Annotated in this window: 46 protein-coding genes and 1 riboswitch (1 of these 47 running past the window's edge); of the genes, 12 read left to right on the top strand and 34 right to left on the bottom strand. The window is 47.4% G+C overall.

Going from position 1 to position 55,174, the window contains the following annotated elements; all coding sequences use genetic code 11:
• The 6 genes from bioC to JWH17_RS09705 all read right to left on the bottom strand — a co-directional run.
• Positions 1–170, bottom strand: partial view of a malonyl-ACP O-methyltransferase BioC gene (bioC, locus tag JWH17_RS09680; RefSeq protein WP_205222405.1) — the 5' end (the start) only. The gene continues 598 nt to the left of window position 1, outside the view; only the first 170 of its 768 coding nucleotides appear in the window; its start codon is at positions 168–170; the stop codon falls past the left edge of the window.
• A gap of 160 nt (positions 171–330) precedes the next feature.
• On the bottom strand, positions 331–795 hold the full coding sequence (locus JWH17_RS09685) for an SH3 domain-containing protein (RefSeq protein ID WP_205222406.1): 465 nt from the start codon (positions 793–795) through the stop codon (positions 331–333).
• 23 nt (positions 796–818) lie between these two features.
• Positions 819–1,709 carry a 4Fe-4S binding protein gene (locus tag JWH17_RS09690; protein WP_232371015.1) on the bottom strand — a complete coding sequence of 297 codons (891 nt, stop codon included), beginning with the start codon at positions 1,707–1,709 and terminating at the stop codon, positions 819–821.
• Positions 1,710–1,714: 5 nt separating this feature from the next.
• Complete coding sequence (locus tag JWH17_RS09695) at positions 1,715–1,864, bottom strand: CD1871A family CXXC motif-containing protein (RefSeq protein ID WP_205222407.1); 150 nt, start codon at positions 1,862–1,864, stop codon at positions 1,715–1,717.
• A gap of 41 nt (positions 1,865–1,905) precedes the next feature.
• Positions 1,906–2,775 carry a ParB/RepB/Spo0J family partition protein gene (locus JWH17_RS09700; RefSeq protein WP_205222408.1) on the bottom strand — a complete coding sequence of 290 codons (870 nt, stop codon included), beginning with the start codon at positions 2,773–2,775 and terminating at the stop codon, positions 1,906–1,908.
• Between the two features lie 2 nt (positions 2,776–2,777).
• Positions 2,778–3,554: a ParA family protein gene (locus JWH17_RS09705; protein ID WP_232371016.1), complete on the bottom strand. Its 777-nt coding sequence runs from the start codon at positions 3,552–3,554 to the stop codon at positions 2,778–2,780.
• Positions 3,555–3,695: 141 nt separating this feature from the next.
• Here JWH17_RS09705 and nadB point away from each other — a divergent pair, with 141 nt between their 5' ends.
• Positions 3,696–5,306, top strand: coding sequence for an L-aspartate oxidase (gene nadB, locus JWH17_RS09710; RefSeq protein WP_205222410.1), 1,611 nt, complete (start codon positions 3,696–3,698; stop codon positions 5,304–5,306).
• A 22-nt stretch (positions 5,307–5,328) separates the two neighbouring features.
• On the opposite strand, the gene JWH17_RS09715 is transcribed toward nadB, so the two are convergent.
• Positions 5,329–6,219: a hypothetical protein gene (locus JWH17_RS09715; protein WP_205222411.1), complete on the bottom strand. Its 891-nt coding sequence runs from the start codon at positions 6,217–6,219 to the stop codon at positions 5,329–5,331.
• Between the two features lie 109 nt (positions 6,220–6,328).
• On the opposite strand from JWH17_RS09715, the gene JWH17_RS09720 reads away from it, so the two are divergent.
• Positions 6,329–6,712, top strand: a complete 384-nt coding sequence (locus tag JWH17_RS09720; protein WP_205222412.1) for a DnaJ family domain-containing protein — start codon at positions 6,329–6,331, stop codon at positions 6,710–6,712.
• A gap of 188 nt (positions 6,713–6,900) precedes the next feature.
• Here the strand turns inward: JWH17_RS09720 and JWH17_RS09725 are convergent, their stop codons facing one another.
• From JWH17_RS09725 to JWH17_RS09745, 5 genes are all read right to left on the bottom strand, one after another.
• Complete coding sequence (locus JWH17_RS09725; RefSeq protein ID WP_205222413.1) at positions 6,901–9,825, bottom strand: insulinase family protein; 2,925 nt, start codon at positions 9,823–9,825, stop codon at positions 6,901–6,903.
• Positions 9,826–9,837: 12 nt separating this feature from the next.
• Positions 9,838–10,287: a D-aminoacyl-tRNA deacylase gene (gene dtd / locus JWH17_RS09730; protein ID WP_205222414.1), complete on the bottom strand. Its 450-nt coding sequence runs from the start codon at positions 10,285–10,287 to the stop codon at positions 9,838–9,840.
• A 101-nt stretch (positions 10,288–10,388) separates the two neighbouring features.
• Positions 10,389–11,138: an RsmE family RNA methyltransferase gene (locus JWH17_RS09735; RefSeq protein ID WP_205222415.1), complete on the bottom strand. Its 750-nt coding sequence runs from the start codon at positions 11,136–11,138 to the stop codon at positions 10,389–10,391.
• Between the two features lie 181 nt (positions 11,139–11,319).
• Positions 11,320–11,643 (bottom strand): SbtA family thio(seleno)oxazole RiPP natural product precursor, encoded by a 324-nt coding sequence (gene sbtA, locus JWH17_RS09740; protein ID WP_205222416.1) that lies wholly within the window; start codon positions 11,641–11,643, stop codon positions 11,320–11,322.
• A gap of 156 nt (positions 11,644–11,799) precedes the next feature.
• Complete coding sequence (locus JWH17_RS09745; protein WP_205222417.1) at positions 11,800–12,276, bottom strand: dihydrofolate reductase; 477 nt, start codon at positions 12,274–12,276, stop codon at positions 11,800–11,802.
• Between the two features lie 122 nt (positions 12,277–12,398).
• Here JWH17_RS09745 and JWH17_RS09750 point away from each other — a divergent pair, with 122 nt between their 5' ends.
• Positions 12,399–13,346 carry a ketopantoate reductase family protein gene (locus JWH17_RS09750; protein ID WP_205222418.1) on the top strand — a complete coding sequence of 316 codons (948 nt, stop codon included), beginning with the start codon at positions 12,399–12,401 and terminating at the stop codon, positions 13,344–13,346.
• A 151-nt stretch (positions 13,347–13,497) separates the two neighbouring features.
• On the opposite strand, the gene recA is transcribed toward JWH17_RS09750, so the two are convergent.
• The 5 genes from recA to JWH17_RS09775 all read right to left on the bottom strand — a co-directional run bounded on the left by recA (position 13,498) and on the right by JWH17_RS09775 (position 18,855).
• Entirely contained in the window at positions 13,498–14,556 is a 1,059-nt protein-coding gene (gene recA, locus JWH17_RS09755; RefSeq protein ID WP_205222419.1) for a recombinase RecA, read from the bottom strand.
• Positions 14,557–14,579: 23 nt separating this feature from the next.
• The gene (locus JWH17_RS09760) at positions 14,580–15,824 is read right to left on the bottom strand and encodes a CinA family nicotinamide mononucleotide deamidase-related protein (protein WP_205222420.1); all 1,245 of its coding nucleotides are present in this window, start codon (positions 15,822–15,824) and stop codon (positions 14,580–14,582) included.
• 33 nt (positions 15,825–15,857) lie between these two features.
• On the bottom strand, positions 15,858–17,192 hold the full coding sequence (gene mtaB, locus JWH17_RS09765; RefSeq protein ID WP_205222421.1) for a tRNA (N(6)-L-threonylcarbamoyladenosine(37)-C(2))-methylthiotransferase MtaB: 1,335 nt from the start codon (positions 17,190–17,192) through the stop codon (positions 15,858–15,860).
• Between the two features lie 23 nt (positions 17,193–17,215).
• Positions 17,216–18,262, bottom strand: coding sequence for a tRNA 2-thiouridine(34) synthase MnmA (mnmA, locus tag JWH17_RS09770; protein ID WP_205222422.1), 1,047 nt, complete (start codon positions 18,260–18,262; stop codon positions 17,216–17,218).
• Between the two features lie 221 nt (positions 18,263–18,483).
• Positions 18,484–18,855, bottom strand: coding sequence for a helix-turn-helix domain-containing protein (locus JWH17_RS09775; RefSeq protein ID WP_205222423.1), 372 nt, complete (start codon positions 18,853–18,855; stop codon positions 18,484–18,486).
• A gap of 437 nt (positions 18,856–19,292) precedes the next feature.
• On the opposite strand from JWH17_RS09775, the gene JWH17_RS09780 reads away from it, so the two are divergent.
• The 3 genes from JWH17_RS09780 to JWH17_RS09790 all read left to right on the top strand — a co-directional run bounded on the left by JWH17_RS09780 (position 19,293) and on the right by JWH17_RS09790 (position 21,680).
• The gene (locus JWH17_RS09780; RefSeq protein ID WP_205222424.1) at positions 19,293–19,676 is read left to right on the top strand and encodes a diacylglycerol kinase; all 384 of its coding nucleotides are present in this window, start codon (positions 19,293–19,295) and stop codon (positions 19,674–19,676) included.
• Between the two features lie 134 nt (positions 19,677–19,810).
• The gene (locus tag JWH17_RS09785; RefSeq protein WP_205222425.1) at positions 19,811–20,098 is read left to right on the top strand and encodes an antibiotic biosynthesis monooxygenase family protein; all 288 of its coding nucleotides are present in this window, start codon (positions 19,811–19,813) and stop codon (positions 20,096–20,098) included.
• A 403-nt stretch (positions 20,099–20,501) separates the two neighbouring features.
• The gene (locus JWH17_RS09790; protein ID WP_205222426.1) at positions 20,502–21,680 is read left to right on the top strand and encodes a citrate/2-methylcitrate synthase; all 1,179 of its coding nucleotides are present in this window, start codon (positions 20,502–20,504) and stop codon (positions 21,678–21,680) included.
• Between the two features lie 44 nt (positions 21,681–21,724).
• On the opposite strand, the gene JWH17_RS09795 is transcribed toward JWH17_RS09790, so the two are convergent.
• Entirely contained in the window at positions 21,725–23,452 is a 1,728-nt protein-coding gene (locus tag JWH17_RS09795) for a cache domain-containing protein (protein WP_205222427.1), read from the bottom strand.
• A gap of 246 nt (positions 23,453–23,698) precedes the next feature.
• A riboswitch (cobalamin riboswitch) is annotated at positions 23,699–23,882 on the top strand.
• Between the two features lie 142 nt (positions 23,883–24,024).
• Positions 24,025–24,393, bottom strand: coding sequence for a hypothetical protein (locus JWH17_RS09800; protein ID WP_205222428.1), 369 nt, complete (start codon positions 24,391–24,393; stop codon positions 24,025–24,027).
• A 121-nt stretch (positions 24,394–24,514) separates the two neighbouring features.
• On the opposite strand from JWH17_RS09800, the gene JWH17_RS09805 reads away from it, so the two are divergent.
• The 4 genes from JWH17_RS09805 (at position 24,515) to JWH17_RS09820 (ending at position 27,828) form a co-directional block, all read left to right on the top strand.
• A complete protein-coding gene (locus JWH17_RS09805; RefSeq protein ID WP_205222429.1) occupies positions 24,515–25,348 on the top strand; it encodes a TatD family hydrolase in 834 nt (277 codons plus the stop codon).
• Complete coding sequence (locus JWH17_RS09810) at positions 25,308–26,093, top strand: tRNA threonylcarbamoyladenosine dehydratase (protein WP_205222430.1); 786 nt, start codon at positions 25,308–25,310, stop codon at positions 26,091–26,093. Before JWH17_RS09805 ends, JWH17_RS09810 begins: the two co-directional genes overlap by 41 nt.
• A gap of 338 nt (positions 26,094–26,431) precedes the next feature.
• A complete protein-coding gene (locus JWH17_RS09815) occupies positions 26,432–27,133 on the top strand; it encodes a class I SAM-dependent methyltransferase (RefSeq protein ID WP_205222431.1) in 702 nt (233 codons plus the stop codon).
• Positions 27,115–27,828 carry a TenA family protein gene (locus JWH17_RS09820; RefSeq protein WP_205222432.1) on the top strand — a complete coding sequence of 238 codons (714 nt, stop codon included), beginning with the start codon at positions 27,115–27,117 and terminating at the stop codon, positions 27,826–27,828. Before JWH17_RS09815 ends, JWH17_RS09820 begins: the two co-directional genes overlap by 19 nt.
• A 106-nt stretch (positions 27,829–27,934) precedes the next feature.
• On the opposite strand, the gene JWH17_RS09825 is transcribed toward JWH17_RS09820, so the two are convergent.
• The 10 genes from JWH17_RS09825 to guaB form a co-directional block, all read right to left on the bottom strand.
• Positions 27,935–31,978 carry a hypothetical protein gene (locus JWH17_RS09825; RefSeq protein WP_205222433.1) on the bottom strand — a complete coding sequence of 1,348 codons (4,044 nt, stop codon included), beginning with the start codon at positions 31,976–31,978 and terminating at the stop codon, positions 27,935–27,937.
• Positions 31,979–32,328: 350 nt separating this feature from the next.
• On the bottom strand, positions 32,329–33,846 hold the full coding sequence (locus JWH17_RS09830; RefSeq protein WP_205222434.1) for a B12-binding domain-containing radical SAM protein: 1,518 nt from the start codon (positions 33,844–33,846) through the stop codon (positions 32,329–32,331).
• Between the two features lie 72 nt (positions 33,847–33,918).
• The gene (acnA, locus tag JWH17_RS09835) at positions 33,919–36,657 is read right to left on the bottom strand and encodes an aconitate hydratase AcnA (protein WP_205222435.1); all 2,739 of its coding nucleotides are present in this window, start codon (positions 36,655–36,657) and stop codon (positions 33,919–33,921) included.
• A gap of 147 nt (positions 36,658–36,804) precedes the next feature.
• Positions 36,805–38,271, bottom strand: a complete 1,467-nt coding sequence (locus JWH17_RS09840; RefSeq protein WP_205222436.1) for a DegQ family serine endoprotease — start codon at positions 38,269–38,271, stop codon at positions 36,805–36,807.
• A 153-nt stretch (positions 38,272–38,424) separates the two neighbouring features.
• Positions 38,425–39,894 carry a dihydrolipoyl dehydrogenase family protein gene (locus JWH17_RS09845; protein ID WP_205222437.1) on the bottom strand — a complete coding sequence of 490 codons (1,470 nt, stop codon included), beginning with the start codon at positions 39,892–39,894 and terminating at the stop codon, positions 38,425–38,427.
• 19 nt (positions 39,895–39,913) lie between these two features.
• Positions 39,914–40,615, bottom strand: a complete 702-nt coding sequence (locus JWH17_RS09850) for a TVP38/TMEM64 family protein (RefSeq protein WP_205222438.1) — start codon at positions 40,613–40,615, stop codon at positions 39,914–39,916.
• Between the two features lie 19 nt (positions 40,616–40,634).
• A complete protein-coding gene (gene glk / locus JWH17_RS09855) occupies positions 40,635–41,657 on the bottom strand; it encodes a glucokinase (protein WP_205222439.1) in 1,023 nt (340 codons plus the stop codon).
• 358 nt (positions 41,658–42,015) lie between these two features.
• Positions 42,016–42,798 (bottom strand): LabA-like NYN domain-containing protein, encoded by a 783-nt coding sequence (locus tag JWH17_RS09860; protein WP_205222440.1) that lies wholly within the window; start codon positions 42,796–42,798, stop codon positions 42,016–42,018.
• Between the two features lie 10 nt (positions 42,799–42,808).
• Positions 42,809–44,359, bottom strand: a complete 1,551-nt coding sequence (gene guaA / locus JWH17_RS09865; protein ID WP_205222441.1) for a glutamine-hydrolyzing GMP synthase — start codon at positions 44,357–44,359, stop codon at positions 42,809–42,811.
• Between the two features lie 201 nt (positions 44,360–44,560).
• Positions 44,561–46,021, bottom strand: a complete 1,461-nt coding sequence (gene guaB, locus JWH17_RS09870; RefSeq protein WP_205222442.1) for an IMP dehydrogenase — start codon at positions 46,019–46,021, stop codon at positions 44,561–44,563.
• 359 nt (positions 46,022–46,380) lie between these two features.
• Between guaB and JWH17_RS09875 the strand changes: the two genes are divergently transcribed.
• Positions 46,381–47,007 (top strand): L-threonylcarbamoyladenylate synthase, encoded by a 627-nt coding sequence (locus JWH17_RS09875; protein ID WP_205222443.1) that lies wholly within the window; start codon positions 46,381–46,383, stop codon positions 47,005–47,007.
• Positions 47,008–47,101: 94 nt separating this feature from the next.
• Here JWH17_RS09875 and JWH17_RS09880 read toward each other — a convergent pair whose 3' ends face one another.
• The 4 genes from JWH17_RS09880 to JWH17_RS09895 all read right to left on the bottom strand — a co-directional run bounded on the left by JWH17_RS09880 (position 47,102) and on the right by JWH17_RS09895 (position 51,916).
• Positions 47,102–47,386: an HU family DNA-binding protein gene (locus tag JWH17_RS09880; protein ID WP_205222444.1), complete on the bottom strand. Its 285-nt coding sequence runs from the start codon at positions 47,384–47,386 to the stop codon at positions 47,102–47,104.
• Between the two features lie 148 nt (positions 47,387–47,534).
• Entirely contained in the window at positions 47,535–49,271 is a 1,737-nt protein-coding gene (locus JWH17_RS09885; RefSeq protein ID WP_205222445.1) for a 30S ribosomal protein S1, read from the bottom strand.
• A 741-nt stretch (positions 49,272–50,012) separates the two neighbouring features.
• Complete coding sequence (locus JWH17_RS09890; RefSeq protein WP_205222446.1) at positions 50,013–50,693, bottom strand: hypothetical protein; 681 nt, start codon at positions 50,691–50,693, stop codon at positions 50,013–50,015.
• A 44-nt stretch (positions 50,694–50,737) separates the two neighbouring features.
• Complete coding sequence (locus tag JWH17_RS09895) at positions 50,738–51,916, bottom strand: type IV pilus twitching motility protein PilT (RefSeq protein ID WP_205222447.1); 1,179 nt, start codon at positions 51,914–51,916, stop codon at positions 50,738–50,740.
• Between the two features lie 273 nt (positions 51,917–52,189).
• Between JWH17_RS09895 and ilvD the strand changes: the two genes are divergently transcribed.
• Positions 52,190–54,019 carry a dihydroxy-acid dehydratase gene (ilvD, locus tag JWH17_RS09900; RefSeq protein ID WP_232371017.1) on the top strand — a complete coding sequence of 610 codons (1,830 nt, stop codon included), beginning with the start codon at positions 52,190–52,192 and terminating at the stop codon, positions 54,017–54,019.
• Between the two features lie 370 nt (positions 54,020–54,389).
• Here ilvD and JWH17_RS09905 read toward each other — a convergent pair whose 3' ends face one another.
• Positions 54,390–55,073 (bottom strand): fumarylacetoacetate hydrolase family protein, encoded by a 684-nt coding sequence (locus tag JWH17_RS09905; protein WP_205222453.1) that lies wholly within the window; start codon positions 55,071–55,073, stop codon positions 54,390–54,392.
• Positions 55,074–55,174 lie beyond the last annotated feature (101 nt).

The raw sequence follows: 55,174 nt of genomic DNA on the forward strand, positions 1-55,174 counted from the left end.
AGTCCGGTGCAACAACCAATTTCCAACACTGACAATGGTTCCTGCATAAGCGAGTCGTCGAGCATTGCAAGTAACTTCTCGGCTACCACATGCTGAATATCAGCCTGTTGTTCGTAGGTATGAGCAGCCTTGGAAAAGCGCTGTTCAATAAGACGTTTATCTGGAATCATCGTTGGCTGTAAAGTTTGTGAGTGCATAAAGGGAACAGACTATAACCGATGCACCACAATTGTGAAACCATGAACATGGTTGAACCGGAGTCCCCCGTCAAGCTGTTGGGGGCACCTCTTTGCCTGCGAAAAGAGCCTGTTTATTTGAAAAATAAAGGCGTTAAAAACCCCACAACAGGCTTCGTTTTACCCAGCCATTGACACCTTTGTCGTGTTCGAGGTGGACCCAGCCGCTTTTTTGTTCAATTGTTTTAAAAACGACTCCGTAATAGGCCTTGGCTACGATGCGGTTATTTGTACCTGGACCGCTACGCACGTTGATTCTTTTTTTTGTTTTTTTATTCACCTTGACAATCATGTGTTGTTTGCGGCTTGTCACGTTACGATGTACCCAGCCAATGGTGCCTTCAAAATCCTGCACCCTGTACCAACTTCCTTGCTTGCGAAGTACTTTCAATGGAAAACCGGATCCCAGTTTCCATAGGACTTTGTATTTTGTCCCAGGGCCTGAGCGCATATTTATGTCATCGCCCTTGATGGAAACCATTTCGGCAAGGGCTACCGAGCTTGAGGTAAAAACAAAACTAAAGAAAACCAGAAAAATGAGAGCGTATTTGTATTTCATGAAGAGCAGATTGTCTGTCAGTGTTACCTGGTCGTAACTTTTTCGTTTTGGGGAAACATGGTGTACCCCGCCAGATCCAGAGAAATTGCGTTAAAACTACAAGCTTCGTTCATGCATTTCAAGCAATTGATACATTCTCCGCTGTTTGGTGTTTCGTTAAAATGAATTTCTACCGGACAAACCGAGTGGCATGCACCGCATGAAGTACATTTTTTTTCGTCAAGCTTCAATCGAATCAGACTGAAACGGTTGAAAAAGGCATAAAAAGCACCAAGAGGGCAGGTAGTACGGCAAAATGGGCGAGAAGCCACCACCGACCATCCAATATAAAAAGAAGCTATGGAAAGTTTAGCCGCAAAAAGCCACCCCACGATAGGTCGCAACTCAGGGAGGAGAAACAACATGGGAATTCCAGCCTCAAGTGTACCGGCAGGGCAGATGAACTTGCAAAACCAGGGGAGGCCAATCCCGGAAGCATCAACAGCCAGCAACGGCAGGAGGATAACAAAAAAAAGGAGAAAAATATATTTACCCCACCTTAGAGGTGATGCAACGCTGTATTTGGGAGACGGAATTGTATACAGAAGTTCCTGGAAAAGGCCGAAAGGGCATGCCCAGCCACAAATAAAGCGTCCAAAAATGGATCCCAAAATGCCTATCGAGGCAACCACGTAGGTGCCGAAGTAGTAACCGCCTGTCTGGAGGGTGAAACGGACTGTGGTTAACAGTTGCTGAAGACTGCCCAATGGGCAGTAGGTGGTTGCCGCAGGGCAGGAGTAACAATTCAAACCTGGTGAGCAGATTACCTTCAATGGCCCTTGATAAAGGGATTTAGAAAAGGGAAAAACCAGGTAACTGTTGGTGATCAGCAGCCAAAACCATTGGACCCACCTTCGTATTATTTTTATGCTCATTTTACTCATCCAATACCAATGCAGGCAAGGCAAATTGTTTTTGCCTGTTCCAATACCCGCTCAGGTTCCCCCACATTAATTCCAAACACCAGCAAAAGCAGGAACATTGAAAGGAGCAAGAGAGGTGCTATACGAAGAGGTATTTTTTTTTTCATTGCTTGCTCGTGATTCTGAAAAAAGAAAACGCCGGCCACCGTTAGCGCGAGAGAAGACTCACCAGTCTGTCCAGATCATCGTTGGAGTAATAGTCTATCTCCAGTTTTCCCCTTTCACCACTTTGGACAATTCTGACCTTGGTATTGAGATGATTGGTGATCTGATTAACTACTGTTGTGCAATAGTTTTTTGGCAAGGTATCGACTGGTTTGGGGGAGGGGTTTTCAACAGGCGTCTCCTGTTTCAGCATTTTTTTGCAGAGAGCCTCGGTGGCCCGTACAGACAGTTCTTCTGCAACAATTCGATCACGGGCTTCCACAAGGAGCGCAGGGGTATCTTTTAACCGTAGTAGTACTCGTGCGTGCCCTTCTGTCAGGCATCCGGTTATCACATCTTTTTGAATGGGCTCTGGAAGATTAAGTAAACGAAGGACGTTGGTGATGGTGGATCTTTTTTTGCCCACTCTCCGGGCAACCTCTTCCTGGGTGAGTTGGAACTCATCAAGAAGGCGCGCATACGCCGTTGCCTCCTCAATAGGATTGAGGTCATGGCGTTGAATGTTTTCTATAAGAGCCAGTTCAAGGTTTGTACTGTCGCTCTTATTTTCCATGACCACCACGGGAACTTCATCTCTTCCCGCCATTTTGGCAGCCCGTAAGCGCCTTTCACCCGCGATAAGGTCATACCGGTTCCCTTTGGTCCGGGTAACGAGTAACGGTTGGATCACTCCTTTTTCTTTAATAGATTCGGCTAGTTGTGTGAGTTTTTCTTCGTCAAAATAACTCCGTGGTTGATCTGGGTTGGGAGCTATCTTTTCAATATCACACATAAAAAAACGATCGTCTTCCTCCTGGTTATCTGTTTGCAGCAGTGCACCAACACCTCTGCCGAGGACACTTTTTTTACTCATAACTACATTTCCCGTTTTAATCGTTGTAAAAATTCCGTTCCTAGTTTGATGTAGGCTTTTGCCCCACTGGAACTTTTGTCGTATTCGATGATGGTTTGACCATGGCTGGGGCTTTCACTGAGACGTACATTACGAGGAATGACGGTTTTGTACACTTGGTCACCAAAGTGATTTTTTACTTCTTCCGCCACCGAGTGTGTCAGCTTGTTCCTTCCATCATACATCGTCAATAGAAGTCCCTCTATGTACAGTTCCCTGTTCAGTGTTTTTTTGACTCTACGGATAGTGGAGATAAGTTGCGCCAATCCTTCAAGTGCAAAATATTCACACTGGAGTGGAATCAGGATGGAGTCAGCCGCGGTAAGACTGTTCAAGGTTAGAATTCCCAGGGACGGTGGGCAATCAATAATGATAAAATCGAATTCTTCTTTGAGTGAACGGAGAACAGCTTTGAGTTTTTTTTCTCTATTTTCCTGAGAGATCAGTTCCACTTCCACACCAACGAGATCGATAGAGGAGGGGAGAACTGAGAGGTTTTTTAAGCGAGTTTTTTGAACACAGTTTTTTGCCTGTCCCTCATCTGTGTAACACGTGTAAATATTTGCACCTCCGTCGGTGTCAAAAACACCAACCCCACTCGAGGCATTACCCTGGGGGTCAGAGTCGACGAGCAGCACTTTTTTCCTTTTGGCAGAAAGAACAGCAGCCAGGTTAAGGGCTGTGGTGGTTTTGCCGACGCCACCTTTTTGGTTAGCCACAGCTATTGTTTTTGCGTACAACGTTATTCCTCTCTTGTTTCTAACTATATTGACGAAAACAACAAACAGTATACTATAATCAGGCCTGAGAGCATACATTTCTCTTAGGGATAAAATTAAAAAAAATGTTTCACGTGAAACATTGCACAGCAGGAGTGGGTGATGGAGTTTGATAGTGATGTCCTTATTATTGGCAGTGGCGTATCCGGTTTGTCGTATGCCTTAAAAGTCGCGAAGTTTGCAACTGTAACAATTGTCACCAAAAAGGCGAAAGCTGACACCGCTACCAATCTGGCCCAGGGCGGGGTGGCAGCCGTTTTGTCGGTAGAAGATTCGGTGGAGGCACATGTGAGGGACACTCTGGTGTCTGGAGACGGTTTGTGTGATGAGGATATTGTACGCACGGTCGCCACAGAAGGTCCGGACCGGGTACGGGAGTTGGTTGAGCTGGGGGTTGATTTCCATAAGAATGCAGACGGTACGTTTGACTTAGGAATGGAAGGCGGACACTCTGCGCGACGGGTTGCCCATTCCTATGATTTGACCGGGCGGGAAATTGAACGGGCCCTTTTGGAGCAAGTGGCGGCTAACCCAAAAATCACTGTTTTGGAGAACCATCTCGCAATAGATCTGCTGGTGGAATCAAAGGCGCTTGGTTCAAGTGTTGGGGGTAAAGAGGGGGAACGGTGTCTGGGCGCTTATGTGCTTGATCGCGAGTCTGGAAAGGTGGAGGTGCGACAGGCAAGGGTGACTGTTCTGTGCACCGGAGGGTGCGGTAAGGTTTACCTGTATACGACGAATCCGGATATAGCAACCGGTGATGGGGTAGCTATGGCATATCGGGCAGGGGCAAAGATAGCAAATATGGAGTTTATCCAGTTTCACCCAACCTGTTTTTTTAACTGGGAAGCGAAAAATTTTCTCATCTCTGAGGCCGTACGGGGGGAGGGAGGGGTTTTAGTCGATGACCAGGGTGTCCCGTTTATGAAAAAATATGATCATCGAGGTGATCTCGCAACCAGAGATGCCGTGGCCCGTGGGATAGATGCGGAGATGAAATCCAGTGGTGCAGACTGTGTGTATTTGGATATCACTCACAAATCTCCTGCTTTTTTACAAGAGAGGTTTCCGACTATCTACCAAACCTGCAAGCAATATGGGGTGGATATAACCAAGCGTCCCATACCTGTGGTTCCCGCTGCTCACTATATGTGTGGAGGGGTGTTGGTGGATAAGTGGGGACAGAGTTCGCTGGAGAATTTGCTCGCTTTTGGTGAAACGGCATGCACCGGGTTGCATGGTGCTAACCGGCTTGCCAGTAATTCTCTGCTCGAAGCTGTGGTGTTTGCCGATAAAGGGGCCGTTATGCTGGAAGAGAAGATAGACCAACTTCGCGCATTGAAAAGAGTCGCGGTCGAGCCATGGCGTACAGGAGAGGCGTCTTCCCTAGACGAATCAATTCTGGTGAATCATAACTGGGATCAGTTACGGCGCCTAATGTGGAACTATGTGGGCATTGTCAGAAATACGAAACGTTTGGACTTGATGCAGAGGCGTTTGCAGTGGATGTTGGACGAGATAAATGAACATTTTTTCGATTACCTCTTAACCCCGGACTTGGTGGAGTTGAGGAACCTAGCAGTTATTGCTGATCTGATTGTGCGTAGTGCTGCTCAACGAAAGGAATCCAGAGGGCTCCATTACACACTGGATTACCCCTCTCGTAATGATGAGACATGCCGTGTGAACACGGTCCTGCAACGAAAGGGGTAATCCTTGATGCATGGGGTGGGGGTTATTCGCCAAAAAGACCTTTTATCATCTTTAATCCTTGCTCCATTTCCTGCATCATCTCTTCTTGTCCTGGTTGGTTACCCTGTTGGTTGGTTGTAGGCACTTGCTGTTGTGCCGGTACTCCCATACCTGCAGGGTAGGGGGAAAGTGGAGCGTTTTTGAGTTGTTGAGCTCCGTCCGGCTGCTTGAGCTTGTCCATGATAGAGTGGATCATGGAGGTCATCATTGCTTCAGCTTCTTGATCATGGGTGATTACAATTTCTTTTGGTCCCTTGAAGGCGGTATCTGGAATAGCTGATGAGGTGTCGAAGGATGTGGCTGTGATAGTGGTAGACATCCCCATAACAGAGGTCTCGCTTCGAAGCATGATGTCGGTTGCATGGATGGTGTAGACCTTGGTGATACCGGCTATCTCTGTCAGATCGCAGGCGTGACCAAGAATTTCTTTGGCGTTTGGACGGCTGGTCCCGCCCATGCTCATAAGAGACGCGCCGAGTTCCTCAGCATTTTTTTCCACATTCCGTTTTTCTTCTTTGCTGAGTTTGTTGTATTCTGTGCTGAAAATTTTTGCTGGGTTGGTTGTTTTGTTACCCGTTCTTTCCTCTAGATCATAGGTCGTGACCCAGTCGGGAGTGACTATTTCGATGGTGTTCGTTTTGGTGGTCATTCCCATCATGGACATGGTCGTATCGTGGTGGGTTGCCCGTTGTTGCCCTTTGTTTTTGATGAAAAGTGTTTCTGAGCCTGTCTCATTGCCGGTTACCGCATAGTGGATAGTAGCCTTTTTAAAAGGCAGAGGCATATCCCAAGGGAGATCCTTGGCGCACAGCGGTAAGGTAAAGACGAAGAGAAGAAGAGTGACGGAGATAAAAAAAATGCGTAGCTTGTTCATTGTATTCCTTTTTTTGTGGTAGGATGGAGGTGGTGGATTGCTTTTTGTTTGAGCAAAACACTTAGTTGAATAAACTCTATATATTACTTAACAGGGTACCATTGTATATATGCTGACTGCAATACACTTTATAGCTGAGCGCCGAATAGAAAAAGCCATGGCAGAGAGCACATTGCCCGATCTTTCCCACTGGAAAAATAAACCCATGCCTAAGGACGACATGGAACATGTGCCCCCGGATTTAAGGATGGGATATCGAATACTGAAGAATGCCGGGTATGTTCCTGAAGAGGTCGGTTTACGAAAAGAAATACGTCAGACAGAAGATCTGCTCCGCCATTGTACAGATGAAAAGACTAAGTACAAGCAAATGAAGAAGCTGGAATATTTGCGATTCAAGCTGGAGTTTCGAATGGGGAAAAAACTTCGATTTGATGATCAATCCGATTATTACGAGAAAGTTGTTGGCTCTCTTACGGTCAAGGGAAAGTAAGAGAGCCTTTTTTATAGGTGCTCACCTTGGGCCGGATTGTAGAAAAAGGAAAGTTTCCAAACTGCCGGCGGCGGTAATGATGGTTAAGCGGTGCCGCAGTTGTGCAGGGTGTCGTGCTGCGTTTATCCACCCTGCGCGCTGCGTATTGAACGGGTCGCCGCCGAAAAAGGGGTACCGGTTATCTTTTTTTAGAGGGTGGTAATATCATTAAAAACGGTCTTTGCACCGGCAATTTTTTCACCGTTGCCGATGGTTGCTCGGTAAGCATTGTTTTTTAAACGATCAAATAGAGCGGCATACTCCCGGAGGTCATCAACACTGGTGGCGATAACCTCACTGATCCGCTGCTGTTTAAAGTTTGGCGTAACTCCTGAAAGGTATTCGTTGCGAGCCATTGCACCACGGGCAGCCGGTCCCTGATGCGGGGTAAGATTGCCGTAGGTGCCGATGATGAGTTGACTGAGCATGTCGCTGCTAACGTCAATGGAGGCGATAGTCTCTTGTATGGCATCGTAGGCAGCGTAGGTTTTATCGACCTGAGGATCTCGATAGCTCACGACTCCAAAGTTACCTGTTAAATGATTGAATTGAATAAAGCAGCCATAGGCCCCTCCTTTTTGACGCACCGTATTCCACAAGTAATCTCTCGAAATCCACGTTTTCAGCACTTCAAAACTACCCGTGTACTGATCGAGAGTTGGGAAGAGAGTGCATCCCTGAACGTTGTAAACCACTTCTGCAGAGGTGGAGAATGCCTGGCTTGCCGGCATCTCGATAAAGGCAGGTTGCACGTGTGTCAACGGAGCCGTATTCAAGGTTGACACAATGGCAGGGGCTAACTGCTGAAAAGTTGCTATGTCTTGCTGGTCTGCAGTGATGGAGATGACTAAACCCTCTTTGTTGAGCAACGTATCCTTAATGACCCCAAGTGCGTGTAGAAAAGATTCCTCCATTTGGTCGTAGTTTAAGGCAAGGTGCTTGAGTGTGAGGTAAGCGTGTGCGCCATTAATATATTCATTGTATTTCCCGGCAAGACTGAGATGAGAAAACACTCTGGTCGAGGCCAGCGTATATCCTTCACTTTGTACAGAGTGCTCAGCCCAGGCATATTCCCGTTGCACGATTTCGCGGATGCGCTGCCGATTCGTGAGGTTAACGTCGGTAAAGACCTCAGCAAGCAGGTTGATGGCTCTGTCCAGGTTGGTGGAAAGCGACTTGAGATGAAACCACTGGATGGGGCGGACGATGTCGCGGGAGCCGGACTGGAGGTAGGTGTTAAATGAATGAGAGAAGCCACCTGTGTAGATATTTACATCTTTTGTGAACTGCATGTAGTCTTTATCTGCAGTACCGATTTCGGTGAAAATAGTGCCGAATATGTCCAGGTAGGGGAGCAGATCTGCTGAAAGCCCTGAACAGTCCAGCCCAAAATCCAGATAACAGATACCATTGGTTGGTAAATCGTTGACAAGCAGTTCCGTGTCAGCCAGATGTTGGGCTGTTACTACATATTGTTCGGGCTTCGGGTCGAGATCCTTCACTTTAAGCCTGGGAAGCAACTGGAGACTGGATTGAGAGTTAGGGGTGGACTGCAGTTGTATAAGCTCATGGGTCCGGTTTACAAGGGATTGCCGTTGTTGCTCGTTGAGATGCTGTTCATATTTTTCCAGACGTGCCTTCTCCTGGGTAGCATTCTGCTGCAGTTTATCCGGATCCGGAGTGAGGGTCACTATGGCGGATGCCTGATTGTCAAGAAGATATTCTTGAATGAGGTATTCAAAATACCCGTTCTCAAGGGCATCCTTTCGTATCTCTGCAAACAGTTCCTCTACCTGGAGGGCGGAAAAAGGGTCAAGGCCATATTTCATGGCAGGGAGAGCTTTACTGATGAGGTCTAGCCCTCTTTGAGCCTTGTTCATTTCCTCCCGTACTGAAAATTCATATTTGTTGAGTTCTGAGAGGACAAGTTCCGGGTCAAGTTTTTGCTCGACCATGGTGGCAAGGGTTTGCTTATAAAGTTTGAGAAAGGTCTCTCTTTTTTCGGGGTCTGAGCCAATGAGATAGGTCATCATGATAGTGGTATAGGTGGAGTTATCCAGGAAAAGACCACCAAAATCATGACAGAGACGTGCCTCAATGATAGCATTTTTTAGAGGGGAGGCATCGGAGTTGAAGAGAATATGCGCGATAATTTGAAAGGCTGTATTTTTTTTCCGTTCGTTCGCCGTGCCAACGATGCTGCTTACTGCAAGGAATGTTTTTTGCGCGAGGTCTGTGCCGGGTTGGACAGGATAGCGGGCTTCTTTGAAAACGGTTTTCTGAATGGGCTCTCCCTGGACAATTTCAGCACGAGGAACAGGTTCAGCAAATTTGCTGAGAAAGTTGGTTTCAATAAAAGCAAGCTCTTCTGTAAGTGAAGCATTGCCGTAAAAGAAGAACGTAGCATTAGCCGGATGATAATGGTCGTGATGAAATTGAACGAATTCTTCGTAGGTGAGGTCGGGAATAGCTACCGGGTCACCACCGGATTCGTGAGCATAGGTTGAACCGGGCAATAAGCCCAGGTACGTTTGGTGAAAAAGGGAACGAATGGGATCAGAAAAAGCACCTTTCATTTCATTGAGCACCACCCCGGAATACTCGATTTTGTCTTCTAGCTTTTCAATGTGATAGTGCCATCCTTCCTGTTCGAAGGTGGTTTTCTGCAGCAGGGGATGGAGTGTAACATCACAGTAAACATCCATGATGTTGAAGTATTCTTTACTGTTGCGAGTGGCAAAGGGGTACCAGGTCGTATCAGCACCTGTCATGGCGTTGAGAAAGGTCATCAGCCCACCTTTGTTTATTTCACCAAAAACATCATGGACAGGATACTTTTTTGATCCCATGAGCACAGAGTGTTCGAGAATGTGGGCAACGCCTGTGGAATCTTCAGGAACGGTCATAAAGGAAACGCAAAAGGTTTTGTTGGGATCGTTGTTTTTTATGGCAAAGGCTGTGCAGCCAAGAGTGTTGTGCTGGAAACGATAGACCGTGGAGTGTATTTCGGAGATATTCTGTTTGTTGATAAGGGTGAAGTTACTGTATGTGTTACCTTGGATAAAATCAGTCATGGTCAATGGTGTTTAAATAGTTTTAGGGGAATCAAGCAGCAGGGTAACTGGGCCTTGGTTGGTAAGGGTAACATCCATTTCCGCCTGAAAGGTGCCGGTTTGTGGAGGAAATCCGATACGGGTGCACTCTTCTATAAAGTCAAGATATAATTGTTGTGCCTTCTGCGGTGGAGCTGCAGACGACCAGGATGGGCGACGACCTTTCCGACAATCACCATACAGGGTGAATTGAGAAACGACAAGTAATTGACCGTTCACATCATTGAGGGATAAGTTCATGATCCCATTATCGTCATCAAAAATGCGGAGATTAATAATTTTTTCGGCCAGCCATTTCACATCCTTGTCAGTGTCGTTTCCGTGAACGCCTAGAAGGATTAGGAGTCCTTGTTCTATGGCTCCGGTAACAATATTTTCTACCTTTACATTTGCTTGGGAAACCCTTTGAATCACAGCTCTCATTGTGTACCGTTTATTGTTGGTTATGGAAAAGGGAGGAAGAAAGAAAAGAGGGCTCTACCGAGGCACCTTTTCGTGAGACGGTCGTTGAAACGACCATACAGTTACCGCTTCTTAGACGGGACTGAAGCGTATTGATGACCCGCAGCCAAGACATACTGGGTTATGGCGACGGCCGCAATCGTAGCTGTTTCTCCCCGTAAAATAGAGGGACCAAGTGAAAAAGGAAGAAATCCGAAATCAAGGAGCGTGTCAACCTCCTGCTGGTGCCATCCACCTTCCGGACCTATGCAGATACAGATGGGCCCTGGTTGACTGCACATATCAAGGGGGAGAAGGGTCGAACCTTCTTTTTCCCATGCTATATATTTGTGGGTATAAGGAGAAAAATCTACTTTTTCTAATGAAGTCTGCCCGGCAATGTGCATGGGGGTAGGGCGTTGAGACTGTTTGCAGGCTTCGACCATGATTCGCTGCCATCGTGCATGGCGGTTGTCATTTAGAGCTTTGTGGTCACAAAAGCGGGTATAGAGGGGAAGGAGGTGTATCACTCCCAGTTCGGTAGCTTTTTGAACTACCATTTCCATTTTTTTTCCTTTGAGGACACCTTGAGCCAAAGTGATTGGAAAAAGCGATTCCTGCTCGACTTGTTTCTTGTCAATCACCGCCGCACGAACAGATTTTTTTCCGGTCACGTCAAGGGTGGCCAGGTAGATGTGACCCGATCCATCAATAAACTCCACCTGCTCTCCAGGCTGGAGACGTAACACTGTGGAAATATGATGGGCCTCGGGCCCTGTAATGGTGATACGGTTATTTTGAATTGATTCAGGTGTAATGAAAAATCGGCGCATGGAATGTACTTGAACAGGTGGTTTGGAGAAGAATAATTGCAATAGCCTAACCCACTCTAATTACTCTGCCATGTGGATGCAACTGGGAACATAGAGGGAGTATAAACGAAAAAAGGGCACGCCTGTTTCCAGGGTGCCCTTTGAAAAATACGTGCAACCTGCACGCGTATCTTATTTAGCTTCAGCCGCTTTTGCCAACAGGTTTTTTCACCTGTTCTTTTGTCTTATCAATGGCTTTGTCTGTTTCTTGTTTGGCTGCATCTGAGGCGGAGTCGACTGCTTTGTCGACCGTATCTTGTACGTGTTCTTCAGCGCTCACGGCGCTGGGTTTGGCACCTCAGCCACTCGCTCCAGTAGGCTTTTCTACTTCGCTAGCGCTCCCGGCGCTAGGTTTGGCACCTCAGCCACTACTGGCGTGTACATTTGGTACCGAAATACCTCCTGCACCGATCAGTCCGGCAACACTGAGCCCGGCAAGTAGTTTGTGGAGTTCTTTTTTCTTCATAACATCCTCCCTGAAGGAAATTAATGAGGGGAAAAACAGATAGAGAATACCTATAGCTCATTGTTTTTCCATGGAGTTAATATATTCAAAAAGAAAAAGAAGTCAAGGCTATGTATGGGGCAAACACATAGATGAGGTGACGGACAGTGGCGGTTCTCACTTTATTTTTTGGTACTTGATGATTGTATAGGTAATAGGGCCTATAGATTTGGCCATCCCGACAACCTGAAATCTTTTGGAAGGGATATCAGGGAAAAACGTGTCCCCTTGAAAGTTCTGTTCGATAAGCGTAATCAACAGTGCGTCTGCCTTGTCCATGGCTTCTTTGTAGACCTGGGCACCACCGATAATGAAACTACGGCGGTGTTGTGTACAATAGGACAATGCCTGTTCCAGGCTGGGGACAAAAAGACAGCCAGCGGACAAACCTTTTTTTTTGCTGGTAATGATAATATTTTGTCTACCAGGTAATGGGCGGCCAATGGACTCGAAGGTTTTTCGCCCCATGATGATGGGAGATCCCATGGTGACATGCTTGAAAAAACACTGCTCAGATGGAATGTGCCATGGAATGGAATTTTTGTGGCCAATGACATGGGAGGGCGTCATGGCTGCAATAATGATTATTTCCAAAAGAAGACCTAATTGAGCTAGAGAACAATGAGAGCTTGCAAAAAAAAGATGATTTATTTTAAGGTGCTTTTGTTTTTTGAGCAAGTAAAGCCGGACAAATTTGATGGAGAGGAGTGTTCTTTATGCGATTTTTAATATATGGAGCTGGGGCTTTGGGACAGGCCATTGGCTGCATGTTGGCGACCGACGGACACGAGGTGGACCTCGTGCTGCGAGAGCGTTTTCAAAAAATTCTTGAAACAAATGGACTGAAGGTAACTGGTATCTTCGGCGACTACGAGGTCGCGCCGGGCAGGTTAAACCTGGTGACGAATCTAAATTGTCTGGACGGGAGTCTATATGAGTATGTCCTCATTACAACCAAGGCATATGACACGGAAAATGCTGTGAAGGACATTGCCGGCCTCCATGGGTTTCAAGGCACGGTTGTCTCTATGCAAAACGGTTGTGGAAACATGGAGCAGGTCGAAGCTGCTTTCGGCTCCAATCGTAGTTTGGGAGCAAGGGTGATAACAGGGTTTGAGATTGAACGTCCCGGCATTGTCAGGATAACTGTCTCAGCCGATGAGGTACATGTGGGGGGGTGCCGACAAGGACATATTCCAGGGACAGCGGTTCGGTTTGCAGAGGCGGTTAACAAAGCTGGACTACCTTGTTGTGCCGTGGATGATATCCATAAGGACCTTTTTGCTAAGCTGCTCTATAATTGCGCGCTTAATCCTCTGGGGGCGATATTAGGGGTACATTATGGAGCGTTGTCTGACAGTGTTGATTGCAGGGAGATCATGGACCGGGTGATTGAAGAGACCTTTATGGTTATTGATGCCATGGGATTTGCTACGCACTGGCAGGGGGCAGAGGTGTATAAGGAGATTTTTTATGATAAGTTGGTTCCTGTAACCTATGATCACCGGCCTTCAATGTTGCAGGATATTGAGCAGGAAAAACCAACCGAGGTGGAGGCTCTGATTGGTTATGTGGCTGCACAGGGAATGAAAAGCGGAGTGGCTACGCCTACCTGTGATATTCTTGCAGCACTCGTTCGTTTCAAAGAAAAGCAAACACGGTGAATAAAAAGCATGAGTTGATCGTGTCAATCCCGTCTTGAATCCTCTACCTGGGAGGGTTGAAAAGAGATGTCAATAAAAGAAAGACGCTTTGCTTGCGTGATAGGCAAGCAAAGCGTCTTTTTGGGAGAAGGAGTTCGTAGAAAGAAAGATGTTAATTTTGGGGTGGTTCTATCGGCGGTTCCTGCGCCTCATCACTCTGTGGGGCCATACCAAGACCAAGGCGTAATTTTGTATCGATATCCCTGAGCATATCCGGGTGCTCTGTGAGAAATTTTTTGGCATTTTCTCGTCCTTGCCCGATCCGTTCGTCCTGATAAGAGTACCAGGCACCGCTTTTATCAACCAGCCCATGTTCAACTCCGAGATCAAGAAGATCTCCTACTTTGGAGATTCCTTCTCCATACACCATATCAAACTCAGCAAGTTTAAAAGGCGGAGCGACCTTGTTTTTGACGACCTTGACCTTGGTCCGATTGCCAATAACTTCCTGCCCGTCCTTGATTTGAGTCATCCTTCTTATATCGATCCGGATGGAACTGTAGAATTTAAGGGCATTACCACCGGTTGTTGTTTCAGGGTTACCGAACATGACACCAATTTTCATCCTGATCTGGTTGATGAAAATGAGGACGGTATTGGTTTTTTTCAAAACGCCTGCAAATTTTCGCATGGCATGGGACATGAGCCTGGCCTGCAGGCCGACATGCTGGTCACCCACATTGCCATCAATTTCTGCACGTGGTACCAGCGCTGCAACCGAGTCTATGACAATGACGTCAATCCCGCCACTTCGCATCAGGATTTCGGTGATTTCAAGGGCCTGTTCGCCGAAGTCTGGTTGGGAAATCAAAAGGTTGTCCACATCGACACCTAAACGCTCAGCATAACTTGTGTCCAGAGCATGTTCCGCATCAATGAAGGCTGCGTTTCCTCCCAGTTTTTGTGCCTGGGCAATAACGTGGAGGGCAAGGGTGGTTTTTCCTGATGATTCCGGCCCGTAAATTTCTGTGATCCTTCCCCGGGGAAATCCTCCTACTCCCAGCGCAAGATCAATTGAAAGAACACCGGTGGGGATAGCGGGAATATTTTCCCGTTCATCAGATCCAAGGCGCATGATGGAACCTTTACCGAACTGACGCTGTATTTGAACAATTGCATTATCAACACTTTTTAATCTGCCTTCAGCAGCAGTTTCCTTGGACACAGCCATGGGATCTCCTTAGCGTGGTTATTTCAATTTTCGAGAAGAGCTCGGCGTACAGTATCAAGTGCAGTGTACGCTGTTTTTTCTTGAATCTGAGTACGGGTTCCAGTGAAGTGATATAATGTTTCCTTCACTTTGTTGTTATGAAAAAGACCGACATACACAGTTCCGACTGGTTTTTCATCGGACCCGCCTCCTGGTCCGGCAATGCCGGTTACCGATACAGCAGTACTGCATTTCAGTTTCGCAGCCAGTCTTGCTGCCATGGCTCTTGCTGTTTGCGGGCTAACCGCTCCGTAGTTATGAAGCAGGGCATGATCAACATTGAGCAGCGTCTCCTTAAGCGCATTGGAATAGGCAATAACACCGCCGGCAAACCATTGTGAGCTGCCTGCAACCTGGGTTAATTTGGAGCCAATCAAGCCGCCTGTGCACGATTCGGCAACGCAGAGTAATCCTTTTCCGGCTTTTTTGAGCATAAGATTACCGACAGTCTCAGCCATGGACTGCCCACCTGTAGCGTAAAGGTATGTCCCGAGAGATGATCGAATGGCCTCATCAGTCGCGGTAAAGAGTGCTGCGGAGGTCTTTTGGTTATCAGTCGTGATCGTCAAGCTCACATGCACTTCACAGCCAACCGGATAATAGCCGATTTGGATGGATTTTGTTTCTTCCAGGTTGACCAAGCGTGCATTGATTTCGGTTTCCGGCAGGCCAAAGGTTCGGTACAATTGCTGACATACGTGTTTGCCCGGCTGTGGGTACCATTCCTGCAGCGCGGGGAGGACTTTGTCGGTGAGGAGATGTTCCATCTGGGATGGTATACCGGGCAGAAAAAACAAAGGTTTATCGGCATGGGGCAGCAAGTAACCAGCCATCCGGTAGGTCTCGTCGAGAATGGTTGCGTTCTCTGGAAGCCAGGCAAGCTTTTGTACAGCAGCTCGCTTGCAGGCATCCATATTTGTCAGCCGTTTTTCTATATTGGCAACCACTCGGCTATGCATTACTCCTTTGAGCTGGAGTGACTCGATAACGGCTTGGTTGGTTAGGTCATCAGTTGTGCAGCCAAGACCACCGGTAACGATAACAAAGTCAGCCTGTTCAAGACTCTGCTTTATCGTTGGCCCTATGAGCGCAAATGAGTCGCCAATGGTGTGGATGGATCGGATCACATGGCCGGCTGCATGAAGCTTTTGGGCTGCATACCCACTGGTTGTATTGTTAATCCTGCCGGTTGTCAGCTCGTCGCCGATGGCAATTATTTCTCCTATCATCTGTTTCGTCTCCCTTTTTGAACAGGGGGTACTTTACTTGTTAACCTGGTTTTCCTCAAGCACCTCTTCAGCAATCCTGCCGATTGGTTGGCTTTGATCAAATTCAGTAAAGCTGACAGGTACCACCTGGTGGATCAGGTGAGTGGGGCCTGAAAATAGCAAGGGAATATAGTTTTCAGAAAAACCCTGTAAAAGACCGCTCTTTTTATGACGCCGTTCCACAAGCACCTGACAGTCAGTGCCAAGTTGTTGTTTGTGAAACTTATTTCGCAGTTGTTCGTCCAGTTCACGTAACCGTTTGACGCGTTTGTTTTTTACAGGTCCGGATATTTGATTGCGGAAAGAAGCTGCCAGAGTACCCTGGCGTTTGGAGTAGGGGAATACATGCAGGTAGGTAATTGGTAGATCATGTATGAATTGGTAGGTGTTTTCAGCCTCTGAATCGGTCTCGCCAGGGAAACCGCCAAGAATGTCACAGCCGATAGCTGCATGTGGGATGGCTGTATGGACAGCCTGGACAGCTTCCTGAAAAGCGGTGGTCGTGTATTGGCGGTACATGCGCCGTAATACATTGTCATCGCCACTTTGCAGGGGGATATGGAGATGCGGCATGAAGTTGTTGTGGTTCACCACCAGATTCAATAATTGATCGTTGACTTCGGTGGGTTCAATGGAGCTTAATCGAATTCGCAGTGCAGGAAACTGAGTACAGAGACGGTCAAGTAAAGAGTAGATGTTTTCTCCTTCATCAAGATCAATCCCATACTTACCTATGTTTATACCGGTAATAACTAATTCCCGATATCCTTCTTCCTGAAAAACGGCTGCCTGGTCAAGAACTGCCGCAATTTTGAGGCTCCTGCTCGGTCCTCTGGTGTAGGGGACGATACAGTAGGTACAGAAATTATTGCATCCGTCCTGGACACGTAGATAGGCTCGGGTACGCCCTGTAAAGCGTTTGACCGGTAACTCGCAGATATCCTGTTGATTGCTGATTTTTCCCATGAGCACGATCAGGTCAGGAGCAGTCTCCTTGAGAGCCGTGTCCACGATGAGGTGTTTATAATCATTGCCTACCACACACCCCTTGTCGCCGACAATGTCCAGGACAATTGCAGGATCCATTTGGACGTAACACCCGGTAACAATGACTCTTGCTTTTGGGTTGGTCTGCAGGGCACGGCGAATAAGCTGGCGAGATTGCTGACCTGCTTTAGCGGTTACGGTGCAGGTATTGATCACATATATATCTGCTTTGTCCGCAAAAGGCACCAATGTACAACCTGCTGCCTGAAATCCGCTGGTAAAGGAGGCTGACTCAAATTGATTGACTTTGCAGCCAAGGGTGGTGATGGCGATTTTTTTCATGAACAAGGGGGAACTATTGATCTCTATTGTTGATATTTCTCTATTATACCGCTGCCGATCAACTTGTCACCATCATAAAATGCGGCATACTGGCCCGGAGTGATTGCCCGTTGCGGTTTAGCAAAAACGACTCTACCACGTTTGCGGTCTGCCAACGTCAACTTCGCCCTGACAGGTGCGTGGCGGGAACGGATCTGTACAGCACCTTGCCATGGGAACAGCGTTGGTTTCCTGAACCATTGCAGGGAATGGACGGTAAGTGTTTCGTGCAGGAGCTGTTCAGTTTTGCCGACCACAATTTGATTGTTTGTCGCGTCAATGGCGGTGACATACCACGGAGTTGCATCTGGTATTCCGAGCCCTCTACGTTGGCCAATGGTGTAACGCCAAATTCCTTGATGGCCGGCGAGGCAGGTGCCGTTGGTGGTAACAATCTTACCTGGGCGTTCTTTGAGTCCTCGGGAAGCAAGAAAAGAATGCAGATCACCAGAAAGAAAACAGACATCTTGGCTTTCCTGACCCTGGAAGTCAAACCCCATGGATTTCGCCCGTTGATAGGTGTGTTGTTTGCTCCATCGGGCAAGGGGAAAAATATGGCTATCGAGCTGCCGAGAATCGACCCGACAGAGGAAGTAAGACTGGTCTTTCAAGGGGTCGGGTGATCTGACGATCAATGATTGCCCTTGGCTGGCGCTAATCTGTGCATAATGACCAGAAGCGGTTTTCTCCATTCCTGCAGCCAGCATTGCGCGTAAAAATGAACCAAATTTGATATATTGGTTACAAAAAATACATGGGTTGGGAGTCAGGCCCTGGCGATACGACGAGAGGAAATAATGGATGACAGTCTCCGTAAAATGGTTTTCCATTGCGATACACTCGAGCGGTATCTGCAGTGTCTCTGCCACCCTGGAAACCCTCTCTTGCTGAGCTTCCATTTCCGGGACGGGGAGAAGCATGAAAAAACCGTAAACAGCATACCCTTGCTCTTGGAGAAGAGCAGCAGCAACCGTAGAATCAACGCCTCCACTCATTGCCATGCCGACTTTTATTTTTTTGTTGTTGCCCATGGTGTAGTGTTTTTTGTGGACACCCTGTTTGTCTTTTGTGCATCAAAGGAAAGAAAAAAATGATGCACCTGGGTGGCAGGATTAGTGGAGAAGCAGTTGGTGGAGTGGAGGTACCGTGTTGAGAGATGAACCGTCACGATAGGTGGCGGTTATGTGCAAACTGAACCTGTGCAATAATCGGTTCAACTCATACCATGGAGCCTGTGATCATCGGGTGAAGGCTAGAGCAAGGATTTAAGAACATCGCATTCACGACAAATGCTCATCTTTTCTTTCCATGTCTTGTCCATTGTACAATCACAAAGGGTACCGCTGAGAAACCAACAAAGATGACCGGCTTGAAATTCCCAGGCAGGGCAGTTTTTTTTCTGATCGCATTTTTTTTGGACCCAGCAGTCCCTACGCTTATTATGTACATTATTACGCTGGTGAACTACTAAGAAATAGAGTTGCCGTTCCACATGGATTGGGATTGAACGCCAGCCTTGCTCATAACTTTGTACAGCCTTTAATGACACTCCAAGAAGTGCCGCAAGCGCTTTCTGGGTTTTACCTAGCTTGGCTCTAAACTGAATAAATGTTTCACGATCCATATCTCTTTCCTACTATTCGATCTTTATGATTTTACCAATACCACAAGGTGCTGGAGGCAGCAATTTATTTCTTCTGTTGATGGGTAGCTTTTTAATGACCTGCATGCAGTCATTGACCGTTGTTAAAATTGATGTTCATCCGGAGTAAGATTGTGTAGTTTGCACCCCGTAGGCGACCATTTTTACAATGGACTGATCTGTCAGTGTAAAACCTTTATCCTGCAATTGGTTATTGGTAATCTCAAAGTCTTCGCTACCTGCAGGAGATATGAGGCATCGTAGATGCAGACGTATAAAAAACATTTCAAGCTTTCGGTAACGAATCAAATTCGGTAAAATAGCCGATCCCGAAGGGCGTTGAAGGTGAGAAAAAACAGGTTCACCCAAACACTGAGTAGAACTTCAAATCAAGCACTATTACTGAGTGATACTTGACAATGTCTGAACAACCCGAAACGAACAAACCACACGGCACCGGTTACTCACGCGTGATAAAGGCTTTTTATTGTTCCATTGCCGGAATAAGGACGGCCTGGAAGCATGAGGCTGCTTTTCGTCAGGAGGTAATGCTTTGTATACTGCTTTTTCCCATAGCTGTTATATTTGGTAAAAGCGGCATTGAAAGGGCGCTTTTAGTGAGTTGTCTTTTTCTTATTCTCATTGTGGAGATTATAAATACTGCTGTTGAAGCAGCCATAGACAGGATTGGTGCTGAACGAAATCCTTTGTCTAAACTGGCTAAAGATCTCGGGTCTTCTGCTGTATTTCTCTCCATTGTTCACTGCATTATTGTGTGGCTGTTTGTTTTTTTTTTTAAGTGATTAAAAAGATGGAGTTTTATTGCCCTGGTCATTTGACTCAACGAATTAAGGTGTTATAATAAGAGTAAGCTTGTGGACAGTAAGTTGCTGAGCAGGGCTACTGCTATCCTTTTCACTAAAAAGAGGAGGTGTAAATGGCTGTTAAAGTATTGATCAGAAGAAACATGTCCGAGGATAAGCAACCAGAACTTTCGAAATTACTACGAGAGCTCAGAACCTTAACCACAAACAGAAAAGGCTACATTTCAGGAGAAACTTTTGATCGGTTTGATAAACCTGGAGAAAGTTTGGTTGTCAGCACGTGGCAATCTGCTGATGATTGGCGAGAATGGGTACTCTCTCCTGAGCGTCAGGCGATACAGACTAAGATTGATGCCTTACTTGGCGAAGAAACCACTTATGAAATCTTTGAGTATTCGTAAAGCGTTCTGTATATGTTTATAAATCAATTATGAAGGAGGAGCTGTCGCAAGCTGCCTGAAAATGATTGAGTGGATGGTAACGGTTTATTGCAGGTAGTTGGCAATAAACCGTTTTTTTTTGGGATGAAATGAAGTTAGCAAGCTGGTTTATAGACTGCTATTGAAGCAACTGTCCGCAACAGGGCTCTGGTCCGGGGAGAGGAGGTGATGGACACTTCATCTATGAAACTGAAAAAATATTTTACATTTCATTGAAATTACTTATATTATTTGCAAGAGGTCCTCTTGGACAAAAACAGAGAGCAGGGTAACTTACCTCTCTTTATAGTAACACCGGCATCATGACGGAGAATGTGGCCTCCAATATCAGGTGGGTCAAGACCATAACAGGAGAAGGTGGTATATGAGTAGCGAAGTGCATGTGAAAAATATCGGTTTGCGGGGTGTAACTGTTGCCGATTCGGCAATTAGCTTCATCGATGGCGAAAAAGGCGTACTCATTTATCGCGGCTACCGCATAGAAGATCTTGCTGACAATTCCTCGTACCTGGAAACAGCGTACCTGCTCCTTTATGGGACCTTGCCCACCATTGAGCAGGGGGAGAAATTTGTCGAAAGGGTCAAAGCAGCTCGCCGGCTTCCTGAGTTTGTTTATCAGGGCATGAAGCAGTTTCCAGCAGATGCAGAACCTATGGACATATTACAGGCCGTTGTTCCTATGCTCTCCATGGCTGATGAGTACGGTGATACTTTTGAAAGAGAGAAAAATATCGATCGTTCTATCGGTTTGATTGCTAAATTACCGACCATAACCGCAGCCTGGCACCGGATTCGAAATGGCCTGGAACCTTTGCCGCCAGACCAAAGCCTTGATCATGCAGCTAATTTTTTATGGATGCTGCAGGGGGAAAAACCGAATGCAGCAACCGCCCGTGATCTGGACATCTGTTTAGTGCTGCATGCTGACCATACCTTTAACGCTTCGACCTTTGCCGCACGGGAAGTCGTTTCTACCAGGGCTTCCCTCTATGCCGGAGTTGCCGCAGGACTGGGAGCTCTTTCGGGAAGTTTGCATGGCGGAGCGAATAGCAGGGTTATGAAAATGCTGCTTGACCTGGAGCATGAGACTGACATAGCTGCTTGGGTGAAAGAGTGGATAGCACAGGGGCATAAGATTATGGGATTTGGGCACGCAATTTACAAGACAGGTGACCCGCGAGCTGTGTATTTGAAGAAAATGGGGAAGAGGCTGGGAGAGCAAACAGGACAAAATTGGTTCGCTATCTCTGAGCAGGTTGAGCGAGCAACCCTTGCTGAGTTTACTCAAAAAGGAAAAACAACTATTTTGCCCAACGTTGATTTTATGAGTGCTCCTGTCTATTACATGATGGGCATCCCACTGGACTTGATGACTCCGATTTTTGCTATTTCCAGAGTGGCAGGATGGTGCGCACATATAATCGAGGAGCAGTTTGCAGATGCCCAGGGCAAACCGGCTCTCTATAGACCTAAAGCGGAATATGTAGGCGAGTACTGTGGTTTAATGGGATGCGAATACTCACCGCCTGCTAAGCGGAAGTAAAGCTGCATGATAAAGTATGCGCCTGTAAGCCGTTATAAAGGTCGTTACCACGTTTGAGAGCTCAGCTCCACGATATTCTGTGTTATCAGACGAATACAGGCGTCAACGCTTGCTGTATGGTACTTGAGCCCTCGGCCTGCCCGTATCTCATCGAGCGCTGTTTCTATGCCAAGCGATGGGCGGTAAGGCCGATGGGAGGATATGGCCTCCACCACATCGGCTACGGTTAGAATTTTCGCTTCCAGAAGAATCTCGCCATCTTTAAGGCCGCGTGGATAGCCGGAACCATCCAGCAACTCATGGTGCTGATATACAATTTGCGCTACAGGCCACGGGAACTGAATATTTTTTAAAATTTTATAACCGACTTCCGGGTGGCATTTGATGACTGCCCGCTCTTGGGCAGAAAGGGCTGTCGGTTTGGCCAGGTATTCAGCCGGTACTGATATTTTTCCGATATCATGAAGGATAGCTGCAAAATGCAGCCCCTCTAGCCGGTCATCACTCAATTTTAATTCCCTGGCAATAGCACATGCAAGCTCATCAACCCGGAGTTGATGACCGGCTGTATAAGGGTCACGCTTTTCTGCTGCCGAAGCAAGCGACTTGACAGTCTCCTCCAGACTTGATCGTAACCTCTTGGTACTGTTCTTCAGTTGTTGCATTACAGCCTTACGTTCGGTTACATCCCTGGCAACACCTCGAAATACAGTGAAACCTTCTTTGTCGCTGATATCACAGATAGGGATGGCGTTGAATTCGATGACAACCTTTTTCCTCTCCTCTGTCAGGCAGGGTACTTCAAAGCCGTAAAATGGTTTTTCTTTAACCAGCAGCTCTTGAAAGGTGGTCTCTATGTGCTGTTTTTCTTGCGGAATGCAGAGGTCGGTAAGGGTTTTTCCCAGGATTTTTTCGGCTTTATAACCGAGAATATTTCGCACGTTAGGGCTTGAGTAGGTAAAGTAGCCGGTATGGCTGATTTCCCATATCCAGTCGCTTGTTGTTTCTACCAGTGAGCGGTAACGTTCTTTACTTTTTTCGATATCTTTGATGAGACGACGTCGCTCCTCCCAGATACGAACACGGACTCGGTCTGCCAAGATGGTATGGCGAATACTGTAGAGAGCCAAGAGGATGGCAGCGACCAGAAACAGGGTAGAGACAGCGGTTAATCGTTTGCGTATTTTTGCTATCTGGGCTTGAACTTCTTCCAGGTAAACTCCGGTACCCAGTACCCATCCCCATGGTTTGAATAATTTTACATAGGAGAGCTTTGGGGAGATTTTTTCCGGTTCATCCAGCCATTGCCACATATATTCCACATAGCCTGCCCCTTGTTGCTGAGCAATTTGGACAAATTCGATGAATATTCGTTTGCCTGTAGGATCCTTAAAAGATGTGCTGTCATCCCCTTCCATATCCGATCGATACGGGTGTACCACCAAGCGGTGATCAAGGTCGTTAATCCAGAAATAATTCATGGCGTTGTTGCCATAACGGAAATGACGAATAATGTCAATTGCTTGAAGTTGCGCTTCTTCACGGGTGAGAATGCCTTCCTGTTCCTTGGAGTGATATGTGGCAAGAACATTCCAGGTAGTCTCCACGAGTTCCTTGATCATCTCACGCTTACCAGCCATGAAGTTTTTTTCAAGCGAAGGGAGGATGACCAGAAAAATAGAGACGATAAAAAGAAGAATAGTAAGGAGTGCTGGTAAGGCAATACGCAGGGAAATAGCTCTCGAAAGCTGTTGCATCCCTTTATTTTCCATATACAATCTCCTGCAAAGAACTATTATGCGGCTAAATATAAAATAGTTTAAAATAATAAGCGTAAATACTCATGGGGGTGCCTGTGAGTAGCAACTAATAAGCCTTTAAATAAATATGTATCAACAGCTTAATATAATCAATGGTGATCATGAAAATTAGCCTGACCGGAAGAATAGAATACTATAGCAGTAATGAGAAGTTATTTGCAAATTGTGCTTGACTTCTTAAAGATCATTCTGTTTTACTTACCCAGTTACATTTCAGGTTCCATAATGGATGAAAAGGGAACTCCGTGTGAACCGGAGACGGGCCCGCCGCTGTAACCGGGGACGAAAACTGCATAAATGTCACTGATATATACATATCGGGAAGGCGCAGCGAGTAGAATGATCCGGAAGTCAGAAGACCTACCTGAAGTGCGAAGTGATCTTTTCTAGGCACGTGAAGACGCTTTCGATACGAGGGCTATTAGGGCATCCCCGGATCATAATGTGTGGTCCGGTTTTTTTATTTCCGGACGAGCAAAACGGTTTCAGAGCGGGGAAAATAAACTGAGCCTGAGAGTGCTGCGTCAGGGTGTCCGTAATTTTACCGCTTCTATTGTATCATTATCACCTGGGACTTTGAAAAAGAGTTTTTCAGGGTGCCTATCGTTTTTGCTCCTGTTTCCGTCTATTCTCTGTGGGTGTGGAAAGAAACAGCATGGTTGCCGGTTCCAATCCCAGTAAGTCAGACAGCACCGGAGTTCTTCTTTTATTGTCATGTCCACTGATGAGTGGGGAGTGTTTGCCGGCGCTACCAACTCAAGCAGTTCCTGAAAGAACCCGTGATTATGGGATGGAGCGTTTTCCTTGCCGTCTTGTTCTAAGACGTAGTTGCATCTTGCCATCGCCTGATTGGCAGCTTTTAGATGCTCGTGAATCCGCGCTTTAATTTGCATCCAATGTTGACTGAGCTGTGAGCTTGTTTATCTCTATACGAAAGGACGGTTGACCTGCCGGCAAGAGGAGGCAGGGTGGAAATGAGTGATGAAGTCTATTTTTTTCGGATAAGCAATTGAAATGAAATCTTCAGCAGAGAAAATCAACAAAAATACTGAGGTAAGTTATCTGGATGCTCATTTACACTTGCAGGATCAACGTCTTCAAGCACAATTGCCATCGGTCATTGCTCGAGCTGGACAAAAAGGAGTAGGGCGGTTTTTTTGTAATGCTACCTCGGAAGATGACTGGACTAAGGTAATTGCGCTTGCCGGGACTATTCCCGAGGTTATACCTTTTATCGGTATCCACCCTTGGTATGCAGATTCAGTAGCCGAGGGGTGGAGAGAACGTTTATGTTTGCTGCTTGAGCAGCAGAGTTGTGGAGTGGGAGAAACAGGGCTTGATAAACGTTGTCCGGTTGACTTTACCCGCCAGGTTGCACTGTTTAAGGCGCAGGTTGATCTTGCTCTTCAATACCATCGTCCTCTGGTCGTTCATTGTGTAAGAAGCTGGGGGCCGGTGGTCGATATTATTGAGCAAGAGTTTGCCGGGGAAAGTGCACCTCCTGTTATGCTGCACTCTTACTCAGGTTCTGTTGAGACCATGCGGAGATTGGTTACGGCTGGTGCCTACATCTCTTTTTCCACACGCTTGCTCGGCAGAGATGAAAAAAAAATTAAAAAGGTGCTGGTTGAGACACCGGTGGAAAGAATATTGCTCGAAACCGATTCCCCCGATCAGTTGCCGGCTGAATGGATGGCGAAAGGGGAACGAGCATACAATGAACCAATGTGGGTGGCGGACCTGTACCATCAGGTTGCGCAATTGAAAAAGATAAACGTAGAAGATTTAAAGGTATCTCTCTGGGATAATGGAAAGATTTTTACGCACGCAGCAGCTTCTCGGCGATAGTGGATTCAGAAGACTGCAATCAAGCAGAGTGGTTGTGATTGGGCTTGGCGCTGTTGGTGGCTATGCTGTAGAAGGGCTTGCCAGGGCCGGTGTGGGCAGCCTGCGTCTATTTGATTTTGATACCATTCAGCCCAGTAATATCAATCGACAAATTCTTGCTCTGGAATCAACACTGTATCAACCCAAAGCCAAGGTAGCTGAAGAAAGAGTACGTGCCATTAATCCCAATTGCCTGGTGGAAGCGCAAGAGGTCTTTGCTGATCAGGAAACGCTTGCCACTATTTTGGATCCTGTTCCGGATCTTGTTATTGATGCGATTGACAGTCTTAATCCCAAAATACAGCTGCTTTCAGAAGTATATAAGAGAGGCATCCCTCTTCTTTCCTCCATGGGGGCTGCTTTACGAACGGATCCCAGAAAAATTGCTGTGGGAGATATTGCCGAAAGCCGTGGGTGTCCGCTTGCGAAAAGGGTGCGTAAAAGGCTGAGACGTGTAGGGATAGAAACCGGCATTCGCTGCGTGTTTTCTACCGAAAAAGTTACTTTTACCTACACGCCACCCGTGTCTGATCCAAACGTACCACCTGCAAATATCTATGAAAATCGTGGACGAAAACGTGTTATCCTTGGTAGTCTGCCGACCTTGACCGGTATCTTTGGCTTGATTTTAGCCAATGAAGCCATTTTGTACCTGTCAGGAGGAAGTGAAGAAGGGGACAACATGTCCACCACAACACCTCATTAACGGTTCTTTCTGTGTATCTGCTCACGGGTCCTCATGTTTGGACAGTCGCGCTATTGCGCGGGTACGCGAAGACTCCGGTAGCCTCTCTATGCGTGAAATCGTGACCGTCGAAAGAGGTAAGCGACCAATGCGACACTCCGTGGGGTGCCTGTGAGGAGAACCTTTCTGTTAAACTTCCTGTTTTGTAACTGTTCAGCAATACCCCGCCTGCGCACCATCAGTCAGGAAAACATCGCATGACTATCATTATCCAGCCTGTGTGTACGCATCTGGATGAAAGGGGTGCTCTATTGCAATGAGCCATTATTTTTTTGATTTGAAGTGGAAGGAGTGAATACATGATTACATTTGACGATTATTCGGATGCATACGATGCCTGGTTTCAGAAAAATCAGGCTATTCTTGAATCAGAGCTGCGGCTGGTTGCGCATGTGTTGGGCACTTCTCCGGGAAAGACCCTGAGTGTTGGTTGCGGCACAGGGCTGTTTGAGCAGCTTTTACTCTCAGAATATGGTGTTTCCATAACAGAAGGGGTCGAGCCTTCCGCACCCATGGGGGAGATCGCCCGTAAACGTGGTATGACTGTTACCGAAGCAGGTGCGGAGCAGATGCCGGTCGAGGATGGATTATATGACACGGTGATGTTCAATGGTTCGCCTGGATATATTGCCGACCTGGATGCGGCAGTGAGAGAAGCGTACCGTATTCTCAAGCCAGGCGGACGGGTGCTGCTTATCGATGTACCGGCGGAAAGCTCTTACGGGATTCTGTATCGTCTCGGCGGTGCTTATGGTACCTGGAATGATGACCGGTTGCGTGGGGTACTGCCCCGCGATCCATATCCGGTTGAGTTAGCAGGTGGGGCTAACTGGCGGCCGACTCAGGATAAAATTGATGCCGCATTAAAGGCTGGGTTTACCGATCTTTTCTATGCGCAAACGCTGACACGACATCCTTGTTTTTCCGATACAACACCACAGGACCCTGTCCCTGGGTATGATTCCGGAGACTATGTGGCAGTATGTGCAGTCAAACCCTGAAACCACCTAAAAGAAAAGAGGAGGAGTCAGGTGTTGTGCCCATCTCTTCTTTTTATCAGCGTTGTTTGGCAGCATGTGCTGGTGAGTGGGAGGTGGCAGCAACGCATCCGTTTGTTCAAGGGTTGGCCGGCGGTACCTTAAGTAGTGCACAGATTCGGCATTATTTGATCCAGGATGGCCTGTACCTGCAGAATTATGTACAGGTCTGCCGTATTCTGGCTAAGCGAGTTTCAACAATGACCGATAAACAGTTGTTTATCGATTCAGCCCTCCTTTCTGAAGAGGCGGAGTTGGGCATTCAGGAGCAACTTTTAGGTGAACTGGGGCTGAGCTGGGGAGCAGAGCCTCCGGGAACTGCTACCCGAGCTTATATCCATCAAGAAAGCAATGCGGTCAAGCATTCTTCCGTATTGGTCGCATTGGCTGCGGCAACTCCATGTACCGTCTTGTATGCCGAGGTGGGAAGGCGGTTGGCCATGCGGCCGGAAACAAAAAGGAATGACCATCCCTTTCGCCTCTGGTTGGACCTGTATGCAGATGCGGCGGTTCAGGAGATGGCAGCACAATGGATAGAATGCCTCAATCGTTATGCACTGGAAACTGATTTTCCGGAACAAGGGGAAGCCGTCAATGCCTTTGTTGCCAGCATGCAGTGCGAGGTTGATTTTTGGGAACAGGCGTGGCAGGCACGGTGAAGGTGTTGTTTTAATCACGTCCAACTTCGCGTTTGTTCCCGATAACTTGGCAGCAAAAACATTCTTTGTGGTAACTCCTCTGTAACACCACAACTCTCCTGCAATCTTATGATTCGGCGGAACTTTCCGATTTACTCACCTTTTTACGACGGGCAATCCGTACTGGTGTCCAGGACCGCTCATTGGTAAAACAGGACCAACCCCATTTTACCCATTGCAGAAGGTGGAAAGCAAGCCACAATGCCCAGGCGAGCATGGTCACGCGATAGGCGATCATGGGTATGGAAATGACCATGGGCTGTGGAAGGAGGCCTCCTGTGACTCGATCCTGGTACCATCTGAGCAGGAAGCTGCTTGAATTATTCCCGGCAATCAACATATCAGGATGTCCGAGTAGGCCGTTGCGGACCGCAAAAACCAATGCACCGATGGTGAAGAGGGTGAGTGCGACGAGCATAATTTGCGCCAGATTAAACCAAGCGCCTTGCAATGCATTGCCTTTTTCCAGCCGTATTTTAAGGGCTATAAACCAGCCAACAATAATCAGACAAGGTACAAGGCCACTCTGGCATAAACCAAACCCCAGAATCATCCAGTGATAACTCTTCAGCGGTGTCAGCTTTGACCTGCCCAAGAAGAATGATACCAGCAGGATAACCAGCAATTCGCTGTAAAAAAGAATAGCTGGTCCCATCTTAGGTCCTTTGACGAACCAGACCCATCGTTTACCGATTTGTATCTCTATATTTGCATTTACACTGTCGTTGCCGAGATCTATTTGCGGTACCTGATACAGAGCGCTTATACCGCTTGGCGTTCTCCAGTCAATGGCTATTTTTTGGGTACCCGGAGTCAGTGGAATCACAACGATGTTGTCTTTTTTCACCGGTTGTTTCCGACCATTTATACTGACTGACTGGACAATGGATCCATCGGGTAAAACGATCTGTTGCTGATCACCACGGGTAGACCGAATGGTAAAGTCGAGCTGCATGCTGGTTGACCTGATTCCGGGGGTGATTTTCAGTGTACTTGATTCTATTGTCTTGGTGGAGCCGGGAATACCTTCTGGTCTGGAGACGTTTAAGATAAGCTGCTCATTTCCCCAGGGATGCCATACCGGTTGCCATACTCCCTTTTTGGAATGGTGATGAATAGGAGAAATGCCATTTGTTTCCACATGCCAGATCGGGCTCGCATTAATTCGCCATATTTCATACCACTGTGTAGTCTGTGGAGCCTGTAAGGTTACCTGTGTCTGTTTATTAAATGCTGAGTGCCATGTCTTTCGCTGCTCATGGGGAGCAAAATTGACGGCAATTGTACTATCTTCCACTTTATATGCTGCATCTGTCACTGATTCTCCTGCAAGCAGGGGGAGAGAGAGAAAGACGGCAGTTCCCTGCGGGGAGAGCCTGGTAACTATTGTTTCAACGCGCCACTGCAGGCCAAGGTGAAGAATTCTTTCTACCTGCATAAGCGGCGGCAGGGTGGACGTACCAAAGTCGGCTTGTTGTGCCTGTGTCTCTTGTTTAATAAACTGGAGTCGATCCTCGGGAACACTATTGTTGTCGAGTCCGGCAACCGACCATTCACCTTGTCCGTCAAAAGTGACAACATGCGGGGGCACAGGAAGAAACATTTGTATGTCCGATCTGTTGACTTTTCCGAAAAGCTGTATTTCCTGTTGGCCGGTGGGAAGCGGAAGCCATATATTCTGCTGATCGGCAAAGGCGGGCGTTGATTGCTGGTTAACCGTGATCGCTTGCCAGAAGATGCCTTCTCCCTGGGGCAGTGTTACAGCCGAATCTGCACTGCAATTAGCCTGTATTTTTACTGTGATTTCATTGCTATGGAGGTTTATATCCATAGTGCTCAAATCCGCGCAATCCGGGAAACAGGGAGCCGGCTCCAGTAATCTGGTGCGAAGGGTTTCCAGTAACTCAGGGCTGGGATACGCTGTACAGTATCCTGGTTCCACAGAGCTTGCGGCAAGTGTAAACAGCACGGCCAGAGCGGTAGCGTTTGCCTTTGATACCGTCTTGTTCCATGGAATAATCGTCTCTTTTTTCAGTTCAGCCATAAAAAAAGCAAGCAGATAAACAGCAGCAACTTTTACTAATATAAGCAGGAGGTTAACCAGAGGAGAGGAGAGCAACAGGTTGAGCTCCAGTTCTTTTTCTACCGGTCCGCTCCAGGACAGTCGAATGACTCGCCATTTTTGGGTGGGCAGGCCTGGGCCTGCCTGTACCTTGGACTGGACATCGTATTGTTGTTCCAGCTGTTGATCGGGCCGATAATGAAGACCGGCAGACGAGGGTGCAATATTGGGCTTTGCCTTGGCCGCATATCTCCCTGCAGCCTGCGGGAGAGCATTCTTTTCGTTGTCGGCGGCAGTCTCGAATGCCATCTCTTTAACAGGAGGGGAGTAAGGGTGAGATACCTTCTCCAACTGGGGAAAAAAACCTATTCGAAGCTGTTCGACACTGTAAGGAAGGATTATGATGACGAGCCCCACCAGGAGTGCAGGCTTAAGCCGCAGTATTGATGTTGCAATTTTTGTATTCGGCATTGCTCTACCCATGGCGATGCAGGCGAGTAAACCAAGCCAGATAAATATCGGTGCATCACGGTCATGATAGGAGAGTACCAGGGCAATAAGAGCTACCGTTCCTTTTACAGCCCCCAGTAGCTTGAACGTGGCGATGACAATGATAAGTACAATAAAGCAATCAAGCAGTGTCCATTGGGAGATCCATGTTTTGGCAGAATCAACACCGGATGCATACAATAATTTCCAACCAGGAGGGAGGACGACCTCAGCTGAAAGTTTGTGTATGCTTTGGCTCCAGCCACCAGCTGGAAACGTTGTTGTATTTTCTATCCTACTTACCGCCAGGCCGTTGATTGTACCCTGCCTTACCTCGACCCCTTCGGGCCCGTCTTTTGTCATCCTGGTTATCAACTGATCTCTTCCATTGATGACCATCCTACCGAGCTTGGCTGGTGACTGCATGGTAAGTCGTGGTTGCTGGGTGACCGTTCCTGAGAGGTCGTCCTTGATGGTCATCCCTTGACCATTGCTGTCCAGCCACAGAGTGCGATGGACAGCAAGACGATTGGGGGCCGGTTCCGGATCCCCTCTTTTCAAGGTTTCAAAGTTCAGTGATTGCCCTTTTTTTATCAGATACGAGGGAAATTTGTGCCAGGCTTGGGGAAGAGTTGTCTGGGTTGGGTCAACCACTACGGCCTGGCTGTTTATTTTTACCATTCGCAGCTGATTGTGTGCTTCAAAACTCCAATATTCGCTTTCCGGTCCTGCCTGTGCAAGGGAAAACAATAAGCTGTCCACTTGACCTGGCAGGCGTGACTTATAGACGATTGTATAATTGCCGGGCCGGGCCTGCATGTGAATACGGTTGTCTGTTCCGATTTTCACCGGTAGGGAGCAGTGCAGGCTTATCGGTATTTGATTTTCAGGAAGCTGCCAGTCAATCAGGATTTCACGGGGCGTTCCCGACACCTGTACCTCGATTTGACTGGTGATCACCATCGGAATCGTATCGTTAATATGCCGGTAAACTTGAGTCTGAACAGTATCTTCGCCCTTAATCTTTTGTGATGAGGACCTGCCGGAAAGCCATAGGGTGTTGTTGTTTATATCAGCAAGCGTCTTTTTGCCGTTGAGCTTGAAGTCGACAATAGCGGTACCGGCTGGAATGCTGATTGATTCCGGGGGGCTTGTCCAGGTGAAATTCCCCTGAATAATATAGACTCCAGGTTGTGCAACATGCAGTGCTGGAATACCCTCTTGGTTAACCACCAGTGCAGGCTCATTGTTGATGACCACCTGTTGCGGCCAATATTTTGTTTGGCCCGGAAGGATAATCCAGCCTGCCTTTTTCATCTCCCACGTCTGCGAAAAATGTCCCGCATTGGCCTGTACTTCCAGTTGAAGAGGGTGAGGCCATACACAGAATTTTTTTTCGCCATCAAACGAGGATGTACACAACCTGTTGTCCTGATCGTGCAATACCCAGGGGACCCATGGCTCAAGTTGCTGGGGAATATCTGCTGCTGCAACCGGCAAGCAGAAGAAGCAGGCGAGAACTGATACTATCCAAAAAAATGATTGCTTGTGATGGAGCATGGAAACCTCCGCAAAACACTCTATAATGATGAAAAAGTAGGACTGGCACCCTATCAGCCCGAATGGGGATCTTTTTGATTGAAAACGAAAAACAGACTGTTAATTGTACAATTGCTCTTGAATCAATAATATCAATTAATTGAGTTTAAAATCAAAAAGTTCATGAGAAATTCGGATTAAGTATTCTATTTAGTACAAAGAAAAGCATAGCACAAAGTGGCTAGATTGGTAGCGGAGAAATGCATTCTGCATAAAAGTGATCTTCAGCCGTTGAGCAGCTGTACATGTGAACGGTGCATCCGAGCAGAAAAAAAGCAAAACCAGATGGTTTGCAAGCAGAGGTGAACAAGCTATAAGAGATGTTTTTGCTGTCGTTTACCCGGACTTGATGAACTTTTTTGCTTGTTTTTTCGTAATGGAACAGTGGTGTGCTCCCTGATGATAGGGGGGAGCCTGCGTCCCTGCACTTTTTGCATATCTGCTGCAATGCTGTCTGCAACCATTGCAGGGGGCAACTGTTTTTCCTCGACCAGAAAGTGAAAAAGAAGTTCAGCCATTCTGCGAAGGGAAATCTGCCAGGTTGAGAGCGTGTTTTGATAGAGCCAGGAGGAAAAGGCAGCAAAGCCACTGTATGTATCTGTGTCCTGCCAGAGGAGGGTAACGCTACCACGAAAATTGCCGCTGTTGTGGAGGAGATCCCAGAAGCGGGCAAAGCGTTTAAATTGCTGCATGGCTGGAAAATCGATGAGGTCATTGGCCAGTATTTCATAAGGCGGCAAAGGTGAATACACCATGCTGTGTACCAGGTCATGCCGATTGATGGTGGTGCCTGAGAGTTTTTTGAGGACACCGAGCTGTATTTCTCCCGTGGTCAGTGTGGTGAGAGTGTTGAGATTGCGGGCAAAACTTTCCAGGGATTCCCCTGGAAGACCGACAATAAGATCGAGGTGGAGATGGGCGTTGGTCTGATGCTGGAGAAAGTGCAGGTTTTCTTGTAATTTGACCATATCCAGCCTACGGTGGATCGCTGCTGCCACCGAAGGGTTCAGGGTCTGAATACCCACTTCAAGTTGCAACGAGCCCGCCGGAAACTGTGCCAATCGTTGTTTAATTGGGGCTGGGAAGTAATCAGGAACGACTTCAAAATGGACCAGGTAAGGAGGGCTTTTAGCGAGAAAGAAGTCGAGTATCCGGATGACGCGATCTGTATTCAGGTTGAAGGTTCTGTCGATAAACTTGATATTTCTGGCACCGCGCTGCCACAGGCTTTCCAAAGCGTTGAGAAAGCTGTCTATATCAAAATATCGCACCTGCTTGTCAATGGAGGACAGGCAAAACTCACATGTATACGGGCAGCCTCGAGAGGCCTCTACATAAAGAGTCCGGTGTTGTATGTCCTGCTCACTGTAATAGTCGTAGGGCAGGCGGAGCGTGTCGATATCTGGAAGGACTGGGCCAATGATTCTGTCCGCTGATCCAGGTCGGGCTGATAAGGTCCGACAGAGTTGATAAAAACTGGTTTCCCCCTCTCCTACGATGATATGGTCAGCGGCGTCCAGATTCACTCTGTAGGGAGGGTGGCCGGCTTCCGGACCACCAAGCACGACGATGCTCTCTGGAGAGAGGAGTTTGATAATTTGAGTGAGCTGTGCAACCTGAAGTACATTCCATATATAGACCCCTATGCCTATAATGCGCGGCTGAAGGGCCAGAATTTTTTCAGCGATGTCCTGGAGCCGATCCGCGGTGGTAAACTCGATAATTTCCGCTTTTGATTCCAGTTCCTTGAGGTTTGCAAGCAGGGAGCGTAGTCCGATGGAGGCGTGAATATAACGTGCATTTAAAGTGGTTAAAACTATATCAGGCATATGGAGATTCTAATTCAGAAAAAAGGCAGGCAACGAACTGATTTCACAACCATTACCTGCCTTTGGGTATGGTTACCCGGTGATTATCTGGCGCAGGACTTTGTGCAGTATACCACCGTTGCGAAAATAATCGATCTCCATCTCGTTATCCAGGCGAAGGGTGACCGGTACGGTTATTTGACTGTTATCAGGTCTTTCAATACACAGCTCAAGTTGTTGGTTTGGTGTAAGCTCACCATCTAGACCTGCAATGGAAACGACTTCTTTTCCGTTGAGATGCAGTGTTTGAATGTCTGTGCCTGGCTCAAATTGCAGGGGCAGCACTCCCATTCCCACCAGATTTGAACGGTGGATTCTTTCAAAGGAAGAAACAATCACTGCACGTACGCCAAGCAGCATTGTCCCTTTGGCAGCCCAATCTCTGGAACTTCCGGTTCCGTAATCTTTGCCGCCAAAGACAACCAGCGGCGTACCTGCTTGTTGATACTGCATTGCAGCATCATAAATGGACACTTCTTCGTCGGTCGGCATTAATTTAGTGTACCCCCCTTCCCGATCAACCATAAGGTTGCGAATGCGAATATTGGCAAAGGTGCCACGGAGCATGACTTCATGATTACCCCGTCTTGAACCATAGGAGTTAAAGTTATCGGGGCTGATGCCAAGGTTTTGTAAATACATACCTGCAGGACTATCCGGCGCAATAGCCCCTGCTGGAGAGATATGGTCAGTGGTTATGGTGTCACCAAACAGAGCGAGAATCCTGGCCTGTTGAATATTGGTTGTTGGTGGTAATTCTTTGCTGAGACCTGTAAAAAAAGGTGGTTCGCGGATATAAGAGGATTCGCTGTCCCAGGGAAAGAGACTATCACTGCCACCGTGGAGCTGTTGCCACTGTTCGTCGCCGTCAAAAACGGTTGCATAACTGTCCACGAACAGGTCAGCGGTGACGGCCTCTTGTACGGTTTCACGTATTTCTTCTTTGGTAGGCCATATATCTTTCAAGTAAACAGGTTCGCCGGCAGCACTCATGCCCAACGGGTCGGTTTCCATATTAATCAAAACTGTCCCGGCAAGGGCGTAGGCAATCACCAGCAGAGGGGAGGCCAGGTAGTTAGCATGAATTTGCGGGTGAATACGGGCTTCGAAATTTCGGTTACCGCTCAGTACCGCTGCAGTGATAAGCTGCTTATTCTGAATGGTATCTGCCACTGTCTTGTCCAGGGGGCCACTATTCCCGATGCAGGTGGTGCAGCCATAGCCGACAAGATTGAAGCCAAGTGTTTCAAGATCAGGCAACAGATTACTTTTTTCAAGGTAGCTTGTCACCACCTTGGAACCGGGGGCAAGGCTTGTTTTCACCCAAGGTTTGCAGTGCAAGCCCAGTTGCACTGCCTTACGGGCCAGCAGTGCCGCACCGATCATCACGTCTGGATTGGAGGTGTTGGTGCAACTGGTAATCGCTGCAATAACAACGGAGCCGTTGGTGAGCTCATCGCATTTTTTGTCAGGAGAGCCGCATGCAACGGGTGTGGTGTCACAGGTGGGACAACCGTCCATATTGCCCGCTTCAATGGCTGTTGAGCGGTCATCCAGCTGTTTGGAAAACTGGTTATAAAAATCATGAGTTACTGCAGACAAAGGTAATAAATCCTGCGGCCTTCGAGGTCCAGACAGGGAGGGGACAGTGTCACCTAAGTTGATATCGTACACAGCGGTATATTCCGGATCAGCCGTGGTTGATGTATACAGGAGGTCCGCCGCCTGAAAATAATCGGCAACCAGTTGTACTTGCTCTTCCGTTCTGCCACTGTTGCGCAGATAGCGCAGGGTTTCCTTATCCACCGGGAAAAAGCCCATGGTTGCACCATATTCAGGGGCCATGTTGGCGATGGTCGCCCGGTCGGGAAGTGTAAGCGTATCTAACCCAGGTCCGAAGAACTCCACGAATCTGCCCACGACTCCTTTTTCACGTAGAAATTTAGTGATGGTCAACACCAGGTCAGTGGCTGTTGTTCCCGGGGGAAGGGAACCGTTTAAGCGCATTCCTATAACTTCAGGGATCTGCAGGGTGTATGGTTGGGCAAGTAGTACTGCTTCAGCCTCGATGCCGCCGACGCCCCATCCCATGACACCTATCCCGTTTATCATGGTGGTGTGGGAATCTGTGCCTAAAACACTGTCTGGATAAATATAGTTGATTCCGTTTTGTTGTTCTGTTTGGGTAACGGTGGCAAGGTATTCAAGGTTGACTTGGTGGACAATGCCGGTTCCAGGTGGGACGACCCGGAAATTATCAAATGCCTTCTGCCCCCAGTGGAGCATGGTATACCGTTCCCGGTTACGCTCCATTTCACGGGCAACGTTAAAGTTGAACGCATCCTTTGACCCATACTTGTCCACTTGGATGGAGTGGTCTATTACCAAATCCACCGGAATGAACGGGTTCATGGACGCAGGGTCACCTCCATTGCGGGCAACAGCCGAGCGAAGTGCTGCAAGATCGACCAAAGCAGGAACGCCTGTGAAATCCTGGAGAACAACTCGACTTGGCATAAAGGGAATGCCCATGTTGGGTAAAACGTCTGGTCGCCATGAAGCCAGGGCCTCGAGCTGGCTGCCTGTCACCATGTTACGGTGGAAATAGCGAAGCAAATTTTCAAGCAGGATGCGGATAGAAAAAGGGTATCTGGACACTGGGCCAAACCCGAGATCGTCAAGACTCTTGACAGCGTAATGGGAGTATGACTTTCCGTTGGAAGTGAACTCCTGTCTGGAATCGAAACGTGAAAAATCAATCTGGTGAGACATATGATCTCCTGCGTGAAAGTGGTGGCTGGATGTACGGGTATTTATTAACAACCAATAGACCCTTTACTGTTTTGCGGCCCGGAAAAGACAGGAAAGAAAGAAGATAGGCCGGTGGAATATATCCACCGGCTCGTAGAGGCTACCAGGTTATTCGTTTCTCAGTACAACGTATTGGCTTGATTTGCCTGAGCGGATGCGGAGAAGCACCTGGTTTTTATTTTTGCTGGAGGATAGAACTTTTTTCAATGCAGAGAGGCTGTCCACCTGCTGTCTGTTCACCTCTTCAATCAATTGTCCGGCCTGCAGGCCGATCCGTCCGGCAGGGCTGTCCGGCTCAACCGCCGTAATCAAAACACCTTGGTTTTGCTCGTATTCAAATTGTTCAGCAAGTTCAGGGGTGAGTTCCTGGAGCGATAGCCCAAATTCTCCCAGGGTCGTCGTTTGTGATGTGCCGGCCGGTTGCCTTGCGGACATGTTTGCTGGTTGTTGACCAATGGTAACTGATATATTTTTAGTCTTTCCGTCTCTGATAAGTTTCAGGCTGACTTTTGAATCTGGTGGAGTCATGGCAATTTTGTTGCGCAGGTCAGCTACATTGGCCAAGGGAACAGTGTCTAGAGCAACCAGGACATCCCCCTGTTTGAGACCGGCTTTGGCAGCGGGTGAATCATCGCTAACTTCTGCGATCAAAACACCACTGGTATTATCCAATCCAAAGGAGTCTGCCAGGTCTTCTGTCACATCCTGGATCACGACACCTAACCAACCACGGGTAACTTTGCCGTGGTCGAGTAACTGTTGCTTGATGGACTGAGCCATGTTGATGGGAATGGCAAAGCCTATCCCCATATAACCACCACTTTTTGAAAAAATAGCAGTATTAAGACCAATGGCTTCCCCATGTATATTCAGCAAGGGGCCACCTGAGTTGCCGGGGTTAATGGCAGCATCGGTCTGAATAAAATTTTCATAATCAGTGATGCCCACCCGGTTCCGTCCTTTGGCACTTACCACACCAACCGTTACCGTTTGGTTAAGCTCAAAAGGACTTCCGATGGCAATGACCCATTCGCCAACTTCCAGATTGTCTGAATTCCCCAAGGGAAGGGTCGGCAGGTTTGTACCGTCAATCTTGATGATGGCCACATCGGATTGAGGATCGGTGCCGATGACTTTAGCTTTGAACTCCCGTTTATCATCAAGGCGGACCGTTATTTTTTCAGCACCTTCAACCACATGGTTATTGGTAAGGATATAGCCGTTGCTGTCAAAAATAAATCCCGACCCTGCACCCTGCTGACGATATTGGCGAGGCTGCTGCTTCCCGCGAGGCTGTTTGAACTGGGGCCCGAAGAATCGCTCAAAAAACGGGTCATTAAAAAAATCGTGGGGGCTGACTTGCATGCCACCGGTCATAGCTTTTTCAACCGCCACATGAACCACTGCAGGACCAGCCTTTTTGACCACCGAGGCAAAGGCTTTGGCAGAGCGGTCAAGCAGGGCTATGTCAGCTTCATCCTGAGCGTGGACATTGATAGTTGTGAATAAAGCTATAACGCAGAAAACAAGGGCGCTGCGTAGGGTTCTCCTTGAAAAATGTTGATTAATTTGCATTCACAAATTCTCCTAAAGGTACATGTTTTCAGTCCGGGATGCCTTTATGCTGAGCACGACACTTCCCGATGGTGGATTATAAACGTTTGCAACAGGCGTTTAAAATTCCTCCAATATAATTATACTTCCATGCGCGTTAGTCAAGGCCGGGGGTTAGTTCTCAAGTCTAGAGCAGGGGTCGCTTACCGGTCCTTTGAGCTGGAAAAAGAACTGTAGTCCTTTTTTCACAGTGTTGGAAAAAATTTTCGGCGATAGATAACTGCCTGCTACTCTTTTGTTGATTTCCCCCAGCGTGGGGTAGGGATGTACGGTTCCTGCCAGGGTTGAGAGCTTGACACCGCCACTGAGGATGGCGACCCATTCACCGAGCAGGTCGCCGGCCCTTGGACCTGCAATCTGCACACCTATCGGTTTTTCCTTGTCGTTGAGCAGTAGCTTGAGCTTGCCGGTGGTTTCTCCTTCGGCCTGTGCTCGATCGTTGTTGCTGAACTCTTCGGTCCATACTGTAAAGTCAATTCCGGCTGCACGTGCTCTTTTTTCATTATAGCCAAGGGAGGCCAGTTCCGGATCAGTGTATGTACACCACGGCATCCAGGTATAGTCGGCCTTGCGCGGCAGGCGAAAAAGAGTGTTAGACACAACTATACCACCTTCATACCCCGCAGCATGAGTGAATTGAAATCGACCGGTGATATCACCAGCGGCAAAAATATGTGGATGGTTGGTTCGCAGTCGTTGATCAACGGCAATCCCTGAAGGACTGTAGTTCAGGCCTATATGGTCCAGCCCTAGATTGCGCACATTAGGTGAGCGTCCCTGGGCAAGAAGAACTGTGTCAGCCGTCAATGTTTCCCGTTGGCCACCGCTTCCCTCTATCACAATGTTTTTGACCCCATTTTTTCGATGGGCTTCAACTACGGTAGCATTGAGATAAAACCGAATCCCTTCTTGGGTAAGTACCTCCATGACCGTATCAGCCATATCCTTGTCTTCTTTACTGAGAATTTGTGCTGAGCGCTGGACAACTGTGACAGCGGTGCCAAGCCGGTTAAAGGCCTGGGCCATCTCCATGGCTATGGGACCCGCACCAAGGACCACCATGGATTTGGGTAAAGCATCCAGGGAGAAGATGTCTTTATTGGTAATGTAGTCTATATGAGTAAGCGGTTCCCCTTCCGGTGGTGAAGGTTCAGATCCGGTTGCAATGACCCAGAATTTTGCAGAATGGTTCTTTCCGTTGAGGCGTACAGCGTGTTCGTCTATAAATTCAGGATGACCAAAGGCAACCTGGGCACCAAGCTTGCAAAAACGCTCCACCGAATCATGGACCTGGATGGTATTGATCACCCGCTGAACACGGTCTGCAATATCGGGGAAGTGTACAGGTCCGATGGTAGCTTGCGGCAGACCGAATTTTTGGCTTTGTTTGATATTGTGGTAAACGTGGGCTGATTTGATAAGGGTTTTACTGGGAACACACCCATAATGGAGGCAGTCACCTCCCAGGAGCTGTTCTTTTTCTATCAGTAGCGTTCGCGCCCCCAGTTGGGCAGCACCGGCTGTGATGGTCAGTCCTGCTGCGCCGCCACCAATAATACCTATATCATATTCATATTTATGCATTTTTTCTCTCCATTTCCAGTTAGCTGGAGGGATACCCTTTTTTTGCTTGATACAGTGCAAGGAGTTTTTTGGTGAGAATCGGCAGGAAGCCGAGCAAGGCAAAAGAAACAATGAGACGTGGTGAGAGGATGCCGGCCAGGCTGTCGATCTTTGCTAATTCTTTTCCGGCATTAACGTAAACAATGGTCGCCGGCAGCATGCCCAGCTGAGAGACCCAGTAGTAGGTGACCAGGCGAATTGATGTCAATCCCATGACCAGATTGATCACAAAAAAGGGAAACAGCGGTACCAGTCGGAGACTGAACAAATAAAAACCACCCTCCTTAGCCATTCCTTGGTTGATTTTTACCAGTTTATCTCCGAATTTTTTTTGCACCCAGTCACGTAACAGAAAACGGGCGACGATACAGGCCAGAGTGGCTCCGATGGTTGAGGAAAAAGAGACCGCAACTGTGCCTGTGAACAGACCAAACAGTCCGCCGCCGGCCAGAGTCATTACTGCCGCCCCTGGAAGGGAAAGCGCTGTCACACCAATATAGGTGAAGCAATAGAGGGATAAAATAAGCAGTGGTCGAGCTTCGTACATACTCAGCAGGGCATCTTGCTTTTGTTTGAGAAAGTCAAGGCTCAGGTAGTCGCCCAATCCGAAAAATTTGAAGAGCAGGACCAGGACAAGGATAACAGAGATGATGATGACCTTTTTGATCATGCTTTTGCTCATAACAGCTCCTATGAACCAGCTAAGAAATGTTTTTTAGTGTTGCTATTTTTTGAAATCCGTATGCAGCTGCACCCATGGTTGCTGTCTGCGGATTGATTATAATTTTGATAGGAATATTTTGTAACAGGTCGTGATAAATGCCTCTGGTAAAAAGAGTCATGAAATGTTCCTGGTTAATAAAGGGGGCAAGTCTTGGAGCAAGCCCACCGCCAAGAAAAATTCCCCCCAGGGCCATGGTGGTCAGGGCTAGGTTGGCTGCCTGATCGGCAAGGATATCTACAAAAAGGAAAACAGTTTGCAAGGCAATATGGTTGGTTTGATTATTATGTAAAGCTTCAAGAGCAGTGCTCACGATTACCGGTGTTTTATCAATGGCAGAGGCCAGGTCGTGGGTAAATTGAGGGGGCATCGGTATCTGTGTCTGCATAAAGTCAAGCAGATTGGGTAATCCGCTGCCGGAACAGACGCGTTCAGCAGAGACATGTGCATATTTCTGCTGTAAGTGGGCAAGCAACTGCATTTGTCGTGTATCTCTAGGTGCAAAACTAATGTGACCACCTTCAGATGGGTGGGGAACGAACTGCGTGCCGTCATAGGTTAAGAAGCTCTGTCCCAGTCCGGTGCCAGGGGCAAGCACTGCAACCGCAGAACCTGCTACAGGACTGCCGATATTGAGTGTCTGGAGGTCGGCCACCGGCAGCAGGACTGCTCCCATGGTAGTCGCAACCAAATCGTTGATCAAGAAAGCCTGTTGAAAGTGAAATTGTTGCTGAAGATCTTCGCCAGAGATAGTCCAGTCAAGATTTGTCATTTCTGCCTGGTTGCCAAGCACAGGACCGGCAATACCAAAGCAGGCGAAACCAGGACTTGATTTAGTTTGCTGGAGGAACCGCTCGATGAGTTGATGAAAATCTGTTGCCCTGCTATTTTGAAAAGTATGTTGAGCCAGCGGGTGCGCGGGCGATTGCCCCTGGTGGTACAGCGCGAGGGTTGTTTTGGTACCGCCTATATCACCGGCTAAAAGAAGTGCGTTGTCAATCATGGTGCTGAGGAGGTGTGCCTTTTTCGAATTTAAAAAAGAGGGAACATAACCGCCCTGTGATTAGGAGCCTGCGTGCAGGAGAAAAACCTAGCCCGAATTTCTCATGAACTTTTTAATTATACACTCAGTTAACAGTCTGTTTTTTATTTTCAATCAAAAAGTTCCCCTTTCGGGTTAGCTGTTAGAAAAAAATAATTCTCAAGAGCCTTTCATGGTCGCAGGTCTCACATCCATTTGATTATAAAGGATATACATAATCCACTGGTTAAAGCATAACCATCGGTTAAGTATGATTCAATCAAGAACGCAAATATCTTGTCACTGTTGGAAAAAGAGTGACAAGATAGAGTGCAGCAGGTCATGGCTCTTTGAGGAGCCTGATATCCCATGCCTCTGAGCGGTTATTGTTTGCAGGGTTTTCAACGATACGAAATTCGAAAATTCTTCCTTGATCAAGGAAATATTGATCCGAACCCAGGGTAGATTTAGAGAGGTGAAAAAAGACAGTGTATGGAAAAAGGCGTTTATTTTGCAATCGGTAGTAGCGGAAAAAGCCAAATCCTCTTTCCATATTAAAATTAGCTACCGTACCGCGTTGCCATTGATCATGGGCGCAATCCTGGGAGCAATGAGTGTTGATAGGAAGAAGACCGGGGATGAGGAAGCCGGACATGTACGAGTCGGCAACCTCTCGTAACGCATTACTCACATTATGGAAACCGATCACTTCAACCCTGCATCCCATATTTTGTAAGGCGATAATCAAGCGAATAAAGTCACCATCACCAGTGAGCAGGATAATGCGATCAAGGTTGCGCGCCTGCAACAGGGCATCAATGGCCAGATCCATATCAGCATTAGCCTTGGTCGTTATATTACCTTCGTCATCTTGAAAGCGACGCACATATTTTTTAATCACCTTGAATCCGCACTGGCGGAGAATATCGTGATAGGAGTACACTTTTTGGCGATACTCCTGATCGCTTTGGGTCCTTTCGCGATCTTCAGCAAGGTAACAATTGGCCCTGAGCAGGGCGGAATGGCCTTCGTTGGCAATGTCCACCAGGACATCGTAACGCATGCCATATCCACCGCTCATTTTGATGTTTTCGGCATCAACGTAGATGCCTGTTTTCAGCATAATATACTCTTTATTCCCATTCGATAGTGGATGGAGGCTTTGATGAAATGTCATACACGACGCGGTTAACGCCTCGAACCTCATTGATAATTCGGTTGGAAATACGACCGAGAATATCATAGGGCAGGCGTGACCAATCCGCGGTCATCGCGTCTATGGAATCAACGCATCGTAAAGCAATAACATGCTCATAGGTTCGTCCGTCCCCCATAACTCCAACAGTCTGGATCGGAAGCAACACCGCAAAAGACTGCCAGACCTTGCGGTACCAGCCGGCATCTCTTATCTCTTCTAGAACGATAACATCTGCCTGGCGAAGGATGTGAAGGCGCTCACCGGTGACCTCACCCATGATACGGATTCCAAGGCCGGGGCCTGGAAAAGGCTGACGGTAGATGGCCTGTTCCGGGAGGCCGAGCTCGAGCCCGAGTTCGCGAACTTCATCCTTAAAGAGTTCCCTGAGCGGTTCAATCAGGTCAAGATGCATTCTTTCCGGTAACCCGCCCACATTATGATGGGATTTAATAGGAGCCTTCCCCCGGAAGACGACCGATTCGATCACGTCCGGGTACAGGGTACCTTGGGCTAGAAATTTCACATCACCCAATTTTTTCGCTTCTTTCTCAAATATTTCTATAAACCCAAAGCCAATTCTTTTCCTTTTTTCTTCGGGATCTGCAATACCTTGCAGTTTTTCCAGAAAGAATGATTCCGCATTGACATCGATGAGCTGCAGACTGGTTTTCTGGTTGAAAAAATTAAGAATACTTTCAGACTCTCCGGTCCTCATAAGGCCATTATTGACATAGATACACGTTAGTTGGTCGCCAATAGCCTTGTGGATCAGAGCGGCAACCACCGATGAGTCAACTCCGCCGGAAAGGGCACAGATGACCTTTTCCTCCCCTACTTTTTCTTGAATTTCCTTGACTGTTGCATCGATAAAGGAATGCATTGTCCATTCTGGTTTACATCCACAGATACCAAAAATGAAATTGCGCAGGACATCATTACCAATAAGCGTGTGCGCGACTTCCGGATGAAACTGCACTGCGACAAAAGGTTTTTGTTCATGACGGAGAGCTGCATAGGGAGAGTGGTTACTGGTCGCAGTTACAGAAAAGCCGGAGGCAAGTTCTTCAATACGATCACCGTGGCTCATCCACACCTGATAATGCGATGGCCCGGTTTCCATACCTGCAAAGAGGCCGGCAGTATAGTCGATGACAAGATCAGCTTTGCCGAATTCTCGTTTTTCAGCTTTTTCTACTCGGCCGCCGTTTTGGACCATCATCAACTGGGCGCCGTAACAGATACCAAGAACAGGAACCCCCATTTCAAATATTTGCGGGTCACTTATCGGAGCATCTTCATCATACACACTTGCCGGACCGCCGGAGAGAATAATTCCGGTTGGGTGCATTGCCTTGAGTTCATCAAGCGGCAGGGTATAAGGGTGAATTTCACTGTACACTTTTTGCTCGCGGATGCGGCGTGCAATGAGTTGAGTGGTCTGTGAGCCAAAGTCGAGGATGATGATTTTTTCGGAATGACTTGTCATATCATGTAGTTTGTCTGTGGTTGATAAGTGTACGTTCCATGGTTGTATGGACCTTTAGCCCGGATTTATTATGGATGCAGGCTGCGTCAGGTTCAAAGTTTTTGGCTATGAATAGGTAAGCGAAGACTCCGGGTAAGCGAAGACTGGATTCATAGCCAAAATACTGAAGAACATGCTATCTACGAGAAATCCGGGGCAAACTTACTCTGTTCGGTAATTGGGCGCTTCTTTGGTAATGATAACGTCATGAACATGGGATTCACGGAGCCCGGCAGCTGATATTTGGACGAAACGGGCACGTTTGTGCAACTCTTCAATGGTGGCCGCACCTGTATAACCCATGCCCGAGCGGAGTCCGCCGAGGAGCTGGTAGATCATTTCCGATATGGGGCCGCGATATGGTACCTTCCCTTCAATGCCTTCCGGTACGAGTTTACTCCCCTCTTGTTGCTCCTGAAAATAACGGTCGCTTGAACCTTTTTTCATCGCCCCAATGGAGCCCATGCCGCGGTATCCCTTGTATTTACGCCCCTGGTAGAGAAAGGTCTCCCCTGGTGTTTCATCGGTGCCGGCAAAAAGAGAACCGATCATAACCGAGTGAGCGCCAATGCCGATGGCTTTACAGATATCGCCTGAGTATTTGATACCACCATCGGCAATAACAGGGATATTATGTTTGCCGGCCTCGGCAACACAGTCTTTTAATGCCGTTAATTGTGGGACGCCGACACCGGCAATAATACGGGTGGTGCATATCGATCCTGGACCAACGCCAATTTTGACGCTATCAGCACCTGCTTTAATTAATGCCGCTGTACCCTCTGCAGTGGCGACATTACCGGCAATGACCTGCAGGTTGGGAAAATGACTCTTAATCTCGGTAATACCATCAAGAACATTTTTTGAATGGCCGTGGGCCGAATCAAGGGTGACCACGTCGACATGCACATTAACCAATGCTTGGGTTCGTTCAAGCATTTCCGGGCCGATACCTATGGCAGCTCCGGCAAGGAGCCTCCCCATTTCATCTTTGGCGGCATGGGGATATTTTTTTATTTTTTCTATATCCTTAATGGTTATCAGGCCTTTCAGGTTGCCGGCTTCATCCACGACCAACAGTTTTTCAATTCGGTGCTCATGGAGCAGGGCCTTCGAGTGTTCCAGCGAGATACCAACCGGCGCCGTGACCAAGTTTTTACTGGTCATAACATCACTGACGCGTAGGCCGTCATCAGAGACAAAACGTAAGTCTCGGTTGGTTACAATCCCGACCAGCTTGTTGCCGTCAAGTACAGGGAGGCCGGAAATTTTATAGGTTCCCATTATGGCCTGTACTTCAGCCACACTCTGAGTACTGGCTACGGTGATGGGGTCTACAATCATGCCGGATTCAGATTTTTTTACCTGTTCAACCTCCTTGGCTTGGCTTTCTATACTCATATTTTTATGAATTATACCAAGTCCTCCCTCCCTTGCCATGGCAATGGCGGTTTTATGTTCGGTGACACTATCCATGGCCGCGCTCACAAGCGGAGCACAAAGGTCAATGGACCGTGTCAGGCGGGTCTTTAAGGATACTAAAGAAGGAAGTACCTCTGACGGACCTGGAACCAGAAGTACATCATCAAAAGTAAGGGCCAGAGGAATGTCTTTGTTAAGCATAAACTCTCCTGATGCGGTGGCGTCATTAATGCCGGATGCTTTGGGTTTAATGTAATCGATCCAAACCTTTGGTTTGTATGCAGGTGTGGATGTAATATCTGTGGAAAGAACAACAGCTCTCTTTGTGTAGCTCGTAATGAGAGGCCTGTACAAAAGTGTGCTGGGTTAGAAATTGTGCATTGGTATATGAGTAGAGCTGAAAATGTAGCATGTTCTTGTTTAAAAGGAAATAAGCGGACATGAAAAAATCCCTGGATTTTTTAGGCTGTTCCTGCTTTACTTCTGAGCCGTTCAGCAGCGGGAATATTTTGTTATATCCCTTTCGCCTTTTTTACTGAAAAGCAAGGCACGATTTACCAATGGCCAGGATACTTGAAATCAATCCATATAATCCGCAGGCGCGACTCATCGCGCAAGTGGTGGAGACCCTGAAAAAAGGTGGTGTAATCTGTTACCCTACCGATACCATGTATGGCATCGGCTGCGATATTTTCAACAAAAAAGCTGTCCAGCGTGTCTATCAGATTAAAAAGCGACCCAAGCATAAACCTTTTAGTTTTATGTGCTCGTCACTGACGAATATCAGTGAGTACGGGCATGTGGGTAACGTTGCCTATCGCTTAATGCGAAAGAATTTACCTGGAGCCTATACCTTTGTCTTGCCCGGCACCAAGCTGGTACCCAAGATAATGCTCACCAAACAGAAGACGGTTGGTATACGCGTTCCTGATAACCCTATCTGTCAGGCCCTTTTGCAGAAACTTGGTAACCCGGTCCTTAATACCAGCGCGACAGCTGAAGATGATGAATCAGGGGTGACCAGTATTCTAGACGGCTATGATGCCGATCAACTGTTCGGTAACCTGGTGGATCTTATCATTGATGGCGGTGAGGTCTATCCTGACCCATCTACCGTCATTTCTCTTATCTCAGATTTTCCGGAAATACTGCGAGAAGGAAAAGGCGAAGTCGAACCTTTTCTCTAAAAAGTATCCCTGAACTATGGCATAGCTGTCATCTAATAGAAAAAGCCGGTATCTGAAATCAGTTACCGGCTTTTCTTATAATGTACAGTACCAGTTACTCAGCCTTTATTAAAACCTCCTTCAATGATTTACTCATCGTAAAATGAAGGGTTTTACGAGCTGGTATATCCATCATTTTGCCGGTTTTGGGGTTTTTTGTCGTCCGTGGTTTTCTTGTTCGGACTGAAAAACTGCCAAAACCACGAATTTCAACTCTTCTTTCTTCGGCAAGTGCTTGAGCTATTTCTTCAAGTATAATTTCAACTGCTTGGGCGATATCCTGTTTGTAATAATCACCAAGTTGTGCTGACACCGCGTTGACCAGTTCACGCTTAAGCATGATAATTCATCCTTTTAATATCTTCTTCCGCATTGTTGAGTGTGGGGGCAACGAATCCTGCCTATGCGGTATAATAGAAAAGGATGTTTCAATATCGTTTTTCGACGATACCAAAACATCCTATTGCTACCAGATTTTCCCTTGTCTATCAGGACTTATTTTCGTCGTCCTCACCAGCGGCGGCAATCAAAAGGTCTCCAAAAGTTGATGGTCCTGCAGTTTGTTTCTGAGCGTATTCCTCAGGAACTTCTCCATCATTATCATCTTTTTCTTCGAGCGCTTTTACAGAAAGACCGATCTTCCGGTCATCAGCAGATACGTTAATCACCATGGCCTGGAGAGTGTCGGCAACATTGAACATGCCAACCGGTGTTTTAACCTTGTCTCTTGAAATTTCAGAGACATGTACCAAACCTTCAATACCTTCTTCCAGCTGAACAAAAACACCGAAATCCGTTACATTGGTAATGGTTCCTTCCACAGTGGAGCCAATGGGATAGTTATTGGCTGCGGCCTGCCAAGGATCGGGCTCGAGCTGTTTTACGCCAAGAGAGAATCGCTCGTTTTCCTTGTCGATCTTCAGGACAACCGCCTGAATGGTCTCACCTTTTGCATATTTTTCAGACGGATGCTTGATGCGCTCAGTCCAGGAAAGATCAGACACATGAATGAGACCGTCAATTCCTTCTTCAATGCCGATGAAGATACCAAAATCAGTAATGTTTTTGATCTTGCCTTCTATGACTGCGCCAACTGGATAGCTTTCTTCAACAACATCCCATGGGTTGGGTTGCAGTTGCTTCATACCCAGTGAGATACGCTTTGTTTCGGCTTCAACATTGAGCACCTGAACGTCAATTTCATCTCCAACTGCCACAACCTTGGATGGGTGACGAGGCTTTTTAGACCAGCTCATCTCAGAAATATGAACAAGTCCTTCTACACCTTCTTCCAGTTCAACGAACACACCGTAGTCAGTTATGGAAACAACTTTACCTGTGACCTGAGCACCGGCTGGGTACTGTTCAGGCACGTCTTCCCATGGATCCGATTTCAACTGCTTGACACCGAGTGATACACGATCGGAATTTTTGTCATATTTAAGGATCTTAACTTCAATTTCTTCACCCACTGTGTACAGTTTGGATGGGTGGGAAACACGCCCCCAGGAGAGATCGGTAATATGACAAAGGCCGTCCATGCCGCCAAGGTCGATGAACAGACCATAGTCGGTAATGTTGGTAATTGCGCCACGAATGGTCTGGCCTTCCTCAAGGGTGGTGCGCATCTGCTCACGCATTGCAGCACGTTGTTCCTCAAGGATAGCACGTCTGGAGATTACCACATTGTTGCGTTTGCGGTTGAACTTCAGAATTTTGAACTCAAAAGTCTGGCCGATCAGAGCATCAAGATCTTTTACGGGGCGCAGGTCAATTTGAGAGTATGGGAGGAAGGCTGGAACACCGATGTCAACGGACATGCCGCCCTTGACCCGGTTGTCGATTCGACCTTCAATAGTCCCGTCGTCTTCCTGGATTTGCGCAATTTTCTCCCAAACCTTAATGGCAATGGCTTTTTCTCGAGAGAGAAGAAGTCCACCTTCTTCTTTTCTCTTTTCGATAAATACCTCAAATTCATCACCGATTTTGATGACCCTGTCTGGGTCTTCGTGACGGAATTCAGATAAAGAAATATAACTTTCAGCTTTGTCTCCGACATCGATTAAAACTGCATCGCTGTTAATATCAACGACCGCCCCAATGGCGACTTCGCCAACATTTATAACGGTGTTGTTTTCTTCCTGCTCGAAGAGCTCGGCAAAACTCATTTCTTCGAAGCTATTGTCATCTGCCGCTGATGCGGGTTGAGTTCGGTTGTCAGTCATGGATTGTTGTTCCTGTTTTGACCAGTGTAAACCGGCCGTTTAATAGGTTAATGGTTATACGACTTTATAGGGAAGAAATAAATTCCATCCACTACTCCAAATCGGAACAAATAACAGAGTTGATCTGGAAAAACAACTGTTTCTTGTTGAAAAACTGTATTTTTTAGCTTTTATGTCTGGATTCCAGTTTGTTCGGGCAGCATCAGGTTCAAAGTTATCGACGAACTACTCACGGGGTTGATAGCTCCTTGAGGAGCAACTAAGTAAATATTCAGCAGTGCTCCAAATGTTCTCAAGCTGACCGATTAGCAAATAAGCCCCGATTTCGGTACATCGGTATGCCGGGCCGGCAGATCGTGGGGAGTTGGGGTGCTGCTGAAGAGTTACGTTACTAGATTGTAAGCATAACGAGATAAGCACAAGACTCGGGAAGATCGGGCTAAATGATAATTGTTCAAGATAGCCGGTAATGGAACAAGGGGGCATAATGTCGGCAAGGCGCTCACTTCAGTGAAGGACGCTGGTAATGCCCTGGGAGATGTGTTGTAGTAGGCCCCTTTTTAAAATATATAGATAAGTGATGGCTAAGTACAAAAGTTCGATCTACAAGGCGCAGGTTTTGTACTTAGCCATCTTTAGTGTGTGATGGACTTTTTACGAGTCCATCAATAAGTAAGAGGCCATTCTCTTGATGCGCTGCTTATTGAAACAACAGACAGGGCGGCAGGTTAATTCTTTTTTTTACCGCTTGCCATACGCTCCGAGTTCTTCCATTATCGGGCCGAAAAGCTCTTCGTAATCTGGAATTGTCTTGTGAAGAATAACATCCAAGTATTTGATATCGTCAAGATTGACAGTCAGGTTTGCACTGTATGCCATTGCTTCCAGATTGTAGAGGGTGTGAAAAACAGGTCCAATAAGGATATAAAATATATAGCGTCGTCTTTCCATGGACATCTTGCTAAGGTATCTGTGGAACGTTGCTTGCTCAAGGGCTCCTTCGAGATCAGCTTGGTAGACCACACAGGCAAAATTTACAAAACGCATCCTTTCAATTGCTTCTTGTGATGTTTCGGCGCGAACAACCTGATACCCCACAGACTCCACTGCACTGCAAATAGTATCGCAAACAGCTGATGGCTGATACAAGACCAGGGCCATGGGCACATCTTCTACTTTTTCCTCACCTTGAAAGACGCCACTGGTAAGCCAATCAAGATTTGGCGGTTGCGGAGGTTGGATTGTGCCCCCGATTGAGGGTGATTGTCCATCTTTGTTAATTTTAATCGACTGTTGGCAGTGGGGACATTTGAGTGTAAGCAACTGGCCCTGTTCCAGTTTTGCCAGAGCCTGTTCCAGTTTGCCTTGCTGGTCCGGATTAAAACGTATGTTTCCCTGACAATGGGGGCATTGATTGATCATGGTGATTTATATCCAAGAATAATTATGCATATAGAGTGCTTATCTTACGACCAGTTGTCAAACAGGTCTTTTTCTTCCTCTTCCATGTGCAACCCGCTGATGCTTGAAGTACGTTCACCACGAGCAGCCTTGAGGGTATCCATACCCCGTTTGATTTCACTTCTATGGGAGGAGTAGGAGAGAGCTGACTCTTCGGTTATCAAACCGGTTTCAAACAGTTCCAGTAAATGCTGGTCAAAGGTGCGCATGTCCCGTGTCGACCCCTCTTTGACGACATTGTAGAAGGTTTTTTCTTCTGTCTCGCCATTGATGATCAGGTCTTTTATGCGCAGACTGGTACAAAGAACTTCCAGGGCTGCGATCCGTCCTCCACCAATACGAGGCAGCAGACGCTGGCTGACCACCCAGCGGATAGTGTCTGCCAGTCGATTACGGACCTGGGGCTGTTCATCCTGTTCAAACATACCCAGGATACGGTTGATGGTTTGGCCTGTGTCGATAGTATGGAGAGTGGAAAAAACAACGTGACCGGTCTCCGCAGCGGTAAGAGCTATTTCCAGGGTTTCCCTGTCCCGTATTTCTCCGACCAGAATTACCTTTGGTGCCTGACGAAGAGCAGCCCGGAGGCCGTTTGCAAAAGAGTCAAAATCATCCCCCTGTTCACGCTGGTTAAACGTGGCCATCTTGTGTGGATGAACGTATTCAATAGGGTCTTCCAGGGTTACGATGTGAACAGGACGGGTTTCGTTGATTCGGTTGAGTATGGCAGCCATGGAAGTGGTCTTGCCGGTTCCGGTGGCCCCGGTAAAAAGGATGAGCCCATTCACCTCTTTCGACATCTTGGAAAAGGCATCGGGAAATTGAAACCCCTTGATGGTAGGGATGGTCGTTTCCAGTTTTCGGAGAACCGTAGAATAATACCCCCGTTGGGAAAATATATTTACCCTGAAGCGGGTTTTATCATCCAGAGAATAGGAAAGGTCACATGAACCTTTGGTGACCAGATCTCTGAGTAGCCGTTTATTACCGCCGATGATATTTAAAGCAAACACCTCTGATTGAAAAGGGGTCAGTTCTGTGACCGGTGGCTGAACGTCCACCGAAACCAGAGCACCATCACTTTCAACCTGTAAGGTCTTACCAACGGTAATATTAAGGTCGGACACCCGCTTATGCTTGTTGAGCATAGAGGTTATCCAATAATTAATCTCCTGCTGCTTCATATTGTATCTACCAGTATAGAATTGACAAAGGTCTCTAATAAGGTACTATCGCGGACTAACAGTAAAATACAAGAAAAAAATAAAAAAACGGGCCAGTGCGACAGGCTCCTTTTTTTATCCATCATACCTGGGATCTCCCCAGGAAAGTGTCAGAAAAACAGGAGTTGAGCTGTTGCTGGGAACCGCATTGTCGGTCTTGCGGATTTACTGCCGTCAGGCGAACTGCTGTAAACATACGTAATGTAATTTTTTAGTTTTAAGGGAGAAGAGAGCATGGCAATTCCATTAAGAAGTGCAGAGACAACGAGCGGAAGAAGAATGGCGGGCGCCAGAGCCCTATGGCGGGCCAACGGCATGCAGGAAGAACAGATCGGCAAGCCGGTAATTGCTATTGTCAACTCCTTTACCCAGTTTGTACCCGGTCATGTGCACCTCCATGCAATTGGCCAGCAGGTAAAATCCATGATCGAGAGCCAGGGTTGTTTTGCTGCTGAGTTCAACAGTATTGCTATTGACGATGGTATAGCCATGGGGCATGACGGAATGCTCTACTCATTACCGTCCAGAGATCTCATTGCTGATTCTGTGGAGTATATGTGCAATGCGCATAAGGTGGACGCGATGATATGCATCTCCAATTGCGATAAGATCACCCCTGGGATGCTCATGGCAGCAATGCGGTTGAATATTCCCGCTGTTTTTGTTTCCGGTGGTCCCATGGAAGCGGGAAAAGCGGCCGACAAGGCTCTTGACCTGGTAGACGCCATGGTCATGGCCGCTGATGACAGTGTCAGTGACGAAGAGGTGGAAATTATCGAACGTTCTGCCTGTCCCACCTGCGGGTCTTGCTCAGGGATGTTCACCGCCAACTCCATGAATTGCCTCAATGAAGCCCTGGGGCTTGCAATGCCTGGAAACGGAACCGTTGTCGCCACCCATGCCGTTCGTATGCGTCTTTTTGAGCAGGCTGCCCAGCGTATTGTTGCCATGTGCGATGCCTGGTACGAGCATGAAGACGACTCGGTGCTTCCCCGCTCCATTGCCACTAAAGCAGCCTTTAATAACGCCATGTCTCTCGATATTGCCATGGGAGGCTCCACCAATACCGTCCTCCACCTCCTTGCCATTGCACATGAGGCAGGGGTGGATTACACCATGGCTGACATGAATGAGTTGTCCAAGTGCGTTCCCAACCTTTCCAAGGTAGCACCAAATTCAAATTACCATATAGAAGACGTTAACCGGGCAGGAGGAATTCTTGCTATCCTCGGAGAACTGGACCGGGGTAACCTGCTGGACACAAGTGTATACCGTGCCGATGGGCTGACGTTGCAGGAAGCATTGGATCGCTACGACATCATGCGGCCAACCGTGATCGAAGAGGCGAAGCAGTTATATTATAGCGCACCGGGCGGGAAACGTAATCTGGTCATGGCCTCACAGGATGCGACGTACCCTGAGCTTGACACTGATCGTGCGAACGGGTGTATCCGCGACATGAAGCATGCCTATTCTAAAGATGGGGGCTTGGCTGTACTGTATGGTAATATTGCTGTAGATGGCTGTATCGTAAAGACTGCCGGAGTGGATCCGTCCATCCTCCATTTCAAGGGGACGGCCCGTGTCTTTCATTCTCAGGAAGCCGCCTGCGAGGGAATACTTGATGGCAAAATCAGGGCAGGGGACATAGTCTTTATCCTGTACGAAGGGCCTAAGGGGGGACCGGGGATGCAGGAAATGTTGTACCCAACCTCCTATTTAAAGTCACAGCACCTTGGCGCTGCCTGTGCTTTGGTAACCGACGGGCGATTTTCAGGAGGTACCTCCGGGTTGTCCATCGGTCATGTATCGCCTGAAGCGGCTAGTGGCGGTGCTATTGCCCTTGTACGTGATGGTGATTCTGTGGATATTAACATACCTGAACGTTCCATTAATCTGCTTGTTGATGACGAAGAGCTCAATGCACGGAAACTGGCAGAGGAAAACAAAGGGGCTGCAGCATATACACCAGATCGGGACAGAACCGTTTCCACAGCACTCAAAATATATGCCCATTTTGCCTCGTCGGCAGATAAAGGAGCTGTTCGAGTTTTGCCTGAGTAGAACTTTTTTTGTATTTGATTATATGATGGACCTGCAGGACTCTGGGGCATGCGATGCAAATGCTTCAGAGTCCTGTTTGTGTTTGGAGAATAACAGCAATGGAAGTTGATCCGTTTGTTGCTACCCCGGATTTTTCATCAATAAAGTTTTTCGCAGGACAAGGCACAAGCCGCGCAGCAGGTAAGCGAAGACTCCGGTAGTAACCTACCGCAAGTGGTTTGTAACGAAGATCCTGCGGAAAAATCTATTGACCCGAAGGGGGAACTTTTTGATTGAAAACGAAAAACAGACTGTTAATTGTGTAATTACTTTTTGAGCAATAATATCAGTTGATTGAGTTTGAAATCAAAAAGTTCATGAGAAATTCGGGCTACTCTGCCTTTACCGGGTTGCGCAGCGTCCCGATTTTGTCTATCTCCACCTCTACCACATCCCCGTCTTGAAGAGGACCCACCCCGCTCGGAGTGCCGGTTATAATGATGTCGCCCGGTTCCAGGGTAAAATTTTTGGAAACATAGGCGACAATTTCCGGAATTTTGAACAGCATGTGCCGGGTGTTGGAATGCTGCACCACCTGGTCATTTAAGCGGCAGGTGATCTCCAGGTTTTGCGGATCTTCCAGTGCATGGGGTGGAATAATAATCGGCCCGATGGGGCCGAACGTATCCAGTGATTTGCCGCGAAACCACCCCGCCTTGTCGGTCTTTTGCAGGTTACGTTGGCTGATATCGTTAAAGCAGGTGAAGCCGAAAATATGTTCCATGGCCTCGTTTTCGTCCAGATTCTTTACTCTGTCGTTGATGATCAGGGCAAGTTCCGCCTCATAATCAGTTCGCACATTTTCAAAGCCGTATGCATTCACAAATCGAGGTAGGATAATGGGTTGATCCGGGCCAATGAGGACGTTGGGTGTCTTGACAAAAAGCACCGGTTCAGCGGGGATTTCATCCGTAAAGTTCTGGACATCAACGGATTGGCTCTCCTTGATATGGTCGATATAATTCAGTCCAAGAGCGATTATCTTGCTAGTGTCTGTCCGCGAGAAGCTATTTATTTGATTTAGTAAGAGAAAATCGCCTTTTAAGGGATGCTCTTTTTACGATTCCTGGTAAAGTTTTTTTAGTAAGTCGCTAAAATTACTTGATTAACTATTTC

The sequence above is a fragment of the Desulfogranum marinum genome, assembly GCF_016918565.1.
In the GTDB taxonomy this organism is placed as follows: Bacteria; Desulfobacterota; Desulfobulbia; order Desulfobulbales; family Desulfobulbaceae; genus Desulfogranum; species Desulfogranum marinum.

Coding starts and splice junctions, on each gene's coding strand:
- JWH17_RS09685 (WP_205222406.1), bottom strand. CDS start 795: ATGAAATACAAATACGCTCTCATTTTTCTGGTTTTCTTTAGTTTTGTT.
- JWH17_RS09690 (WP_232371015.1), bottom strand. CDS start 1,709: ATGAGCATAAAAATAATACGAAGGTGGGTCCAATGGTTTTGGCTGCTG.
- JWH17_RS09695 (WP_205222407.1), bottom strand. CDS start 1,864: ATGAAAAAAAAAATACCTCTTCGTATAGCACCTCTCTTGCTCCTTTCA.
- JWH17_RS09700 (WP_205222408.1), bottom strand. CDS start 2,775: ATGAGTAAAAAAAGTGTCCTCGGCAGAGGTGTTGGTGCACTGCTGCAA.
- nadB (WP_205222410.1), top strand. CDS start 3,696: ATGGAGTTTGATAGTGATGTCCTTATTATTGGCAGTGGCGTATCCGGT.
- JWH17_RS09715 (WP_205222411.1), bottom strand. CDS start 6,219: ATGAACAAGCTACGCATTTTTTTTATCTCCGTCACTCTTCTTCTCTTC.
- JWH17_RS09720 (WP_205222412.1), top strand. CDS start 6,329: ATGCTGACTGCAATACACTTTATAGCTGAGCGCCGAATAGAAAAAGCC.
- JWH17_RS09725 (WP_205222413.1), bottom strand. CDS start 9,825: ATGACTGATTTTATCCAAGGTAACACATACAGTAACTTCACCCTTATC.
- dtd (WP_205222414.1), bottom strand. CDS start 10,287: ATGAGAGCTGTGATTCAAAGGGTTTCCCAAGCAAATGTAAAGGTAGAA.
- JWH17_RS09735 (WP_205222415.1), bottom strand. CDS start 11,138: ATGCGCCGATTTTTCATTACACCTGAATCAATTCAAAATAACCGTATC.
- JWH17_RS09750 (WP_205222418.1), top strand. CDS start 12,399: ATGCGATTTTTAATATATGGAGCTGGGGCTTTGGGACAGGCCATTGGC.
- recA (WP_205222419.1), bottom strand. CDS start 14,556: ATGGCTGTGTCCAAGGAAACTGCTGCTGAAGGCAGATTAAAAAGTGTT.
- JWH17_RS09760 (WP_205222420.1), bottom strand. CDS start 15,824: ATGATAGGAGAAATAATTGCCATCGGCGACGAGCTGACAACCGGCAGG.
- mtaB (WP_205222421.1), bottom strand. CDS start 17,192: ATGAAAAAAATCGCCATCACCACCCTTGGCTGCAAAGTCAATCAATTT.
- mnmA (WP_205222422.1), bottom strand. CDS start 18,262: ATGGGCAACAACAAAAAAATAAAAGTCGGCATGGCAATGAGTGGAGGC.
- JWH17_RS09775 (WP_205222423.1), bottom strand. CDS start 18,855: ATGGATCGTGAAACATTTATTCAGTTTAGAGCCAAGCTAGGTAAAACC.
- JWH17_RS09780 (WP_205222424.1), top strand. CDS start 19,293: ATGTCTGAACAACCCGAAACGAACAAACCACACGGCACCGGTTACTCA.
- JWH17_RS09785 (WP_205222425.1), top strand. CDS start 19,811: ATGGCTGTTAAAGTATTGATCAGAAGAAACATGTCCGAGGATAAGCAA.
- JWH17_RS09790 (WP_205222426.1), top strand. CDS start 20,502: ATGAGTAGCGAAGTGCATGTGAAAAATATCGGTTTGCGGGGTGTAACT.
- JWH17_RS09795 (WP_205222427.1), bottom strand. CDS start 23,452: ATGGAAAATAAAGGGATGCAACAGCTTTCGAGAGCTATTTCCCTGCGT.
- JWH17_RS09800 (WP_205222428.1), bottom strand. CDS start 24,393: ATGCAAATTAAAGCGCGGATTCACGAGCATCTAAAAGCTGCCAATCAG.
- JWH17_RS09805 (WP_205222429.1), top strand. CDS start 24,515: ATGAAATCTTCAGCAGAGAAAATCAACAAAAATACTGAGGTAAGTTAT.
- JWH17_RS09810 (WP_205222430.1), top strand. CDS start 25,308: ATGGAAAGATTTTTACGCACGCAGCAGCTTCTCGGCGATAGTGGATTC.
- JWH17_RS09815 (WP_205222431.1), top strand. CDS start 26,432: ATGATTACATTTGACGATTATTCGGATGCATACGATGCCTGGTTTCAG.
- JWH17_RS09820 (WP_205222432.1), top strand. CDS start 27,115: ATGTGCAGTCAAACCCTGAAACCACCTAAAAGAAAAGAGGAGGAGTCA.
- JWH17_RS09825 (WP_205222433.1), bottom strand. CDS start 31,978: ATGCTCCATCACAAGCAATCATTTTTTTGGATAGTATCAGTTCTCGCC.
- JWH17_RS09830 (WP_205222434.1), bottom strand. CDS start 33,846: ATGCCTGATATAGTTTTAACCACTTTAAATGCACGTTATATTCACGCC.
- acnA (WP_205222435.1), bottom strand. CDS start 36,657: ATGTCTCACCAGATTGATTTTTCACGTTTCGATTCCAGACAGGAGTTC.
- JWH17_RS09840 (WP_205222436.1), bottom strand. CDS start 38,271: ATGCAAATTAATCAACATTTTTCAAGGAGAACCCTACGCAGCGCCCTT.
- JWH17_RS09845 (WP_205222437.1), bottom strand. CDS start 39,894: ATGCATAAATATGAATATGATATAGGTATTATTGGTGGCGGCGCAGCA.
- JWH17_RS09850 (WP_205222438.1), bottom strand. CDS start 40,615: ATGAGCAAAAGCATGATCAAAAAGGTCATCATCATCTCTGTTATCCTT.
- glk (WP_205222439.1), bottom strand. CDS start 41,657: ATGATTGACAACGCACTTCTTTTAGCCGGTGATATAGGCGGTACCAAA.
- JWH17_RS09860 (WP_205222440.1), bottom strand. CDS start 42,798: ATGCTGAAAACAGGCATCTACGTTGATGCCGAAAACATCAAAATGAGC.
- guaA (WP_205222441.1), bottom strand. CDS start 44,359: ATGACAAGTCATTCCGAAAAAATCATCATCCTCGACTTTGGCTCACAG.
- guaB (WP_205222442.1), bottom strand. CDS start 46,021: ATGCTTAACAAAGACATTCCTCTGGCCCTTACTTTTGATGATGTACTT.
- JWH17_RS09875 (WP_205222443.1), top strand. CDS start 46,381: ATGGCCAGGATACTTGAAATCAATCCATATAATCCGCAGGCGCGACTC.
- JWH17_RS09880 (WP_205222444.1), bottom strand. CDS start 47,386: ATGCTTAAGCGTGAACTGGTCAACGCGGTGTCAGCACAACTTGGTGAT.
- JWH17_RS09885 (WP_205222445.1), bottom strand. CDS start 49,271: ATGACTGACAACCGAACTCAACCCGCATCAGCGGCAGATGACAATAGC.
- JWH17_RS09890 (WP_205222446.1), bottom strand. CDS start 50,693: ATGATCAATCAATGCCCCCATTGTCAGGGAAACATACGTTTTAATCCG.
- JWH17_RS09895 (WP_205222447.1), bottom strand. CDS start 51,916: ATGAAGCAGCAGGAGATTAATTATTGGATAACCTCTATGCTCAACAAG.
- ilvD (WP_232371017.1), top strand. CDS start 52,190: ATGGCAATTCCATTAAGAAGTGCAGAGACAACGAGCGGAAGAAGAATG.